The following is a 56821-nucleotide window of genomic DNA, read 5'->3' as shown; positions in this document are numbered from 1 at the left end:
CCAGCGATCGGCGCTTTCTCGATCCGTTGCACGCCGCGCCGGTGCGCATCCTGGGCGAACTGGCGCTGGATGCAATCAACGATGTACCCGGCCTGCGCGAACGTTTCGATCGCTTGCACAACGGCGCATTGATCGATTGGCAGGCCTCGGCGCACGCCAAGTGGGAATTGCTGCGTCAGTTGTACACGCGTGTCTCGCCCGATCACGCCGACCTGATCGCCTTCCGCACTGCAGGCGGCGCGGCGCTGGAGGGCTTTGCACGCTTCGCCGCGCAGGATCTCGGCGACAACGATCCGCAGCTGCATGTGTTCACCCAATGGCTGGCGGCGCGCAGTTGGTCCGATGCGCAACGCGAGGCGCACGAGCGCGGCATGAAGATCGGTTTGATCGCCGATCTGGCGGTCGGCTTCGACCCGAACGGCGCCGAAGCCGCTGCAGCAGCCGACACGGTGTTGCGCGGCCTGGTGCTGGGCGCGCCACCGGATGCCTTCAATGCCGATGGTCAGCATTGGGGCATCGGTGCGTATTCGCCCACCGCATTGCGGCGCAGCGGCTACGCGCCGTACATCGCGCTGCTGCGTGCGGTGCTGCGCGATCGCGGCGGTATCCGCATCGATCACATTCTTGGCCTGCTGCGGCTGTGGGTGGTGCCCGACGGCGCCAGTTCCAATGCAGGTGCGTATCTGGCGTACCCGTTGCACGACCTGCTCAACCTGCTGGCGCTGGAATCGTGGCGGCATCGGGCGATTGTCATCGGCGAGGACCTGGGCGTGGTGCCGCCGGGCATCCGCGAAGAACTCTCGCGCCGCGGCGTGATGGGCATCGATGTGCTGATGTTCACCCGCGACGACGACGGCGCCTTCGTGTCGCCGGCGTTGTGGCGGCCGGATGCGATCGCCACCACCACCACGCACGATCTGCCCACGCTCACCGGCTGGCGCGCCGGCCGCGATATCGAATGGCGGCGCAAGCTGGAATTGATCCAGCCCGTACAGGCCAGCGACGCTTCCAAAGCGCGCCTCAAGGACGTGGCACGGCTGGAGGCTGCTGTCGAACACGCAGGCCTGGGCAGTGCGCATGACCCATTGCTGGGCGCGCTGCGTTTCACCGCCACCAGCGTCTCGCCACTGGCCTTGTTGCCGGTGGAGGACGCGCTCGCGCTGGACGAACAACCCAATCTGCCGGGCACCGTCGAAGTCCATCCCAACTGGCGTCGACGCCTGCCCGATCCCTTGCCGCATGCGCGTCTGAGTTCGGCGCTGCAGGGCTTTGCCGAGGCGCGTCGCGTCGCGGCCGTTTCGGAAACGCATCCATGATCGATCTACGCGCCACCGCCCGCCTGCAGCTGCATGCCGGTTTCACCTTGCACGATGCGCGCGCGCAGGTGCCGTACTACGCCGGGCTTGGCATCAGCCACCTGTATCTTTCGCCGATCGGCACGGCCGTGCCGGGCTCCACGCACGGCTACGACAACATCGACCCCACCGTGGTCAATCCCGAACTCGGCGGCGAAGACGCATTGATCGCGCTGTCGCAGGCTGCGCGCGAAGACGGCATGGGCCTGATCGCCGACATCGTGCCCAACCACATGGCCACGCATGCGCAGAATGCGTGGTGGTGGGATGTATTGCGTAACGGCCGCAGCGCCAAGCATGCCGACTGGTTCGATATCGATTGGCGCGCGCCGGGGCGCGACGGCAAGGTGTGGTTGGCGGTGCTGGACCGCCCGTATGCGACAGCGCTGGCCGAAGGCCTGATCACGCTGGTGATCGAAGACGACGGCAGTGCTGCGTTGGCGCATTACGACCAGCGTTATCCCATTCGTCCGCAGACGCTGGAAATCCCAGAAAGCGCTACACGCGCGCAGTGGCTGCGCGACTACAACGACGGCGCCAAACGCGGCGATGGCCGCCTGCACAAGTTGATCGAACGTCAGCCGTATCGCTTGAACTGGTGGCGCGTGGGCAATGACATGCTCAACTACCGTCGCTTCTTCGATATCACCTCGCTGGTGGCCTTGCGGGTGGAGTTGCCGGCGGTGTTCGATGCAGTGCACGCGTTGCCGCTGCGGCTGGTGGCCGAAGGCCATCTGGATGGTCTGCGCATCGATCACGTGGACGGGCTCACCGACCCCACCGGGTATGTGCGCAAGCTGCGCAGCCGGCTGGATGCGGCCGGCCGTACGCGCGGCCTCAAGCCCGGCACGCTGGGCCTGTATCTGGAAAAAATCCTGGCCCCCGGCGAGCACCTGCCGGCCGACTGGCCGTGCGATGGCACCACCGGCTACGACTTCATGGACCAGGTGGGCGGCGTGCTGCACGACGCGGCCGGCTTCAAGCCATTGGCGCGTGCCTGGCAGAAGGTGAGCGGACGCAGCGGCGATTTCGCGCAGGAAGAACGCACCGCCCGCGATGAAATCCTGCGTGGCCCGCTGCAGACCGAATTCAATCGCGCCGTTGGTGCGTTGTCGGCGTTGGCGCGGCTGGATCCGCCGACGCGCGAGTTCAGTCCGCAGATGCTGGCGCGCGGCTTGTGCGTGTTGCTGCGCTGGTTCCCGGTGTACCGCACCTATGCCGGTGCCAAGGGCATCACCGGCAGTGAGGCGGAGCGTTTGCGCGCCACCGCTGCAACGGCGCGCGAGGGGATGCCGGAGTCGATCGTGGCGGCCGTGGATGCGATTGAGCGCTGGCTGCTCGACGATGCCGGTGCTGATCGCGCGCAGATCGCGTTGCGACGCATCCTGCGCCGTCGCGTGGAACAGCTTTCCGCACCGCTCAACGCCAAGTCGGTGGAAGACACCGCGTTCTACCGGCATGGCGTGCTGCTATCGCGCAACGAGGTCGGCAGCCACCCGACCCACTTCGCCAACGAAGCCGCGCAGTTCCACGCGCAGAATCTCGAGCGTGCCAAGCATTACCCGCGTGCATTGCTGGCCACCGCCACGCATGACCACAAGCGCGGCGAAGACCTGCGCATGCGGTTGGCGGTGTTGTCCGAGCAGCCGCGTTGGTGGGTGGAGCAGAGCGCCCACTTCGATACGCTGGCCGACGCGCTGGAATCGCCGGCCCTGGCCGGAGGCGACCAGCAGATGCTGTGGCAGACGTTGGTGGCGGCGTGGCCGCTCGGCCTGGGCGCCGATCAGACCGAGCCGCTTGCCGACTACGCCGAGCGCATCGCGCAATGGCTGCTCAAGGCGGTGCGCGAAGCCAAGCTGCACACCAGCTGGACCGATGGCTCGCCGGCCTATGAGCAAGCCGTGCAGGCCACGGTGGAGCAGGTGCTGTGCAGCCGTGCCGGGCTACCGCTGCGGCGCGCACTGCTGCGCGCCAGCAACCACATCGCCGCCGCCGGCGCGCGTAACGGACTGGCACAAACCACGTTGCGCCTGACCGTGCCCGGCGTGCCCGATCTGTACCAAGGCACCGAAGGCTGGGATCTGTCGCTGGTGGATCCGGACAATCGCCGCCCGGTCGATTACGCCCAGCGCCAGCAATGGCTGCAGCAGGCACGCGACGTCACCGCGCTGCTGCGCAGCTGGCGCGATGGCGCGGTCAAGGCGCGCCTCACGGCACTGCTGCTGCAGCTCCGTCGCGAACATCCGTCGCTGTTTGCGAAGGGCGACTATCAGCCCTTGAACGTGGCGGTCACTGGCGATGCGCACGTGCTGGCATTCCGCCGCCAGTACCGCGGGCAGTCGCTGGTGGTGGCCGTCACGCGGCTGGGCGCTGGCGCTGGCGCTGAGGGCGAGGGCGATCTGCCCTTGCTGGTGGCGCCGGCAACCTGGGGTCAGGCGTCGTTGGCATTGGGCGAGGGCACATACCGTAATGTGCTCGACGGCAGCACGCTGCAGCCTCAGCGCGGCCGTGTGGCGCTATCCACGCTGTTTGCACGTGCGCCGGTGGCAGTGTTGCTGTCCCAAGAAAATTGACTCCCCGAGAGAAACGCACGCAATGAATGACATGGAACGGCAGGCGCGGCTTGCCCAGTTGGCACGAGAGATTTGGGAGGCGGAGGGCCGCCCGGACGGGCACGCAGACCGCCATTGGGCCATGGCCGAGCGGCTGGTGGAGGCCGAAGAGCGCGCCGCCGAACAGGCGGCCGAGTACGCAGCGACACCCATCGCTGCACGTCAGTAACGATGCGTCTGGCACCGTGCATGGGTCGGCCTGTGGGCCGGCCCATGTGCTGCGGATCGCTCCGCCAGTGCAAAATCGCGCGCCGTTTGCGTTCACCGTTCTAAGGAGTCACCGATGGCCACTCGCAAGTTCACCCAGCGCTCGCGCATCCGCGAAGGCCGTCCCAACCCGCTCGGTGCCACCTGGGACGGGCTAGGCGTCAACTTTGCGCTGTATTCGCGCAATGCCACCCGGGTGGAGTTGTGCCTGTTCGACGACCGTGGCCGCGAGCAGGAGCGTATCGCGCTCCCCGAATACACCGACGAGGTCTGGCACGGCTATCTGCCCGACGCACGTCCCGGCCAGTTGTATGGCTACCGCGTGCATGGGCCGTACGCGCCCGACGCCGGCCACCGTTTCAACCACAACAAATTGCTGCTGGACCCGTACGCCAAGCAGATCGTCGGCGAACTCAAATGGGCGCCGCATCTGTTCGGCTACACCATCGGCCATCGCGACAAGGACCTGAGCTTCGACCGCCGCGACAGCGCCGCGTTCATGCCCAAATCCGCGGTGATCGACCCCGCCTTCACCTGGGGCCAGGATCGCCCGCCGCAGACGCCCTGGAACCGCACGGTGATCTACGAAGCGCACGTGCGCGGCCTGAGCATGCTGCACCCGGCGGTTCCGCCGGAAGAGCGCGGCACGTTCTCGGCATTGAAGACCGACGAATTGATCGACCACATCAGCTCGCTCGGCGTCACCGCAGTGGAATTGCTGCCGGTGCATGCGTTCGTCGACGATCAATATCTGCTGGAAAAAGGCCTGCGCAATTACTGGGGCTACAACACGCTGGGCTTCTTTGCGCCGCAGGCGCGTTACATGTCCACGCGCACCGTGGCCGAGTTCAAGCAGATGGTGGCGCGGCTGCATCATGCCGGCCTGGAAGTGCTGCTGGACGTGGTCTACAACCACACCGCCGAAGGCAATGAGCTCGGCCCCACGCTGTCGTTCAAGGGCATCGACAACGCCAGCTATTACCGCCTGGCCGACGATCGCCGCTTCTACATCAACGACACCGGCACCGGTAACACCTTCGACCTCACCAATGTCGGCGCGCTGCGCATGGTGATGGATTCGCTGCGTTACTGGGTGCAGGAAATGCACGTGGACGGCTTCCGGTTCGATCTGGCCAGTATCCTTGGCCGCGAGCGTTACGGCTTCGATCCCTCCGGCAGTTTTCTGGATGCGGTGCGCCAGGATCCGGTACTGAGCCAGACCAAGTTGATCGCCGAGCCGTGGGATATCGGCCCCGGTGGCTATCAGGTGGGCAACTTCCCGCCCGGCTGGGTGGAATGGAACGACAAGTTCCGCGACAACGTGCGTGCGTTCTGGCGCGGCGACGGCGGCCAGCTGGCCGAGTTGGCCACGCGCCTCACCGGCTCTGCGGATCTGTTCAATCACAGCGGCCGCCGGCCGACCGCGTCGGTCAATTTCGTCACCGCACACGACGGTTTCACCCTGCGCGATCTGGTCAGCTACGAAGGCAAGCACAACCTCGCCAATGGCGAAGATGGCAGGGATGGCAGCGACCACAACATCTCGTGCAATTACGGCGTGGAAGGCGAGAGCAACGACCCGGCCATCAAGCAGCTGCGTCGCCAGCAGATGCGCAACCTGCTCGCTACCTTGCTGTTATCGCAGGGCACGCCGATGCTGCTGGCCGGCGACGAATTCGGCCACAGCCAGAACGGCAACAACAACGCGTACTGCCAGGACAACGAGCTGACCTGGATCGACTGGACCGCGGCGACCAAGGCCGCTGCCGCCGACCAGGCCGCCTTCGTGCGCCGATTGATCCGCATCCGGCAACGCTACCCGTTGCTGCACCGCGCGCGTTTCTTCGATGGCAAGTTCGACGAAGCGCTGGGCCTGAAGGATCTCACCTGGTTGGCGCCGGACGGCCACGAGATGGACGAAGCCAGCTGGCACGATCCGGAAGCGCGCGCGTTGATGCTGCGCCTGGATGGCCGCTCGCCGACCACCGGCCTGCGCGAGATCGCTGCCAACGTGACGCTGCTGATGTTGATCAATGCCGCCTCCACCAGCGTGTTGTTCACGCTACCGGCGATGCATGATGAACATTGGCGCGTGCTGGTGGACACCGCCCGCCACGGCGGCCGCGTGGTGGCCGGCGGTAGCGAATGGAAGGCGCCGGCGCACTCGTTGACCTTGCTCGCGGTGGAGCGCGACCGCATCGCCAGCAGTGCGCGGATCGTTTCCGAGGGAGCGCGTTGATGGCGAGGATGGCCTGATGGATGTCTTGTTGGCAGGGGCGACCGGTCTGGTCGGCAGGCAGGTTTTGCAGCAATTGCTGGCAGATACGCGTTGCACTGGCGTAGTGGCGATCACGCGGCGGCCGCTGACGCAGATCCACCCCAAGTTGCGCAACCAGGTGATCGACTTCGAACGACTCGATCACTGGACGGCGCCACGCATGGAGGCAGCCATCTGCGCCCTGGGCAGCACGATGAAACAGGCTGGTTCGCGCGAGGCGTTCTATCGCATCGACCATGATTACCCGATGGCCATCGCGCGCACAGCCTGCGCGCAGGGCACGTCGGTGTTCGTGCTGAACTCGGCGGCCGGCGCCAACGCGCAATCGCGCATCTTCTACAGTCGCGTCAAAGGCGAACTGGAACGCGATCTGCGCGAGATCGGCTTCCCCTCGCTCACCTTCGTACGCCCCTGCCTGATCGGCGGCGAACGCGAAGAGCGCCGCACCGGCGAGCATATCGGCAGCCTGGTGCTCGGCGCGCTCGGCCCGCTGCTGCCACGGCGTTTCCGCATCAACCCGGCAGAACGGATTGCCGCAGCGATGGTGTCTGCCGCGCTGGAACCGGCGCGTGGGGAGCACGTTGTCGAGGCGGCGGAGCTGGTTGGGTAGCGCCCTCGGCCAGGATAACGCTGAGACAGGCAGCGTCCTGCCAGCGCAGTTGTCATGGCAGGATTTAAAGGCGGCGGCGTTACCTCCGGATCGCAACGCCAAGGGGTATGACGTGACCCCGGCGACCTGACCCGAGCAACTTCGCCGCCGAGTGGCGCTGCCGATGATCTCCAGCCGCCCGGACCTGGCAACACACGACCGTTTGCATCGCGTGGATGTGGCCGGAATCTCGATGCGTGCCATCGCCAGTGCGTGGGAGTGCGCGCACACAGCACGGCGATTCCGGACTGCGAAGCCGCTGCGATGCATCATAAGCGCCACGCTTGCATCACCCGGACCGGTAACGACAGATTCGATCCGACGGATTGCTGTGTCGTGTCGGTAAGATCAAACCTCTGCAACTCCGCGTCAATCACCACGACGCCTATGAGAATTTTGTGGATTGATCTTAATTAATCCACGTAAAGGCACGTGCATTGTGCATTCCATGCATGCCGGTTCAGTAATGATAAAAAAATCCTGAATTGAGATACTTTGCGCTACTTAAAAAAGATTCAGGCGGCATACACCGACCAGCCCTAGGCTACTCGCGGTGTGGCCGCATACAACCCTTCGGTCACTCTGATGTTGCCATCGACGTCTTGCTATCAGTGCACCGTATGGAGAACGACATGTCAGAAAAGGAATCGGATAAAAGGAAACACAGAAATCCGGCTTCGGCGAAAGAATCGACCTCGCGGCAAACTAAGCGACCTGGCCAGACCGGTATCGATAAGCTGGATCAGAGCGACATGGAGCTCATGGCCGGAGGTCAGGAAACAGGAACCAGCCCGCCAATCACCGTGACTGCCACTCCACCGACGACGGTCACCGGCAACCCGCCCAGCCCGCCGATCACGGTCACCAGCAATCCGCCCAGCAGCGGAAATCCCGGCTCGCCGCCGCCACCGCCGCCAGGGTGTCCGCCAGCCACTCCCTCCAGCGACTGGGCTGCGCAGGATCAGGCGGTAAAAGATGCATTACAGACCGCACAGGGCGATCAATCCGGTGTCGACCGTGCCATCGACGACTGGGAGACGGTCGCCAGTGCAGCAAACGCCCATAACATCGATCCCGCAATGCTAGCTGCGATCGGCATTCGTGAGACGAACTTTCGGGATATCAATCAAAATGGCGGCGGATTGGGACGTGGCGTCTTCCAGATCGACCTGGGCGCGCACCCCGACGTAACCGAAGCGCAGGCGAACGACCTTTCATTTGCGGCGAACTACGCCGCCAATATCTTGCAGCAGAATCAGGCCACGCTTGCTGCGCAATATCCCAACTTCACGGCCGAGCAACTGCAGCAAGCCACCGCTGCGTCCTATAACTTCGGCACCGGAAATATCTCCGGCAATCCTGAGACCATCGATCAGGGCACGTCCGGCAATAACTATGGATCGAATATTCAAGCGCTGATGCCGGCATTCAAGGACCCTGTCACCGGCTTGACGCCCAAGGCAGGGACATCGAACGGTGGCAAGGATGGGTGCTGATATGCAGACCGACGCGCAGAAAGCGCACTACAGGATCGCCATCGTGACGGTGCAGATGCTCCTTTGTAACGTCTTTTTCCTGTCAAGCCCCGTCCAGGCGGACGCCGCCCCGCGTGCAGCCATCGACTGTAGCAGCAGGCTTGCTCCAAGCGAAGAAGCCGCATTGAAGAGGGAAATCGATGCACGCCTGTCTTTCGGCTCACGCAACGCCAAGAAGACGGCAAGTCCGGAAACTCCAGCCGAAATCCAGGTCAGCATCGGCGGACTACGAAAAAACCATAAGGATGCGGTTGTTTATCTCAACGGCAATCGCTATTGCGGTTCGGGTGGATGCACGATATTGGTTCTGGCGGACGATCGCAGCGCTTCATCATCAAGCCCCGCGTATCGACACGTCTCAGGCTTCATCACTGCCAAGACTCCGATCGTTGCCCTCAAGACATCCCATCATGGCTGGCGCGATCTTGGCGTTTTCGTTTCGGGTGGGGGCATCACCGAGGGATACACCGCGACCCTGATGTTCGATGGAAAGCGTTATCAAGGCAATCCAACGCTACCCAGCCGCCACAAGGCGCCAACAGCGGGGATCGACACGGTACTGATTGGCCAGCCAGATCGCACCGCCGATCAATGCACGCTGTCCTTATAGGCAGGCCCCATGCATCGGATATCACCCATCTATACGGCGGACTTCGATTTTGATGGCTCGGTCGAGCCCAGGCTCAAGGTGATGGTGGCAGCGATCCCGCGCTCGGGGAGTACGTACTTCTGTCTGGAGCTGTGGCGCAGCGGCGCCTTCGGGGCACCTGCGGAATATCTCAACTTGATGAATCGGCGAGAAGACATGATCCCCCGCCTCGCATCCGGCGACATCGTGAAGTACTGGAGCGAGGTGCAGCGTCTGAGAACCGGGCCAAATGGCGTATTTTCCTACAAAGCCTTTATCCAGGACTTCAGGCAGATCAATTCCACTGAGCCGCGCCTGTTGAAGGAAATAGGTGCCGATAAAGTGATCTACCTGCGCCGACGCAATCGGGAAGAGCAAGCCATCTCCTATAGCCGAGCATTCCAAAGCAATGCGTGGTTCGCCGATGTCAGGGAACAAGCCACGCCGGTCTACAGCCTCGACAACATCACGACGGCGCTCGACTGGATCAGCAGCCTGGAGTCTAGCTGGGAGAGGATTTTTGAACGCAAGAACTGTGCACCACTGAGACTCTGGTACGAAGACATCGTTGAACAGCCGATCGACACCTTGAAACAGGTATCCGCTTACACCGGCGTTGCGTTGGAGGATGCCAGAGCGATCTGGGTGCCGCGCATCAAGCGTCAACGCGACCTGATGACCGATCAATGGCTCGGGCATTACCAGAGGGAGAAAACAGAGCGATCGACGCAGCAAAGAAAGTGATAAGGGCTTGCCAGTCGTTCCGCTGCCACGCCATTCTGGTGGCGAAAATCCAGCCCCCAGCCGATGCCTCGGCCAGTTCGAACAGGGGCAGATAAAAGCTGGAGCTGTTATGTCTTGACGCCAATGCATTGAAGGACAGTCTGGCCAGTCGCCCATTTCCATCGGTCAGCGGGTGGAGATTCAACACCAGAGAACTCGTTACGATCGCCTGCAGCACAGGCCATTGGGTGGCGCTGGAGGCATAAATCGAAATGGCTTCAAGCCGTTCGGCGATCATCTGCGCGTTTGGGTAGACCACATGGTGGCCATCCCGATCGGACGAGCCGATCGCATCCGTTGTGCGAATGCGTTGCCCGATCCTGCCTGCGACAGACTCGACCCACTGCGAAGTGAACTGGAACGCTGACGCGTTCGAACCCACCATTTCGGCACAGAGATCCCGTTCCAGTTCCGTTGACGAGTCGCGGGTCCGCATCCCCGTGGTTGCCTCGAGGAAATACGCTGAAAGGCGACATCGCAGCGCCCGAATGGCGTGATTGTCTGGCGCGAGGTCCCTGCGAGCCTGATACAGGATCGCTCGCAGGCGTTCGTCCTTGCTGCAACAGCCCCAACGCGATTCGAGCGCGTTGCAGGGTTCACTGTACTGGGCCACGAGCGCATTCAGCGCTGGAAATTCAGCCAGTCGTATCGTTATTCCTGTCACGATGACCTCGTGGATATCCACCAACGATGGTGAGACACGCGCATGTCGATCGACACTCTAGCGCCACCGCAGCTGCAGCTCTATCGGCTACACCCGGCCGCGATGCAAATACGGCCTGCAGGACTGAGCCGGCAATGGATGGATGCAACGTCCAGGCGCTTCGCTTACAGATGCACGCCGCTCAATATCGCCAATACCTCCGGATGGGAAGTGCTGACGCCGGTGGGATTCGATGTCGAATGGGATGGTGGTCGGTCCACGGACGCGATCAGGATCACCCCTCACGATCCATCCGCACGCATCCAGCGATCAGCGTCATCGCATTTCGGGCATGGCGTACTGACCTTCCATCTTGGATGGCTGTTGCGCACGAATCCCGGCTGGGCCGTGTGGGCACGCGGGCTTCCCAACCGCACGAAACGCTCGATCACTCCACTGGAAGGCATTGTCGAAACCGACTGGCTGACCTTTCCATTCACGATGAATTGGCGTTTCGTCGAAAAGGGAAGAGTCCGTTTCGCAGCAGGGGAACCCATCGCCTACCTCACGATTTTCCCGCATATGGCTATCGACCAGGTACTGCCAACATTTCACGAGATACAGGATGCGCCTGCGCTGCATACAGCGTTCATGGATTGGCGTGATAGCCGCAACGACTGGAACACGAGGCTGGCAGAGGGGGATCCGGCAGTGACAAAACAAGGTTGGCAGCGGAAGTACCTCCGAGGCGCCCATGCTGCGCAGACAGGGGCCTATCATGTCGTCAAGCGTCGCCTCAACGCACCGGTTGCCGGCCTGGCCAGTGGATGTCCTGTCAGCCATCGATGCGATGATTCCACCTCCACGACCAACTGCGCCCCCGAAGACGGCCTTTGGTCTGAAGAGGTAGATGGTTGACCGCGCAATCATCAGCGCGCTGCATCTCACACTCCCAACGACTGCCCTCCATCTACTGCCACTACCTGCCCGGTGATCCAGCACGCCTGTGGCGATGCCAGAAACAACGCGGCATCGGCAATGTGCTGCACCTGTCCGAATCCGCCGAACGGAATGCTGTCGCGGATGCGTGCATATAACTCCGGCTCTTCGCGACTGCGCGTATCCCACAGGCCATCGGGAAACTCGATCGATCCAGGCGAGATTGCATTGACGCGGATGCGCTCGCGCGCCAACTCTGCGGCGAGGGTAGTGGTGTAGTAATTCAGCGCGGCTTTTGCGGTGGAATAGGCGATCGCGCGCGGGGTGGGGCGCTGTGCGTTGATCGAGCTGATGTTGAGGATCACCGCCGCATCGCTGTTGCGCAGATACGGCAGCGCGGCGCGATTGCAGCGCACTGCGGCCATCAGATCGATATCCAGTCCGGCCTGCCAACTTGCATCGTCGTTGCCATGTCCGAAGCCGGAGGCGTTGTTGATGACCACGTCCAGGCTGCCTAGCGCCTGCGCTGCGGCGTGCACGTAGGCATCGATCTGTGTGGCGTCCGCCAGGTCGCAGGGCTGTGTGTGCACCGGGGCGCCATGTGCTGCCAGTGCGTCTGCCGCCTGTGCAAGGCCGGCGGCATTGCGTGCGCAGATCGAAACCTGTGCGCCGCGCCGCACGAAGCCTTCTGCGATCGCCAGGCCAATGCCACGGCTGCCGCCGGCGATCAGCACACGTTGCGGGCGAACTGTGGAGTTGGACATGGCGGGCACTCGAGTTGGAAACCTGCATTATCAGACAGCCGGGCGATGCACGTTCGCTGCGTGTGTTGCTAACTCCGGCATGTCTACGAAATCTGTCCGTGTTTGACTTGCACGCGTAAGTCGAGCAGGGCGCAGACCGGGTGCCGCATTGCGCAGCGTCCAACAAAACAAGCACGCGCAGACCCACGCACCACCACCAAATACAGTCGCGACCGCTGTCATCTCGCTGCCATCTGCAACAGCCGTTGCCTGCGCCATAAGCCTCATCACTGCGGGCGATCAGCTCATGCGTTTTTGATTGCTTGCTGCTAACCAAACGTTTACACACCGGCGGCGCGCTGCGGGCACAACGTGCGAGTCATTCAGCGAGATGTGCACATGGAAACCCATATCACCGTCATCGGCGCCGGCTTCTGCGGCACCGCGCTGGTCCGTGCGCTGGCGCAGACGGCCGATGCGCAGGTACGCATCACCCTGGTCGGCGTGGCCGACACCTTCGGCAGCGGTATTGCCTATGGCGCGGCGCGGCCAGAGCATCTGCTCAACGTGCGTGCCAAGGATCTGGGCATCGACGCGCAGGCGCCCGGCGCCTTCGCCGACACCCTGCATCTGGGCGAGAGCGGCAGGCTGGAGTTCCTGCCGCGGTTGGCCTATGGCGACTATCTGCGCAGTGAGCTGGATGCGGCGGTGAGTGGCGCGCACGCCTCGATCATGCGGCTGTCGCAAGAAGCGGTGGCGGTGGAGCGTGTGCGCAAGGGCTTTCGTGTGTTTCTGGCCAATGGCGATGCCTTCCAGAGCGACCGTGTGGTGCTGGCGGTCGGTGCGCTGCAGCCGCAGGCGCTTGCGGGGATCGGCCCGCGCTTGAGCGTGCATCCGCGCTACATCGGCTGGCCGTGGCAGGGCGATGCGTTGGCGCGGCTGTCGCCGGACGACGATGTGTTGATCGTCGGTACCGGGCTGACCATGGTGGACGTGGCCCTGACGCTGCACACGCGCGGTCATCGCGGCCGCTTGCTGGCCATTTCACGGCGCGGGCTGGCACCGCAGGCGCATCTGCGCCAGCCCGGCGCACCCCTGGAATTGCCGCCGCACCTGCAGCGTGCGCTCAAGGACGCCGATCTGCGCGGGCTGCTGCGCGGGGTACGTCAGCTCAGCGCGGTGGTCGACGATTGGCGTCGCGTGGTGGATGCGCTGCGCCCGCATCTGCAGCCGCTGTGGCAGCGCCTTGCACTGAGTCAGCGTGCGCGCTTCCTGCGGCACCTGCGCCCGTACTGGGAAGTGGCGCGCCATCGCGTCGCGCCCGGTGCTGCCGAACAGCTGGCGCAATTGCAGGCATCGGGCCAGTTGCAGATCGCCGCCGCGCGCTTGCTGCGTGCGCGCTGGGTGCCTGATGGCGTGGAAGCGGTGATCCGCCCACGCGGCTCTGCCGACGCGCAGACCGGTCATTACGATGCGGTGATCCGCGCGACGGGCTTGGATACCGACATCGACCGCACCAGCGACCCATTGATCGCCGGCATGCGCGAAGCCGGTCTATTGCGCGCCGATCCATTGGGCCTGGGTGTGGACACCGATGCGCAGCTGCGCGTGCGCGATGGCGCCGGACAGATCGTGCCGGGGCTGTATTGCGTAGGGCCGTTATTGCGTGGGCGCTATTGGGAAATCACCGCGGTGCCCGAGTTGCGCGTGGCCGCGCGCGCATTGGCGGAACGGCTGTTGCTTGGCGCAACGCCAGCGTTACAACCGACGCCGGAGCAGGTGCCGCGTGAGGTCAATACGCGGGTGTAGGTGTAGCGGTGCGATGAATCTTGCAGTGGCGCAAGTGCTTGCCCGTTCTATCGGCAGCGAGGGCGTGTGCGGTGCGTAGATGAGGATCCGGGTTGCCGCGCCTGGTCGGCGACGATCTCGATCGCGTCTCGAGCCGCGTATGCGCGCTCGCGCAGAGCCAATCTGTCGCAGTGCGCTGAGTGACAGCCAGACCCTGGATCTGTGCGCGGCGTCCGCCAGGCAGCGCAATCATGCCGCGTGATGCGTAGCGCCGCGCGCCGATGCCGCACGAACTGGGTCATGTTGGCGGGCCTGAGTGCTTGAGAGCTCAGGTCGTGCATCCCTTCATCTGCCTGGAGTCCGCCATGCCACGTCTTGTTCCTGCCGCGATGTTTGCCACGCTATGCGTATGTGCGCTGCCCGCTCTGGCCACCGAATCGCTGAATAACCGCGCCGAAGTTCTCGCTGCCCTGGACGCCGGTTACGACGTCAGTGTGAGCACCGACCTTGCACGTTGCACGCCCGAAGAAGGCACCCCGGTCACCCAGACCCGCGGCGGTCGCCATGTCGATGCCTATCGCATCACCGCGGACGGCACCGTGGCTTTTTCCGATGCGCATTTCACCGTGGCCAACGACGGCAAGCCGATCCAGCAATTCATGCGCTACCAACTGCGCCCGGATGGCAGCTTGCGCTTCACCACCTATATGTATGACCTCCCCGGCCTGCAGCAACGTGGGCCGCTGCTGGCGTATCAATGCAAGCTCAATGAAGGCGTTCGTTTCCACGCCGATTGAGTCGCCCCGGGCATGCTGCGATGCCATCGCATGCGTGGCATCGCAGCGATCGAAACGCTGCTCGGCCCTGCACACGCCGCGTGGCCTGGGCTACCGCAGGGCGGTTGGTGCAGGGAAAGCGACTGCTGGGCCGGAGGCTGTCATGCAGTGGCAGCCATGGCGCGTGCACTGCGGAGCGCGAGGGCTGGCAGCACCGGAGGACGCCGGATTCGCCCGTGATGCCGCCTTGGCCTCACAATAGGCGGCCAGTTCCCACAACCGATGTCGCCATGCGCAAGACCTACCAGCTCAACCTCGAAGGCAAGAACCGCGATCGTCTGCTGGAATCCAGCAAGAACGATATCCGCAAGTACATCCGCCGCGAGCGCCGCAAGGACCTGCCGGAAGGCGCGGACTACTGGGACTTCGACATGCGCTTCGGTGTGGATGAAGCCAGCGCCGTGGCACTGCCGCCGGCCGAGCTGATCCGCTCGATCAACGCGCTCACTGCCGAAGGGGGCGACCAGTTCTTCGTCGAAATCCTGCGCAAGCCGGGCAAGCGCATGCCGCGCGCTGAGAGCGACCATGCATTCGGTGATGGCGAGCTGGATTTCGAGCAGGACTGAGTTCGCTGCTCCCTGCCTGCGGCGGACCGCTGCGGGGTGGCAGACCCTCAGGGCGCTGTTACCTGCGTCGCTGCGGAAGAATCGCGCACATTGGCTTCCGGTTGCCAACGTGCACGGACCGCATGAAGTTTGCAGTGCCCCATCGTGCGCAGGTGCTTGCAGGCCACCAACGGACGTTGCGCAGCCACCCGCCAGCCCGCTGGCGCTGGATGGCGGCATCTGCCTGACGACTACTCCCTACGGTGCGTTGGCCGCGCTTGGTCCGGCTTGCCGGTCTGCGCCTGCGCCGCCGCACGCAATTTGTCCTTCTTGCTTGGCCGCTTGCCCTTGATGCCGCCGTTGTCATCCGCTGCCCGCACCGCTGCGTCGTGTGCATCGCCGGTGGGCGCCTCGGCCGGGGTTGGCGCGAAGCCTTCGATCACGCTGGTCGGCACGCGCAGGCCCTGGCGTTTTTCGATCAGCCGCCACTGCTGCGCACTGTCGGCAGTGACGAAGCTGATCGCCACGCCGCTGGCGCCGGCCCGTGCGGTGCGGCCGATGCGGTGGGTGTAGTCGACGGTGGAGCGGGGCAGGTCGTAATTGAGCACCGCCGGCAGTGCCTCGATGTCGATGCCGCGCCCGGCCAGATCGGTGGCCACCAGCACCTGCACGTCCGCCTGTTTGAAGGCGCGTAGCGTGCGTTCGCGGCGGCCCTGACTCAATTCGCCGTGCAGCGGCAATGCGGCGATACCGGCCTTGCTCAATTTTTCGGCGACCTTGTCTGCAGTGTGGCGGCTGGCGACGAACACCAGTAGCTGCGGCCACGCGTGTTCCTGCAGCAGATGACGCAGCAGCTGTGTGCGCTGGCCGGCATCGACCGCGATGGCGCGTTGTGCGATCTCCGGTGCCTGTTCGGGTGTTGCTTCGATAGTGATGCGCAATGGGTCGCGCAGACGCCGCTTGGCCAGCGATGCGATGGCGGGCGGAAACGTGGCCGAAAACAGCACGGTTTGCCGCTGCGCCGGCAGCAAGGCCAGGATGCGATCGAGTTCGGCACCAAAGCCCAGCGCGAGCAAGCGGTCGGCTTCGTCCAGGACCAGCGTGGCGATCTCGCTCAGATGCAGCGCGTTGTGCGCGATCAGATCCAGCAGCCGGCCGGGCGTGGCCACAACGATGTCGGCGCCGCCGCGCAACGCCATCAGCTGTGGATTGATCGAACTCCCGCCGGTGGCCACGACGCTTTTCAGGCGACGCGGCAGATGCGCGGCCAGTTGGCGCAACGTTTCCTCCACCTGCGCGGCGAGTTCGCGCGTGGGCACCAGCACCAGCGCACCGAGCACGCGTGGGGCGGTATCGGGCGCCAGGCAGCGTTGCTGCAGCAGCGGCAGCGCATAGGCCAGCGTTTTGCCGGAGCCGGTCTGCGCCATCGCAATCAGATCGCGCCCGGCCAGCATCGGCGGGATCGCCTGCTGCTGGATCGGCGTGGGTGTGCGCACGCCGGCCTTGGCCAGGGCGGTATCGAAGAACGGCTGCAGCTGCGACGACAGCGAGAGATCGAGAAATGACATGCGCCGATTATCCAGGCATTGGCGCCATTGCGCTCGATGTATGTCGCACCGGCAGATGCGGTGTGGCGCTTATCTGCGTGTCGGTGCCGGCGACAGGTGACCTGTGACTGGATGCCATGAGCGGACTTGTGCGGTCTGCACCACAGGTGCTGTTTCGCCGCACGTGATCGCGATTGATCGTGAGCAACATCCAGAAACGTACGCACCTGCATGCGTGCAGGTGATGCGATCCAATCGTCCGGGTCACACCCTGCAACGCACGTCGGCGCCTCACGGCGCCGACGTAGCCAGACTCAGTTGGCCAACGCCAGATCGTCCAGCAATGCACGCAGGAAGCGTGCAGCTTCGCCGCCGGTGGCGGCGCGGTGATCGAAGGTCAGCGACAACGGCATCACCTTGTGGGTTTCCACCCCGCCCATTACCGGGGTGAGCTGGTAACGCGCACGGCCGGCGGCCACGATGGCCACGCAGGGTGGCACCACCACCGGGGTGGCGTAGCGGCCGGCGAACATCCCGAAGTTGGACAGCGAGATGGTGTAGCCGCTCAATTCGGACGCAGCGATGCTGCGATTTTCCACCTGCTGGCGCAGCCGGTTGACGCTTTCACGGATACCGTGCGCGTCCAGCATGTCGGCGTTGCGCAACGCCGGCACGAACAGGCCTTCTTCGGTATCCACGGCAATGCCGATATCGATCTGGTTGTGCAGGGTGCGGCTAAGTGCGTCGCCGTCGAACCAGGCGTTGAGCGCGGGCACGGCCTGGCAGGCACGCACGATGCCGCGCACCAGACGCACGGTGACATCGTTGCCCGGTTGCCAGGCGTGCAGATCGGCATCGTCGTTGAGCGTGGTCGGCACCACCTTGGTATGCGCGTCGGCCATCACGCGTGCCATGTTGCGGCGCACGCCCTTGAGTTGCTCCGGTTGGCCCTTGACGACCACGCCTGGCGGCTGGGTGCGCATGGGTTTGCCGCTGGTGGAGAGGGCGGAGCGATGCTGGCCCTCATCCGCCCTGCGGGCACCTTCTCCCGCAGGCGGGAGAAGGGTCGCCGTTGCCGGTCGAGCCCTGCCGTGGTCAGCGATCCCGGTGGCTCTGCCACCTTCAGCGAACGGACCACTGGCGAACGAACCATCTCTCCCGCTGGCGGGAGAGGTCGGCGCGCCATGCGCGCCGGATGAGGGCTGCGCGGTCCCTGCAGCCGCCGCCTGCTTCACGTCCGCCAGCGTCACCGTGCCGTCCGGTCCGGTGGCGCGGACCTGCGCCAGATCCACGCGCAGCTTGCGGGCGAGCGCGCGCACGACCGGCATGGCGCGGACGCCGCCGACTGCGATGGCCTGTTCGCTCTGCACGGTGTTGGAGCTCTGCATCGCACCGACCACGGTGCCTGCGTCATCGCGCTCGCCTGCGGCACTGGAAGCTGTCTCCGCATCGGCGATCTCGCCACCGTTGTCGGAGGCGACCACACGTTCGGTCGGGCCAGCCGCGCTCTGTCCGGTGCTCGGCGTTGCCGCCTGTGCGCTGCCGCCGTGACCATGTCCATGACCGGTGTCCTGACCGTCGGCGCGCTGCGGCTGCGAGGCATCCAGTGCGAACTGCGCCAGCATGGAACCGGTCACGATCACATCGCCGGCCGCACCGGCCAGCTTGACCACGGTGCCGGAAAACGGCGAGGGCACTTCGACCACCGCCTTGGCGGTTTCCATCGACACCAGCGGGTCGTCCAGGCGGACGCTGTCGCCCTCCTTGACGAACCATTCGACGATGGTGGCGTCGGGCAGGCCTTCGCCCAGGTCGGGCAGGTGGAAAGTCTTGTTGTCGCTCATGGCAGATTCTCTTGCGCGGCAGGCAGCTGCGGCGTGGTGTCGTCGAGGAGTTCAAGGTCGGCAGCCGGCAGCCAGCCCTGCGTGCCATCGGCACGCTCGGACCACCACCAACCACCGTGTTCGTGATGCAGCAACACGTCCTCGCCTGCCTGGGCATCGAGTTCGCGTGCGTCGTAATCGCGCAGGGCTTCAGCCCTGCCGTCGCCCAGCGGGCGCAGCCAGGCCAGTGGCGCCCAGCCGGCACGGCCACCGTCGGTCGTGACCCAGGCAAACGCCGGCCATTCTTCGTCGCGCACGCCCACGCTCACCTGCTGGCCTGCCTGGAAGCGGACCGGGTTGGCGTAGGCGGCGCGGTGTTCGCAAAGCAGACGGGCGCGCATATCAGCCGGCTGCCACCGCGCGACGTGCCGCGGTCACGATGCGCTCCACGCTCGGCAGGTACTTCATTTCCAGCCGGAACAGCGGGATATGCGTGTCGTAACCGGTGACGCGTTCGACCGGTGCCACCAGGTCGTACATCGATTTTTCCGCCAGGCGTGCGGCGATTTCTGCGCCGAAACCGGCAGTGCGCGGGGCTTCCTGCACGATCACGCAGCGGCCGGTCTTGGCGACCGATTCGGCGATGGTGTCGAAGTCCAGCGGGCGCAGCGTCGCCACGTCGATGACTTCGGCGCTGATGCCTTCGCCGGCGAGTTGGTCGGCCGCTTCCAGCGCTTCTTTGACCTGCGCGCCCCAGGTCACCAGGGTGACATCGGTGCCGTCGCGCAGCACGAAGCAGACATCCAGCGGAAGCGCTTCGCCATCGTTGGCGACCACTTCCTTGTACTGGCGATAGATGCGCTTGGGTTCCATGTAGATCACCGGATCCGGGTCGCGGATCGCCGCCAGCAACAGGCCGTATGCGCGCTGCGGCGACGATGGCAGCACCACGCGCAGGCCGGGCACGTTGGTGAAGATGGCTTCGTTGGCTTCGCTGTGATGTTCCGGCGCGCGGATGCCGCCGCCCCACGGCACGCGCAGCACCATCGGGCAATGCAGGCGGCCACGGGTGCGGTTACGCAGGCGTGCGGCGTGGCAGATCAGGTGATCGACCATGGGATACACGAAGCCGTCGAACTGCGCCTCGGCCACCGGCTTCATGCCTTGCGCGGCCAGCCCGACGCTCAACCCGGCGATGGTGGTTTCGTCCAGTGGCGTGTCCAGCACGCGCGCGCTGCCGAAGCGTTGCTGCAGGCCGGCGGTGGCGCGGAACACGCCGCCGTTGACGCCGACATCCTCGCCCAGCACCAGCACCGCGGGGTCGTGTTCCAGCTCCCAGGCCAGTGCCTGGGTGATGGCTTCGATCAAGGTGATGGGCGAACTCATGGCGATCTCTCCGCGCGTTGCCGCAGCGTTGTAAGGGGCACTGGCGTGCTGCGACGTCTCTGCGGGCACATGCTTGAGCTCATCCATGACGCGACTCCAGCGCCATCACTTCGGCGCGCTGTGCCAGCAACTCGGCCGGCGGGTCGCCGTAGAGGTAATCGAACATCGCTTCGACTGGCTGCACCGGCGTGTTGAGATAGGCGTTGACCTCTTCGTCCACGCGCGCGCTGCATTCTGCTTTCCAGGCTTCTTCCTGCGCCTCGTCCCACAGACCCTGCGCAGTGAGATAGCGGCGCAGGCGCAGCAGCGGTTCGAGAGCCCAGCCCTGCTTGACCTCTTCTTCGCCGCGATAGCGCCGCGCGTCGTCGGCGGTGGTGTGGTCGGACAGGCGATAGGTCAGGAACTCGATCACCGTGCCGCCATCGCCGGCCAGCGCACGCACGCGGGCCTGACGCATGGCTTCGAGCACGGCAACCAAGTCGTTGCCGTCCACCTGCAGGCAATGCAGGCCGCCGGCCAGGCCCTTCTGTGCGAGCGTCTGCGCGCCGGTCTGCGCCGAGCGCGGCACCGAGATCGCCCAACCGTTGTTGATCACGCACAGGATCAGCGGCAGCTTATAGGCGCCGGCGGAATTGAGCGCGGCATAGAAGTCGGTCTTGGAGCTGCCGCCATCGCCGCAGCAGGCCACTGCCACCTGCGGCTTGTTCTGCAGCTTGAACGACAACGCCGAACCGGCCGCATGCAGGCACTGGGTGGAAATCGGCACGCAGATCGGGAAGTCGATCGCCGCATCGGCATCGCGCGGATAGTCGCTGCCGCGTTCGTCGCCGCCCCAATACAGCAGCACATCGCGCGGGCGCACGCCGCGTTCGAACATGGTGCCGTACTCGCGGTAGCTGGGCGCGAACACATCGCCGCTGCGCATCGAAGCGCCAATGCCTACATGCGTGGCTTCGTGGCCGATGCAGGCCGCGTAGGTGCCCAGCTTGCCGGTGCGCTGCAGGGCCACCGATTTGGTGTCGAAGGTGCGCACGAACAACATGCGCTTGAACAGGGCGAGCAGCTGCTGCGGGTTGGCAGCGTCGGCGGGAAGGTCGTCGCGGACCCATTGGCCGTCCGCGTCCATGTACTGCAGATAGTCGATCTCGAACTGCGCGGCTACGCTCATTGCGACGACACCTTCTTCAAGAAGTTTCAAATGATATGAGTTGTCATGTTAAGGACGGCGAAGCAAAACGCTGTCCTGCACCGCAGCAGACAATCATGCTGGCTTGCACAAAAAAAAGGGCGCGGACCAGGCCGCGCCCTTTGTCGCAGTAAAGAACTGCGACGTGCTGCACTGCGATTAGCGGCGCCCATCACCTCCGCCGATCGGGGTGATGATCAGCGCCGAATCGTTGGCCGGGTTCGCATCCGGTGATGCCGACGTGGCCTTGGCCTGCACGCGGATCGCACCGTCGGCCGGGATCGGCTTGGCCGCGACGATCAGCTGAAACGCGGCCTGCACTCCCGGTTGCAATGCTGCGGCGGTGCTGCACACGAAGATCGCGCTGCGCAGCGACTGCACCTGCTTGTCGCAACGCCAGCCGCTGGGTGGCACCAGCTGCGACAACACCGACACTGTGTTGCCTTCGATCCGCACACTGGCACCGGTAGCGGCTGCGTTGCCGCGGTTGTCCAGTAACACCCGATAGGTGGCATTGAAGGCAGTGGTCGGCAGTGTGGCAGGGCCTTCCAGGCGCACTGCCAGATCGCTGCGCAGCGCGGGCTGCACGGTCACTGCGGTGGTGTCTGTGTTGTTGTCCGGTTGCGGGTCGGGCGTTTGCGAGGCGGCCGAGGCGGCCAGGGTCAGGCTGCGTCCTGCCAGTTCCGTGCCAGCGTCGACCTGCACGGCGAAGCGCTGGGCGTTGCCGGATGCCAGTGAGGCGATGGTGCAGGTGACCACTGTCTGGGGACCGGTTTCCGGCGGTTGGCAGCTCCAGCCCGGTGCGGCGGTGACCCGTGGACTGACCGCGGCATCGAAGGCCAGTGCCACCGCTGCAAACGCCGCGCTGTCGGGCCCACGGTTCTCCACCTCCACGCTGAAATCGATGCGTTCGCCTTCGGTCACTTGTGCGCGTGCCGCAGCGACCATCACGCCCAGGTCGGCACGCAACGCGGGCGCCATGCGCAACAGCACCACGGTGGGATCGTGATCGGACAAGCGCGTGGGCGTGTTGGCATCGTTACGCGCGGTGCCGGGGAAGTCGGCATTGATGCGTGCGTGGCCCACCGACAGCGACGCGATGTTGGGTGCGCGCATCAGCGCAGCGCTGGCCAGGATGTGATCGAGCGACTGCACGTTGCCGTCGAAGGCGTAAGAGTAGCTCTGATCGGGCGTGTTGAACCAGGTCAGATCGGTGTAGTCCGGGTCGACCAGATCCACGCCATCGCCGCCCACCACGGTCTGCGCATCCGGCGCCGGCCTGCCGGTGACGGTGCCCATCGCATCCACGTAGCCGTCGTTGAACTCGAAGGCGTTGAAGTCGCCCATCACCAGCACCTGCTCGGCCGGGTCGAGCTGCTGGCGCGTCTGCAGCAGGCGCGCCAGATACTCGGCCTGGGCCTGGCGCTTGGCGCGGATGCGGGTGCCGGCCGCATCATCGGTCTCGGCGCCATTGAGCGAGCGCTGGTGCACCACGATGGCGGTCAGCGGCAGCACGCGGCCATCGGCCTGATGCACGTTGGCGGTGAGCACCAGCGGTGGGCGGTCGTTGAGCAGGCTGACACTGCCGGCCGGCTCGGTCCAGGTGGCGGTCTTGCCTTCCTGGGCGATGGAGAGCACTTCCACACGCGGCAGGCCGGCGGCAACGTCGGCGGTCTTGACCAGGAAACCGACGTCGATGCCGCCGACGTCGTTGCCTTCCTGCAGGTACGCCACGTATCTGGGGTCCTGCTGGCCGGCGGCCACTGCATCGGCATTGACGCGTGCGGCCAGGGTCTGCAGCACGCTGAGGTTTTCCACTTCCACCGTGCCCAGGATGTCGGGTGTGTGCAGGGAGTTGCGGATCGCCAGCGAGGCCTTGTTGAGGCGGGCCTGGAACGCGGCCGGGGTGAGCACCGGCTCGCCGATCGCCGGGTCGTTCTGGTCGTCGAAGAAGCGTTCCATGTTGTAGGTGGCCACGGCCACGTCGTCGGCCTGCGGCCGCGGCGCCGGGCGTGGTTGGTCGGCACCGTTGCAGTTCACCTGCGGGGTGCGCTCGGGGTACAGCGTGTAGCGGCGGAAGCTGTAGTCCAGCGGGCCGACCACATTGAGCACCTGGCAGCCGGAGGCCAGATCCAGGCGCTCGGCGCCCACGCCAGCACTGCCGACGGCGATCACTTCCGGATTGGTGTTCCAGCGCGGCACGCCCGCCGGCGAGCCGGCCGGCAGCGGGTCGGGCAACTGCACGCCGGGCTCGCGAAAGGCGCGCGGCACCCCGGTGACCACGGCATGGAACACGCCATTGCTGGTGGCGGTGGCGTTGGTCTCGTTGACGCTGCCGCCGGTGGGCGCATTGACGGTGAGGCTGGCGGCGGCCACGCGCATGCCTTCCAGCGCTTCGAGCTGATCAAAGGCGCCGTTGGGGTTGGGGAAGTTCGCGCTCAATGCCACCGGCATCGGCAATGGGTTGCCGGTGGAATCCAGCAGCACGGTCAGGCTGCCGCCGATTTCGGTGAGCGGCGGCTGGGTCGGGTCGGCAGTGGGCACGTACTCGAGCACCGTGCCCTGCACGCGCACCCGGTTGCCGATGGCAGCGGCATCCGGCGGTGCGCTGCCGGTGTAGACGTAGACGCCTTCGGAGGTGGCCGGATCGCCATCGGTTTCGGCATCCGGTGCCTGCAGGAAGAAGCCGGCGCTGCGACGGGCAGTGACGATGCCCGAGGTGGCGACCACCTGGCCTTCGAGCGGCGAGCGTGCGCCCTTGCCCTGGATGGCGTGGATCGGCAGCAGGCTGAAGTCGTCGTTGAGGAGGGTGCCGGTGGCGCTCAGCGTGGCCGGCAACGCGCCGGTGAGGCCGCTGATCTGCAGCGCGAAGGTCTCGTCGGGCTCGGGCGTGGTGTCGCCCAGCACCTCCACGGTGATGCTGGCGCTGCGCTCGCCAGCGGCGATCCGGACGCTGGTGGCGGGCAGGGCGATGTAGTCGCTGCCGGCGGTGGCCGTGCCATCGGCCGTGGCGGCGGTGAAGCTCACCCCACCCGCACTGGCCGGCTGGCTCAGGCTCAGGGTGAACACGACGCTGCGGCTGCCGCCGTTGCCTTCGGCCTGGCTGACATCGGCCAGCGTGGCGATCGGCTGGCCGCCGCCGCTGCACAGGCGCGCAGCGCTGGCGCTGTTGCGCGGTGCCGGCGCGCCGGTAGCGAAATCGGCTGCGTTGTTGTCGGTATCGGTGCAACCCTCGCCTGCGCGCAGCACCGCCAGGGTATTGCTGGGGGCCGGCGTGGGCGCATTGCCCTCGGCGCAGCTGGCATTGCTGCCGTAGCCGACCAGGTCGGCGTTGCCAGTGGGGCAGGTGCCGCTCAGTGCGGAAGCGGTGGCGCTCAGCGCCACCTTGCCGGCCGTGCCGCTCAGGGCCAGGGTGCCGGTGGCATCGGGTGTGGGCAGTGCAACGCTGCCGCCGCTGCCATCGGCCTGCTTGACCAGGTAGTAGCCGCCGGCCGGAATGCTGCCTGCCAACGGCGTGACCTGCCAGCTGCTGCCAGCGGCCGAGGCGTACTGCACCGACCAGCCGTCCAGGCTGACCGTGGTGCTGCCGCTGTTGTGCAGCTCGATGAAATCGCTGCGGAGGGTGGCGCCGCTATTGCCGCCACCGCCGTAAACCTGGCTGATGACGACCTGGGCATTGGCGTGGCCGGCAATGGCCAGCGCACACAAAAATACGGCTGCACGACGCTGCAACACATGCATGAGATGAGAGTCCCCTGATCCTTGAGACGTGAAACGCTCCCCTGGTCCGGCCACGTCCCTGGCCGGCAGCGCCGTTCGATTCTGCATGAATTTGCAGACCTAGGTTGACGATACGGTGACAGCGGCGCAGTCGCTGAGACCGTACCTGGCGCGTGCAAGTTGATTCAGAGATGAAAGAAGCGGGCTCGAGGCTGACGCCCATGCGCGCGATCCCTCGCATCTCGTGCGTGCGGTTTGCAAGCTACCTCCGGATCCCTGGTTTGCGCAGCCAGGCGACGCGAGCCGCCGCCGCCACGCTCGTCCGCCGTCCGCCGTCCGCCGTCCGCCGTCCGCCATCTCCCATTCCCGATTCCCGATTCCCGATTCCCGATTCGGCGGCGGCTGCCAAGCCGCCGCCAGCGCGCTACCCTGCGTGGCCCGATCTTCAGCGCTCCGCCATGCCCGTCGACAAGAACCTGCGTGACCTGGAACCCGGCATCCACACCGACCTGGAGGGGCGGCTGACCTACGGCGGGTATCTGCGGCTGGACCAGCTGCTGTCGGCGCAGCAGCCGCTGTCCGAGCCGGCACATCACGACGAAATGCTGTTCATCATCCAGCACCAGACCTCGGAGCTATGGCTGAAGCTGCTGGCGCACGAGCTGCGCGCGGCGATGGTGCACCTGCAGAACGACCAGGTCTGGCAGTGTCGCAAGGTGCTGGCGCGCAGCAAGCAGGTGCTGCGCCAGCTCACCGAACAGTGGTCGGTGCTGGAAACGCTGACGCCGAGCGAGTACATGGGATTCCGCGATGTGCTGGGCCCCTCGTCCGGCTTCCAGTCGCTGCAATACCGCTATATCGAGTTTCTGCTCGGCAACAAGAACCCGCAGATGCTGCAGGTGTTCGCCTACGACCGGCAGGGCCAGGCGCGCCTGCGCGAAGTGCTGGAAGCGCCGAGCCTGTACGAAGAATTCCTGCGCTATCTGGCGCGCTTCGGGCACGCGATTCCGCAGCAATATCAGGCCCGCGACTGGACCGCCGCCCATGTGGCCGACGACACCTTGCGGCCGGTGTTCGAGCGCATCTACGAAAACACCGACCGCTACTGGCGCGAATATGCGCTGTGCGAGGACCTGGTGGATGTGGAAACCCAGTTCCAGCTCTGGCGCTTCCGCCACATGCGCACGGTGATGCGGGTGATCGGCTTCAAGCGCGGCACCGGTGGCTCCAGCGGCGTCGGCTTTCTGCAGCAGGCGTTGGCACTGACTTTTTTCCCGGAGCTGTTCGACGTGCGCACCTCGGTGGGCGTGGAAGGTCGTGAGCCGGTGGGTGGTGGTCGCGGTGAGCCTGAAAAGGGCTGAGCGGGTCGCTACGGGCGTCATCCCTGCAGACCGGCCGCCATCAGGCCGGCGAGTCCTGCGAATTTGACGCGTACATGACGTCTAAGTGATCCTCGCGCGTCTCCCGGGGTACGCTCCGGGCACCCAGCCATTACTGAATACGCAAGGGACATTCCATGAGCGTTGACGCGACCGCGCCGACTTCCGCCGCCACTCCGCCGCCGCCGGCACCGCCCGAGTTCCCCACGTTGCTCGGTCATCCCCGGCCGCTGTGGATGCTGTTCATGACCGAATTCTGGGAACGCTTCGCGTTCTACGGCATTCGTTGGGCGCTGACGCTCTATATCGTGGCCCAGTTTTACGAGGGCTCAGGCGCCGGCGAAGCCCCGGCGAATCGACTCTACGGCGCTTATCTGGCACTGGTATATGCCTCGGCGCTGTTTGGTGGATTCGTCGCAGACCGACTCATTGGCTATCAGCGCTCGCTGTTGATCGGTGCAATTGTCATGTCGGTCGGCCTATTCCTGATCGCAGTGCCAAACGAACAAATATTCAAAATTGGCCTGGCGACGATCATCGCCGGCAACGGCCTGTTCAAGCCGAACGTCTCGACCATGGTCGGCAAACTGTATCCGCTGAACGATCCGCGTCGGGATTCAGGATTCACGATCTTCTACATGGGTATCAATGCAGGCGGGTTTCTGGCGCCGATTCTGACCGGTTTGCTTGCAGACAAAATTTTTGGCACCGAGGCGATGCCTGCCTACAAGTACGTCTTCATCGCCTCAGGCGTGGGCATGCTGATCAGTCTTGTCTGGTTCTGGTTGGGACGTCGTCAACTCGGGCCGGTCGGCTTGCCGCCTGTCGGTGGAGAAGGCATGGGCCGAACTCTGGCGGTACTGGTGGGCACACTTGTTGCAATTCCGGTCGCCTATGGCCTGCTGCTGATCGATGCCAGCATCCTTGGTTGGATCCTGACCGTCTTGTTCCTTGCCCTGTGCGGATTGATCCTGTTCGAAGGCATTCGCGAAGGCAAAGTGCACCGCGACCGCGCCATCGCCATGCTGATCGTGTTTGTGTTTAACGTAATGTTCTTCATGTTCTTCGAGCAGGCGGGCAGTTCGTTCAACTTCCTCGCCCAGAACATCGTGGAGCGCGACCTGGGCGGCTGGATGTTCCCGGTGGGTTGGTTCCAATCGGTCAACACGCTGGCCATCCTGGTGCTTGGCCCGGTCTTTGTCTGGCTTTGGGTAGCACTGAAATCGGCCAATCCGTCGATCCCGCGCAAGTTCGGCCTGGGCTTGATTTTCAACGGATTGGCTTTTGCACTGCTGATGTACGCGTTGTCTGCACTTGTGGACGATGCCGGGAAAATTCCCTTCTGGACCTTGTTCATGGTCTACGTCATCCAGACTGTCGGTGAGCTTTGCTTGTCTCCGATCGGTTTGTCGATGACCACAAAACTGGCGCCCGCCAAAGTCGTTGGCTTGGCCATGGGTGGCTGGTTCCTGTCGACCGCGATCGGCAACAACCTGTCGGGCATCTTCGCTTCTGCGGTCAGCGGCGAGACCGGTATGACCGTGGCCTCTGCACTGAAGGGCTACACTTTTGGGTTCTGGTCGTTGATCGCTGCGGGCGTATTGCTGTTGCTGATTGCCCCATTGGTCAACAAACTGATGCATGGTGTGAAGTGAGGAGAACAGCAATGCCGATCAAACCCACTGTCTGTGGCCTGCTGCTGGCAGGTCTGTTGAGCGCCTGCGGGCAGCCCACCGAGCAACAGGAGGCGCCACGGCCGCTGGATACCTCGATGCAGAAGCCGCCCAGCGCCGATCCCAGCCAGCCGGTGTCCTCGGGCAATACGCCCACCGCGGCGGACATCGCCGCGGCGGCGGCGCTCAATGCGCAGTACGACCCTTCGCGTGATCCGGCCGCTGATCTGGAGACCGCCAAGGTCGAGGCCAAGCGCGGCGGCAAGCGCATTGTGCTCAATGTCGGCAATGCGGCCTGCGAGCCGTGCAAGGCGCTGGACGAGCTGATGGGCGGCGATGCGGAGCTGCGCAGCTTCCGCGATGCGCACTTTGTGGTGGTCAAGGTCAATCGCGATGCGGCCAACGAGAATGCCGCGTTCCTGTCGCAGTTCGCCCAGCTCAACGACTATCCGTCGCTGCTGGTGCTGGACAACGACGGTAAGCTGCTGACCACCCAGACCGGCCCGGATCTGCGCAAGGGCGAAGGCTTCGACCGCCGCAAGCTGTTCGACTTCCTCAAGCAGTGGGCGCCGCCGCAGGCCTGATCCGTCGTTGCCGTGGCATGCAAAAACCCCCGCACTGCGGGGGTTTTTTTTATCAGTCCTTGCCGGCCATGCGCGGCAGCCCGTCCTTGGCCAGCCGGTCGATCAGCTTTTCCAGGATCTGCTGCTCCTCGGCACTGAACACCGACATCAGCCGCTGTTCCATCTCGTTGACCAGTGGGGCAACGGTCTCGTAGACCTGGCGGCCGGCCGGCGACAGTGCCAGCATCGAGCGGCGGCGGTCGTCGCCATGGGTTTCGCGGCGGATGAAGCCGCGCTCCAGCAGGCGCGCCACGGCGCGGCTGACTGCAACTTTATCCATCGCGGTGCGGTCGGAGACCTCGCTGGCCGAGGAACCCGGATACAGCGCCAGGATGGTGATCACCCGCCACTCGGGAATGGCCATGCCGTAACGATCGCCGTAGACCTTGGCGATGTTGCTGCTGATGCGGTTGGACAGCACGCTCAGGCGATACGGCAGGAACTGCTCGAGGTTGAGCAGCACAGGATGGGGCGGCGGGGTGGGGGCGTCGAGATCGCTCATGTTGCACTGTGTCTTGATTTTGGTTTCATTTGCAACTACAAACCTTGGGTGGCCTGCGCATTCTCGCGGGTCTTCTGCCACCCCGCATAGCCCTGCGGACGGCCTAGCGTGGAGAAACGACGATGAGCGCACAACCGAGCAGTACCGCAACCCGCCCGAACCTGGGCATGCAGGTCACCACCTTCGACAATCCGATGGGGATCGACGGGTTCGAATTCGTCGAATTCGCTGCGCCCGCCGAGCAGGCAGCGCAGCTGCACGACTACTTCCGCAAGATGGGCTTCAGCGCGGTGCTGCGTCACCGTAGCCGCCCCATTACCGTCTATCGCCAGGGCGGGGTCAACTTCCTGCTCAACGAAGACCCCGATTCGTTCGCCGCCGACTTCGCCGCCGCGCACGGCCCGTGCGCCTGCGGGTTTGCGATCCGCTTCCGCACCCCGGCGCAGACCGTGCTGCAGACCGTGCTGGGCAACGGCGGCGAAGCGGTGCAGGACAAGGCCGACACCCGCGCCGTGCCGGCGCCGGTGGTCAAGGGCATCGGCGACTGCATGCTGTATCTGGTGGACCGTTACGGTGACGCCGGCAGCATCTACGACGCTGATTTCGAGCCGATCGACGGTGCCGACCAGCACCCAACCGGCTTCGGGCTGACCTTCATCGACCACCTCACCCACAATCTGTACTTCGGCAACATGCAGCGTTGGTCGGACTATTACGAGCGGCTGTTCAACTTCCGCGAGATCCGCTATTTCGACATCAAGGGTGCCAAGACTGGCCTGGTGTCCAAGGCGATGACCGCCCCGGACGGCATCGTGCGGATTCCGCTCAACGAATCCTCCGACCCCAAGAGCCAGATCAACGAGTATCTGGACGCATACCAGGGCGAAGGCATCCAGCACATCGCCTGCTTCACGGACGATATCTATACCAGTGTGGAAAAAATGCGCGCCGCCGGCGTGAGCTTCCTGGATACGCCGGACACGTATTTCGATGTGGTGGACCTGCGCATCCCCGACCATGGCGAAGATGTCGACCGCCTGCGTCGCAACAAGATCCTGATCGATGCCGACCCGGATACCAAACAGCGCAAACTGCTACAAATCTTCACCACCAACTGCATCGGCCCGATCTTCTTCGAGATCATCCAGCGCAAGGGAAATGAAGGCTTCGGCGAAGGAAATTTCCAGGCGCTGTTCGAAAGCATCGAGCGCGATCAAATGAAGCGTGGGGTGCTTTGAGGGCGGGGATTGGTGATTGGCTGTTCGGGATTTGCTGAAGGCAATACGTTCAAGCGCCACATCAACGGGACACGGTTGTCTGACAAGAAGAAGCACTAAGAACTCACGCAGTTAAAGCCCCTCACCCGCGGGGAAGAGGGGCTTAATCCGGCCCTTTGGGGCCTATCCGGACGCATGCCATGGCTAACAAATCTCCCTACATGACCGGCTTCGGCAACGAATTTGCAACCGAAGCCGTGGCCGGTGCTCTACCGGTCGGACAGAACTCACCGCAGCGCGTGGCGCATGGGCTCTACGCCGAGCAGCTGTCCGGCACCGCGTTCACCGCGCCGCGTGGCGAGAACCGGCGCAGCTGGTTGTATCGGATCCGTCCTGCCGCGGTGCACGGCAGTTTTTCGCTGATCGAGCAGTCGCAGTTCCACAATGATTTTGGCATCGGTCCGGTGCCGCCGGATCAGCTGCGCTGGAGTCCGTTGCCGCTGCCATCCGTGGCCACCGATTTTGTCGATGGCCTTTACACCATGGCCGGTAATGGTGGGCCGGAGGCGATGTCCGGCGTCGGCGTGCATCTGTATGCGGCCAATGCATCCATGCAGGATCGCTTCTTCTACGATGCCGATGGCGAGCTGTTGCTGGTGCCGCAGCAAGGCCGCTTGCGCGTGCATACCGAACTGGGCGTGCTGGCGTTGGAGCCGCAGCAGATCGGTGTGATTCCGCGCGGGGTGCGCTTTCGCGTCGAGTTGCTGGATGGCACCGCGCGCGGCTACGTGTGCGAAAACTTCGGTGGCCTGCTGCGCCTGCCCGATCTGGGGCCGATCGGCTCGAATGGCCTGGCCAATCCACGCGATTTCGAAATACCGCACGCGGCCTTCGAACAACGCGAAGGCGCGTTCGAACTGGTGGCGAAATTCCAAGGGCATCTGTGGCGTGCGGACATCGCTCACTCGCCGCTGGATGTCGTGGCCTGGCATGGCAATTACGCACCCTATCGCTACGATCTACGTCGTTTCAATACCGTCGGCTCGATCAGTTTCGATCACCCCGATCCCAGTATCTTCACCGTGCTGACCTCGCCCAGCGACACGCACGGCACTGCGAACATGGATTTTGCGATCTTTCCGCCGCGTTGGCTGGTGGCGCAGCACACCTTCCGCCCGCCATGGTTCCATCGCAACGTCGCCAGCGAATTTATGGGGCTGGTGCACGGCGTCTATGACGCCAAGGCCGAAGGTTTCGCGCCCGGTGGCGCTTCGCTGCATAACTGCATGAGTGGACACGGCCCCGATGCGGCCACCTTCGACAAGGCCTCGCAGGCAGATCTCACACGCCCGGACGTGATCACTGAAACCATGGCCTTCATGTTCGAAACCCGCGCGGTGTTACGCCCCACGCAGCAGGCATTGAACGCCACGCATCGGCAAGCCGATTACCAGCAGTGTTGGTCCGGATTGCGCGCCGCATTTCAGCTGCCAACAACGGGAGACGCGATGTAGGTCACACCGTAGAGGCGGTCTGGTGCTGTGTCTGCGGCGTATGCCCTGCAGTGCTGTGATTGCGAGAAGTGCTGTTACTGCCCTGGCTGCTGGTGTTGCGTCAACGCTGCGCGCAGATCCTATCGTTGATGCGTGTCGAGTGACTGAGCAGAGCCAGTCGACGCGCGCGGCCCAATACGGTGGAATCACGCCACTTGCAATGTCTCCGGCAGCAGCTCGCCGATCCGGGTACGCACGCGTTCGGCATAGCTGGCCGACGTGATTTGCGGAAGGGCATGCAAGGCCTGCGCGATGGCCATGCGAATCTGATCTTCGTCGCGCGCGGCCTGCAGTTGCCGATGCAGCGCGACGGCGACGGCATTGCGTTGCAACTGCAGGATGTCGAGCAGATACAGGCGTGCGTTGGTGGCTGCGCGGCGGCGCAGGCGCTGCAGCTCTTCTTCGTTCGGCTCGGCATCCGGTGGGGGCGCACGTGTCTCGGAGACCGCCGGCGGTAGGGAAGTGGCTGCTGTGTTGTGCGTTGGGGCTGCGGCCACACCGAGATCCAGATACCCCATCGCGCACAGGCTTTGCACCAATGCAGCGCCATCGCCGCCCAGCAGCAGGGCGAGCGTCGCAAGATCACGCTGCCCGTCGGCGAGGATCAGGGCGCGTCGTTGCAATAGCGTCAGCGGGCTGCGGTGCGATTGCAGCGTGGTCAGGGCAAGCTCGGTCTTGCGTGGGGTCATGGCGGCGGTCCTGCGAAGCCAACAGCGTGACGGCCGCCAATGAAGCGCCGATGACATTCCCGCGACGGTGCGTGCCGTGCTCTCCACATCATCGCGATGCCGGCTGTGTACGCTGTGGCGCACGCATAGAGAACGCACACATGACATCCAGACTGTTTTGCCTGATGGGCGCATTGCTCGTGCTGATCGGCTGCAACCGCGCCGACCAATCACCGGCTGCGGCCGCGCCCGCCACTGCCGAGCACGCGCCGGCTGTCGCGCCTGACGACCAACCGGCGGCGACTGTTCCCCCAGCCACTGCGCCAGCAGGCACGTTTCCTTCGCACACCCAGCCGGACCCCGCTGCGCTCGCGCGCATGGACGGCTACGGCGATCTGCGCTTCGGAATGGATGCCACGCAGGCACGCGCTGCCTGGGGCGGCGATTTGCAGGGCGACGCCGCCACTGACGGCGGCTGTTATTTGCTGCGTCCCACATGGGCCAACGATGCACGTCGCTTCGGTTTCATGTTCGAAGGCGGGCATTTGGTGCGCTTCCAGACCAGCGAACCGAAAGAGACCGCACCCGGTGGTGGCAAGGTCGGCATGACCTTGACTCAGCTGCGCGCGCTGTACCCAGACGGTCTAACCGAGCAGCCGCACAAGTACGTATCCGATGCGCTTACCCTGCGCCTAGCCGACACAGCAGCAAAGACCGCACTGGTGTTCGACACCGATGCAGACGGCAAGGTCACCAGCTGGCGCGTCGGCCAGCCGCCGCAGGTCGATTACGTCGAAGGCTGCGGCTGAAATGCTGCGCGCAACCGCGATGCAGTCTTGCGCAGGGTTTTGCGCGCAGCGCCACGAGGCGGCTTAGAGCGGCTGCCAAAATGTAGCGAGCAGTCGTCAGGTGGGCGTGGACGGCGCGCTCAGAACCGCAGTGTACGCGTGGTACATGCCGATTCCGAGCATCGGCCGCGCCCGCCTGGCGGTGAGCGCAGTCGTTTTTTAGCTGCTCTTAGTGGGTGCATGCGATCCGAGGCGGCCATGTGCGCTTCCAGCCAGCCGCGCATTGGCTCGATCGTTGGATGACCGGCATGGACTTGATTCAGATCGGCCTGTGCGTCGCGACCGGTCAGTGTGCTGGTCGGTCGCAGAATCGCTGCGCGCAACCGTCACACAGCGCTCGCGTGATCTTCCAGTCGCGCCACCAGGCGGCTGTATGTCTCTGTCGTTGGCGACGAATGGAGTGCGCACACGTAAACCGATGCGCCGTGCATCGACTCCGCGTCAGTCTGCCAAGCCGCAAGGCAACATGGTCCCGAGAAAGACCTGCACCTGCGCGCAATCGATTGAGGACCAAAAACACTCCTCAACCACCGTCCGACGCCGGCCCCGGAGGCTGCTTCTCGGTGACTTCGTCCTCGCCCACGTCGCCTTTGACCTGCGGCAACCCTTCCTGTTGCACATCGCCATGATTTGGCACTTCCGGGCGGTTTTCCATCATCAGCGACAGCGCTGCCTTTGCCATCAGGTGCGCGCTGATCGGGGCAGTGATGAACAGGAATACGGTGATCAGCAATTCGCGCGGCTGCGGGTCCACGCCCAGAAACAAGTGATAGCCCACCGATGCCAGCAACACGCAGCCCACGCCAAGCGTGCTGGCCTTGGTCGGTGCATGCAGGCGCTTGAAAAAATCCGACAGTTTCACCAAGCCAAAAGCGCCGATCAGGATGAAGAACGTGCCCACCAGCAACAAGGCACTGAGCAGATATTCGGTGAGGGCGATCATTCGACAATGCTCCGCCGCAACACATATTTGCTAAGCACCACGGTGCTGCCGAAGCCGAGCATCGCAATCACCAGCGCAGCTTCGAAATAGATCGGTGAATCCAGGTACATGCCCAGCAGCATCAGTTCGGCGATGGCGGTGGTGGAGAGCGTGTCCAGCGCCAGGATGCGGTCTGGCACGGTCGGCCCGCGCAGCAGGCGCCATAACGCCATCAAGATGGCCAGGCCGACCGCATGCATGCAGATCACGATGGTCGATTCGATAAACATGTGGCCGGTCATGGAAAGATCTCCATCAGGGGCTTCTCGTAGCGGCTCTTGATCTCGGCAATCAACGCGTCCGGATCGTCCAGATGCAGCACGTGCACCAGCAGATATTTACGGTCATCCGACAGCGCGGCCGAGACGGTGCCGGGCGTCAGCGTGATCATGCTGGTCAACGCGGCGATCCCGTGGATGTTGGCAATATCCAGCGGCACCCAGATAAAACCGGGATGGATGCGCGACTCCGGCCCGAGCACCTGCGCGGCCACCTTGAGGTTGGAACGCACGATGTCGCCCGCGGCCACCAGCAGCATGCGCGGCACCGAGCGTAGCGAACCGATCTGGGCGAACTCGCGGTCCAGCCGCGCCGCGAAGATCGGCACGACCACGCCGAGCAGCATGCCCAACCCCCATTGCTGCGGGCCGAAACTATCGCTGAGCAACAGCCAGAACACGAAGACCGTCACGCTCAACGACGGCGACGGGAACAGGCGACGACGCAATGGTACGCGCGTGGTCATGGCTGCCTCCGTTGCGGTGTCGTGGCACGCACCTGGTCCACATACGCGCCCGGTTCGCGCAGCTGCGCAGCGGCAGCATCGGTGTAACGCATCAAGGGGCCGGCGGCCACGGTCATCGCCACCAGCCCGCTGAGCAACACCACCGTGGCGGCGGTCTCCACCGGGCGCATGCGGCCACGCCGCTGCGGCTGCAGTTCCGGCGCGTCTTCCGCAGCGGCCGGCACGCGCCAGAACAAGCGCACGCCGGCGCGCGTGAGGCCGATCACCACCAGCAGGCTGCTACCGAGCACCGCGCCCCACACCGGCCCGACCAGGCCCTCGGGCACGTGCTGCAGCAACGCGGCCTTGGCCAGGAACCCGGACAGCGGCGGCAACCCGGCCACCGCGACCGCCGCGATCATGAACATCGTGCCTGGAATGGCCCGCCCCGGCAGCGGTGCCACGACTTCCTTGCGGTCGCTGGCACTGCCGCGGCGACGCCGGATCAGATCCGACACCATGAACAAGGCGGCCGCCACAAAGCTGCTGTGTGGCAGGTAGTACAACCCGGCACCCAATGCGCCGGCATCGTCGAGCGAGAACGCGATAAACAACGTCGCCGCCGAAAACACCACCAGGTACGACACCATGACCCGTAGACGCGATGCAGCCATCACCCCGAATGCGGCCATCAAGAGTGTCGCGATGCCCAGCCACAACAGCGCATGGCGCCCGAAACCGTGCATCGCACCGGCACCGGCGCCGAACCACAACGACGACACACGCAACACTGCGTATAGCCCCACCTTGGTCATGATGGCGAACAACGCAGCCACCGCCGCCGGCGCGCGCGAATAGGTTTCCGGCAGCCAAAGATACAGCGGCAGCAGCGCACCCTTGCTGCAGAACACCAACAGCAACAAGCCCAGCGTAGCTTTGGCCAGCGGCACATCCTGCGCCGGCAGATCGGCGATGCGCTGCGAGAGCTCGGCCATGTTGAGCGTGCCGAACACACCGAACAGCAAGCCCAATGCAATCAGGAATAATGTCGACGCGCACACGTTGAACACCACGTAATGCAGGCCCACACGCATCTGCAATCCACGCCCGCCGCTGAGCAGCAGCCCAAAGGAGGCGATCAGCATCACCTCGAAGAATACGAACAGATTGAAGATATCGCCGGTTAAAAATGCGCCGTTCAAGCCCATCAACTGGAACTGAAACAGCGCATGGAAATGCGGTGCGCGCCGGTCCCAGCCTGCGCACGCATGCAACAGGCACGCCGAACCCAGAATCAAGGTCGTCAACAACATCCACGCCGACAGGCGGTCGCCCATCAGCACGATGCCGATGCGCGCCGGCCAGTCGCCGAGCAGATAGACCAGGATCTGGCCGTCGGCAGCGCGCGCGAACAAGGCGATGACCGCTGCGGCCAGCAAGGTCATGCTGACCCAGGCCACGCTGCGCTGCACGCGCGGCCCATAGCGACGATGTTCGACGAACAACGACGCCGATGCACCCAGCATCGGGATGAGGATCGGCAGGATCAGCAGATGATTCATCGCCGTGACTGCCGCGTATCCACGCCGGTGGCGGCATCTTCGTGCGCATCCACATGGTCGCTGCCGTTGTCGCTACGGCTACGGATCGCCAGTACCAGGCTTACGGCCGTCATCGCGAACGCAATCACGATGGCGGTCAGCACCAAGGCCTGCGGGAGCGGGTCGGTGTGATGCATCAGTTCGGCTGGCACGCCTTCCCGCAACACCGGTGCCTGGCCGCTGCGCAAGCGTCCGCCGGCAAAGATCAGCAGGTTGGTTGCGTACGACAGGAAGGTCATACCCAAAATCACATCGAAGCTGCGCGCGCGCAGCAGCAGATAGATCGCCAATGCGGTGAGAACGCCGATCGCGCTTGCCACTGCCAATTCCATCAATGTTGCTCCGCGGTGCGTGTCGAACGTTGGGTGGGATCGATCTCGCCGCGCTGCGAACTGCGCGTGCGTGAGGGTTTGATCGTCCCCATCATCGACAGCATCAACATCGCCGCACCGAACACCACCAGATACACACCGATATCGAAGCCCAGCGCACTGGCAAGTTCCAGCTCGCCCAGCAGCGGCAGCGGAATTTCCAGGTGTCCGCTGCTCAGGAACGGCAGCCCGAAGACCAACGAGCCCGCACCGCTGACAAGTGCGCACAACAAGCCGATACCGATCAGGCGGATGTAGTCGAAACCAAAGCGCGACTCCACCGAGGCCGTGCCCTGAATCACGTACTGCATCAGCAACGGCACTGCCAGCACCAGGCCGGCGATGAAGCCACCTCCCGGCGCGTTGTGCCCGCGCAGGAACAGGAACAGCGACACTGTCAGCGTCAGCGGGAACATGATCTGCGCCAGATCGGCCGGCACCGGCAACTTGATCGGCGGCCCCGGCATGGTGCGCTCCGGTGCCATGCGCGAGCGGCGTAGCAAGGCATGCACGACCAGCCCGGCAATCGCGAATACGGTGATCTCGCCAAAGGTATCGAAGCCGCGGAAATCCACCAGGATCACGTTGACCACATTGCGCCCGTAAGCCTCCGGTAACGCGCGTTGCAGCAGTTCGCCGGCGACGGAGTGGCTGGGCTGCGTCAATAAGCTATACGCCAACGCTGCCAGTCCCGCACCGCCCACAACCGCAATTGCGGCATCGCGAATCTTGCGTCGCCGCGCATGTTCGGGCAACGAGCGTTCGGGCAGATAATTCATCGCCAGCAGCATCAGCACCAGCGTGACCATTTCCACCAGCAACTGCGTCAGTGCCAGATCCGGCGCCGACAAAAAGACGAACGTCAGGCTGACCGCCAGCCCCGTACCGCCCAGCACAAGCACCGCCAGCAGGCGCTGCTTGTACAGGAACAGGCTGCCCAGGGCGCACGCCATCATCAACAGCCACACCATCCAACCCAGCGCAGGCATCGGCGTGGGTGCAGGCCAGTCTGGCAATGTGCCGCCTTGCAGGAACGGCATCAGCGCCACCACGACAGCGCTCAGCACCAGCAGCATCAACATGCGCTGCAGATTGCCGTTGGTGACCGCATCGGTCATGCGTGCGGTGGCAGCGAACAAGGCACGCAAATTCCATTGGAACAGTGCCTTGCCCGGCGAACGGTTCTGGATGGCGTATAAATCCAGCGTGCGTCGCAGCGCCATGTACAGCAGCGCACCGCCGACGATGCCGGCAACGCTCATCGCCAGCGGCAAGTTGAAGCCATGCCACAACGCAAGGCTGTAGTGGGGCAGGCGATCGCCAAGGATCGCAGTGGCGCCCGCGTGCAAGACCGGCGCCACCGTCCACGCCGGCACGATGCCCACCGCCACGCAGGTGAGCACCAGCACATCCACCGGAATCCGCATCCAGCGCGGCGGCTCGTGCGGTGTGGTATCCAGATCGCGCGGGCCGTCGCCGAAGAAGGTGTCGTGCACAAAGCGCAGGCTGTACGCCACCCCCAGCAGGCCGGCCAGCAGCGCAGCCGTGCTGGCCAGGATGCGCATCAGCTGCGGTGCCTCGGTGTCCAGGGCAACAGCGAAGAACATTTCCTTCGATAAGAAGCCGTTGAGCAGCGGAATGCCCGCCATGGCCAGCGACGCAGTGATCGCCAGCGCGCTGGTCACCGGCATCAAACGCCGCAGATTGCCCAGCTTGCGCATGTCGCGCGTGCCGGTTTCGTGGTCGATGATGCCGGCGGCCATGAACAGCGAGGCCTTGAATACTGCATGGTTGATGAGATGAAACACGCCGGCCACCACCGCCATCGGCGTGGACAGGCCGAACAGCATGGTGATCAAACCAAGATGCGAAATGGTCGAATACGCCAGCACACCTTTGATGTCGTGCTGAAAGATCGCGTGCCACGCGCCCAGCAATACCGTGATCGCACCGATGCTGGTGACCGTATAGAAAAACAGATCGGTGCCGGCCAGTGCCGGATGCAAACGCGCCAGCAAAAACACGCCGGCTTTCACCATCGTGGCCGAATGCAGATACGCCGACACCGGCGTGGGCGCCGCCATTGCATGCGGCAACCAGAAGTGGAACGGAAACTGCGCGCTCTTGGTGAAAATGCCCAACAGCACCAGCATCAACGCATACGGATACAGCGGGCTGGCGCGGATCGCATCACCGGCGGCCAAGACGGCATCCAGTTGAAAACTGCCGACGATGCGGCCGATCATCAACACGCCGCCCAACAACGCCAGGCCACCGCCGGCCGTCAGCACGAAGGCCATGCGTGCGCCTTCGCGCGCGTCCTTGCGGTGCGACCAGAACCCGATCAGCAGGAACGAGCTGATACTGGTGAGTTCCCAGAACACCATCAGCAACAACAGATTGCCCGACAGCACCATGCCGAGCATCGCACCCATGAACAGCAATAGATAGGCAAAAAAGCGCGAGGCGCTATCGCGTGCGCTCAGGTAGTAATGCGCATACAGCACCACGAGTGCGCCGATACCCAGCACCAGCAGTGCAAACATCCACGCCAGGCCGTCGAGCCGCAGCGAAAACATCAAGCCAATCTGCGGCAGCCACGCATGTTCACTGCGAATCACCTCGCCGCGCAGCACCGCTGGCGTCAACAGCGCCAACACCAGTAGCCCGCCCAACGGCGCGGCCACAGCCAACCACGCAGTGATCGAACGGGGGACGCGCCAGAGCAGCGCCGCGGCAGCGGCCATGACAAATGGCAGCGCCAGCAGAATTTCTAACGAGAAAGGCATGCAGGGAACACGAGATTCGCGAGCAGGCCACAGAGCTTAACAAACCGTTGACTGACGTCCGCGTCAACGCCGCCGCTGCCCACAGTCCGAAGCGACGCCGGATTGGCTGCACACCGCCGCGCTACACTCGGTATGCAGACAAGTATCCATGCATCGATAGTTGCCCTGTGACTGTCGTCAATGCCGCTCCGTCCACCGCTGCATCTGCGCCACGCGGCCTGGTCTTCGGCGGCAGCGGGCAGATCGGCGAGCGTCTGCTGACTCTGCTGCTGAGCCGGGGCTGGCAGGTGACGGCGTGGTCGCGGCCGCCGCGCGCAGCGTGCTCCGGGCGGGTCTGGCGGCAGGGTGATCTGGCCGTACCGGCTACACCGGTGACGCGTTCGACGTCATCTTCAGCAGTGGTTCGCTTGACCATTTCGCCCGCAGGTATGGCCAGAATCCGGTGGTCTCGCCGCGTATCGTGGCGTTCGGTTCCACTGGCGTAGTGGTCAAGGAACACTCCATCGATGCAGCCGAGCGCTATCTGGCCCGGCGTCTGGCCAATGCCGAACAGGCGTTGTTTTCCGCTGCCCTCGCGCGTTGCGCCAGTGCCACCGTGCTGCGGCTACGGGACCGGGCGCGACAAGACACTGACCCGGATTGCCGGGTTGGCGTAGCGCACCGGCGCGTTCGTGCTGCCGGCCAACGCCACCGGTCTGCGTCAGCCGGTACACGTGGACGATCTGGCCAGCGCCGCCTTGGCAGTGGTCGGGCAGGCGCTGACCCGGCAACGCAGGCATGCGGTGGGCGGCGGCGAAGTGCTGGTGTATATGCAGATGGTGGAGCGCGTGCTGGAAGCGCCGCCACGGCCCGCGCGCTTGTATCAGGTGCCGCCGAGCCTGTGTGGTCTTGCACTCAACGCAGCGCAGCGCCAGGTCCGGCTGCGTGGTACGAATGCCGCCGCGTTACAGCGCATGCGCGAGAACCCGGTATTCGATCTGGGACCGGCACGCCGCGATTTCGGCTACGTTTCGCCCATTGCCGAAGAGCTCGGGATCGGCGAGTGATGCCTGGCTGGTCTGTCGCTGGCTCTTAGTAACGCCAGCCCAGCTGGCGATACGCCTTCGCCAACACCCAGATCGGCCCGATCAGCAGATAGGTCAGATCGGTCAAAAAGCTCGGCCTTCGGCCTTCGATCTTGTGGCCGACGAACTGCGCAATCCACGCCAACACGAACACCGTCAGTGCGGTGGTGAACAGGCCACCGAGCCCGATTCGGCCTTCGATCAACCGGCACAGGCAACCGAAGAAAAAGAAAATTCCCAGCATGCCCAGCCCCAACGGGCGCGACAGCCGGTTGTAGTACGACCATGCCGCAAACATCGACAGCGCTGCCCACACACCGCTACTGAACCAGGTGCCGCCGACCGGGATGCACCACAGCAGTGCGACTACCGACCACAGAATTGCAGGCACCGCCAGCACGTGGATCTGCTGGTTGGTCGCATGTTGATGATCGTCGGAATAGCTGGCGAAATAGCGCTCGATCGGTCGCGCGGTCGTGGTGCGTTCGGTCATGTTCCCTCCCAGGAATGACCCAAGCATACGCGCGCGGATGGCGCTGTGGCAGGTGTGCCCCTCGCCACGCACGACTTGCGTGACGAGGGACGCGCTGCGCTACATCAGTTGACCGAGACCGCGCTCCACGCCGCCGCGACCGCGCGGTACTGCGTGGACGTGCTGCCGTACAGATCGGTGGCCGCGCTCAACGTGGCGCGGCGGGCAGCCGCGTAGTTGGTGGACGAGGTCATGTACACCGTCAGTGCGCGATACCAGATGCGGCTGGCGGCAGCACGGCCGATCGCTGTCAGCGCCGTCGAGCCGCTGCAGACCAGCCCGGCCGGGGTCAGGTTGTAGCTGGTGCCCGTGCCGAAACCGCTCGGTACCACTGCGCCTTCGGCCAGCAGATAGTAGAAGTGATTGGCTACGCCCGAGCTGTAGTGCACATTGAGCGAGCCCAGATTGCTGCTGTAGCAATCCGGCGAGTCGCCATCCAGGCTTGGCTTGAACATGTAACGCAACGCCAGCGTGCCGGTGCTGTTGTTGGGGATGATCTTCTCGCCAATCAGATAATTGCCCGGCTCCGCACTGTTGGCAGCGGAGTACTCCACCATGGTGCCCATGATGTCGGAGGTGGCTTCATTCAAACCGCCCGATTCTCCCGAGTACACCAGACGTGCGGTCCGGCTGGTCACACCATGCGTCATCTCGTGGCCGGCCACATCCACCGACACCAGCGGCGTGAATGAGCTGCCGTCGCCATCGCCGAAAGTCATGCAGAAACAGCTGTCCTGCCAGAAGGCATTGTTGTAGCGGCTACCGTAATGCACGCGGCTACGCGCACCGGCACCATCGTTGGCGATGCCGGTGCGCGCATGCGTGGTGCGATAGTAGTCCCAGGTCAACGCCACGCCGTAATGCGCATCCACCGCGGCGGTGACCGTGTCGCTGGTGGCGCCGTTACCCCAGGTGTTGTCGGCGTCGGTGACCAGGGTGCCATTGCCGGAGGTGCTGTTGCGCATGTTGTAGGTGGCGCCACTGCCGCGACTGAGATCGGTCAACTCATAACCGCTGCTGCAACGCGTGGTCGACAGTCCAACGCTACCCGCATACAACGCGCGCCCGGTGCCGGCCGCACTGGTGCCGCCGCTGCACACGGTATGCACCGTATCCCAGGATTCGAGGATGCGCTGGCTGACTGCATCGACGATGTAATGCATCTCGGTCGGTGTCTGATCGGGTTTGACGCCGCTATAGATCACCTCGTACACCAGGCGTGGCGCGCCCTGGCGCGCATACAGCGCCAGGCTCGCCCGCGGCGCGGCATCTTGCGCCACATCGAAGTGCGACCCCGCGACACGCAATGCGGTTGCAGCATCGATCCCCGGCACCAGGCTCGGACGCACCGTGGTCTCCATGGTCTGGCTCAACTCACGCATCACCCCACGCCGCGAATGCACCACCACATCGCCGCCGATCACCGGCAGGCCCTGATAGGTGCGATCGAAGCGCACATGTTCAGTGCCGTCGGCATCGACGATGCTGTCGCGTGCGATGAAGGCATCGGCCGATGCACGATTGGCCAATGCCGACGCGGTGTTCCCCAACAACGATTGCGCGCGTGAAACAGCGGCATTTGCGGACAAATCCGCAGTAGTAGCGGCAGCGGAAAACGATAGCGCGCAGCAGATCGCCGCGCCCAAGACGTGGAATTGCATGACGACTCTCTCCAGAAAACGTGCGATGCAAAGACCGGCGGCCCCCCGACAGCCGGTCGCCGATGGCACCTTAGGTGCCGGCAACTACGCTTGCACAGTCCCGAACTGGACAGTAGTAAAAATTACGGATGTATTGTGTTCTGTGCGCCGCGCCACTTTGCGCTGTGGAGCGCATCGCAGAGACGCAGCGGATGCATGGTGTTGCTGGCTGCTGCGGCCAAGCGCGCGCGCACTGCATTGGTTTTGGATGGGGGTGCGCCGCAGAGCTGCGCAAGCCCGTTGGGGCGCTGCGGTCTCCGATCACGACGCGTGCTGGCCGTTGGACAACGATGAGGTGACGCAGGAGTGCCGTCACCGCCACGGTGCAGGCGGAAAAAAACGCCGGCCAACGTCCTGACCGGCGTTTCTTTGATCCATCGCTGAAAGGTCAGCGACCGCCCATCGCAACCTTCTGTTGTTCTTGCTGGGCCTGTTGCTGCTGCGACTGCCCCGCCAGCAACTGCGCACTGGTCTGCTCAAGTGTCGGGGCAGGTTGATTCAGGTCCACCGCCGCACGGAAGCCCGGCGTGGTGCCCATGACGAACGCCTTACCATCGTGCACTGTCACGGTCTGCAATTTATCTGCGCTGTCGATGCCATTCTGCTTGGCCTGCAAAGTGACGTTGGCGGCGGTCTCGTTGGAGATCATGCTCGGCAGCTTGCTGCGGATTGCGTTATGCAGCGCGTGGTCCGGATGCGATGCATCGTTGAGCGACGGACCTTTCGTCGCGGTAACCGGGGCATCGGCCGCTTTGGCCGCCGTCTGCACCGTGGGCGCCGACAATGCTGTCCGTGTATCGCGGCCCACGACACCGTCCTGCTGCAACCCATGTTGCTTCTGGAACGCCATCACCGCCTCGCGCGTGTTGTCGCCGAAACGGCCATCCTCAGCCAGCCGGTTGCCCTGCGCATCGCGTATGCCGAAACGGTTGAGGTCCTGCTGCAGCTTGCCGACATCCTGACTGTTGTCGCCATGCCGCAGGGCACCTGTACTGCCTGCCGGCGTTGCCTGGGTGTGCCGCGCATCCGCTTGCTGTTTGTGGCCCTGATTCCAGAAGGTCTCTGGGCTGGTGAGTCTGCCGTTGGCATCGCGCAGCTGGTAATGCACATGCTGCGCGTACTGGTTGTTACCGTTCGGGCCGCGTCCACCCATCGTGCCGATGGCATCGCCGGCGGACAGCGTCTGACCCTCTTTCACCTTGAGTGCGTCCAGGTGCAGGATCTCGTGCGAGTTGCCCTGTGCATCGCGAATCTTGACGGTGCCGTAGTTGCCGCCCGCGAAGGTGACGGTTCCGGCGACCGGCGAATGCACTGTCGGGTGCTGCATGTTGCGGCCTGTCTGGCCACCCTGGTAGTTGAAGTCGGTACCGCCGTGCGGCCCGTGGCTGCCGCGGTGCTCACCATAATGACCGGTGATATGCGGGTCGGTACTGCCTTGACCGGGCAGCATGCGTTCCATCGTTTGCTGGAAATTGCTGCGAGCGCCATGGCTGGGCTCGGCCGGGTGCATCGCTGGTGCGGGACGGTCCTCGGTATTGCCCTGCGTCTGGGCAAGACGCTGTTCGACAAACTGGGTGTAGTTGTCCAGATGAGGGGCAATCTCGCGCCGCGACAGAGCAAGGCCGCCATAATCCTTGCTGGGACCATCGTGGTGATATTTGTAGATGTAGTCCTCACCCTCACCGCGGCTGCGCGCAAGATCGCGGTTATCGATGAAATGTTGCACCAAGGCCTGCGACTGCGTCTGCACGTCGAAGCGGTTGGACGCGTTGACGCCGTAATGCGCGCCGGTGCGGTCGATGAACTGACCCAGACCCGAGGCAGACGTTGTGCCCGCAGCAGCATCAGGATTGAAGCCTGATTCAACTCTGGCGACGGCGAGGACGTAAGCGGTCTCGCGCGATGAAAGCCCGGCATCCCGCGAGGCATCGATCAGACTATCGATTACCCGTGACTGGGTTTGCGGACTGGCATCGCCCCAGCGACGCGATTCGCCATGCAATCGCCCATCTCCGCTGTCGATGGGCTCGCGGTAATGGCTCCAGGGTTTGATCCGGTCACTGCTGTATGCAGCGCCGCGTGGTTGAAGCATTTCGGTATAAATCGTGGTGTCGGTCATATCGTGCGCTCCTTTCTATGAGACAGATTCTTCCTTGTAACGGGTACTGCTCCATGTACTGCGTACTGCGTTGGCCAAGCACCGCAATCGGTGCACGGGCATCCTTTGCTCAGGGCTGGAAAGGCACCAGTTCCGGGTGCTTCAGTCCCAACTCTTCGAGTTTGTGTTCGTACTCATCGTTATTCGGGCTCTGCTGGCCGTCCTGCGTATGCAGCGGTGGTGTCGCATGATTCAGCAACTGACCCTTGATGTCATACAGGAAGAACCATTCGCAAAATTCGCAGCCGTAAGGAAGCTCGCCGTACTGGACGACAACGTACGTGCTTCCTTTTGCGTCTGCCGCGCAACCCAGGCCCACTGCGGTGTATTCCGCCATCTCTGGAGGCGCTGCCACTTCCTGGCGCTGGCCATCGTGCTCCATTTCCAGCTGGGTCTTGGTGGAGCCGCTGCTCTCGGATGGCAACGCGCTCAGGTGCAGGCGCACGCCGGAGCATTCCTTGATCATGTCGTTCCGTCCTTGTGTATCTGCCTCTGTCGAAGCCGGGGATGGGGTAGTGGCAGGTGGCGTACTGGGTGCGTTGGTGGTGGCAGCTGCAGGCCCCGGCTTGTCACCGCATGCGGCAAGCACCAGGCTCAGGCCCAGAGCAGGTAGGACGGAGATGAAGCGTCGCATCAGGTCGCCTCTTTGACGGTTTGAGTTGTAGGGGAGGATGGCCAAGCCGGCAGAACCTGCTTCCAGCGCCTACCGACGTTTACAAGGACTGGTCGTCCACCTTGACCAGCATCCAGCAGGGGCGCTGGGCGAAGTGGTAGACCTGCTGATCGCCGGTGTCCGGTGTGCGGACCAGTACCTGGCGGCCATCGGCTTCTTCGGAAATCGTGACCTCGCGGCCGCCGTTGCGGGCTGCCTCCAGGTTCGGGATGACAGGCCACTCGACCTTGGCCAGCGGAACCGTGCGGGTGACCGGGGTGGGCTCGGGCTGTGCGTCCGGGTCGAGCTGGATCATCGTCAGCGGATCGGCGGTGGCCTTTTCCTGTACCGCAATGTCTGCACTGAAGCTTTTCAGAAACGCAGAGAAGTCGGCGCTGGGGCAGGTTGTCGCCTGCGCAGGCGTTGCCGAAGTGGCAGCGGGCGTTGAGGCGCCAGGCGCGGCCTCTGCAGCTTGTGCGGTGGTTGCCGGGGTTGCAGCGACAACTGGCTCTGCTTGCGGTTTGCAAGCAACTAGCACCAGGCTCAGTGCGAGGGCGTGCAGGGAAGTTCGGAAAAGGGCCAACGGATCCTCCTGATCGTAGCGGGCAACTGAGTCAGCCGGCGGGATGTTATATGCGCACTGCCCGCAAATGTGTGAAGGCTTGCCAAGCGCCGGGGACGCGAACTGGCTGGCATGCAGCATGCCAACATCTTCGGAGGGTAAGCAGCCTGACGGTGCCTGATGCTCGGTGATGCCAATACCGGTGATACCGTCAGCACAATCCCGATTAGCTCAAACCGAGCCTGCGCTAAAACCATAATGAATGTGATTATGGGTTTCCTGGAAATACATCCGGTTTGGCGCGAGTGGCTATAGCCCGTTCGAAAAGACATCGAGTGCATCCGCACTCACCCATCCTTGCGCACAATTGCCAACGTAGTGTCCTGGTACTACTGCGTGGCAGCTCTCGCTACTTGCAGGCTTCATCTGCTTGATCGGCCTGTCGCCATAGGTGTTGCACAATGCGTTGTTCTTGCACCTTGCAATGGTGTCCGCCGGAATTGCGGCAACGTAGTAATAAAGCGGGTTCTGTCCGGCGCGGCCGATCGCCTGGACGCAGACGAGCTGGCCTTGCGCTAGATGTGCTGTGGTCGTTGCGCTACTGCCGGTGGCGGGCACGACATCCAACAGATCAATTCCCTTTCCCTGGGTTACGCCGGCGAAGAATCCCTCATCGCCACAATCCGGCGAAAGCTCCACATCATAAAAATCACCGCTGGCGACATTGCCTGCTGTGCATCCTTTTGCGGCCTTTGCATCCGTGCAGGTGACGCCGGTGGCCTGTATCAACGCGCCAAGTCGGTCGTTGACCGCCAGCGGTGCAGGTGCCGTGGTTTTCGCAGGTGCTACTGGCGCTGCGGCAGGGGCAGCAGATTCGCCGGCCGTGCAGGCGCTCAGTGCGAGCAATAAACAGGGGGCCACCGCATTGCGGAAGGCAGGCAGCAGGCGGAAGAGGTGAGTTGACCGAGCCATTGCGACCTCGTTGGGCAAAAGAGCAGGCCACTGCGGCGAGCGTAGTGGAATGCATTGGATGCAATGATGTGCAGTGGTTGTCATGAAGCTTCACATGCAACCACCAGCCGGGCCTCGGCGCACAGTCGCTGGACCCGGAGCGCGCCGAGTGTGTCAGCGCTTCAGTCATAACGGCGTCAGCATAATGCGACGCCCGACACCCCCGTTAAATCGGGGGGAAGCCATCAATCAACCGAAATACCCGCCAACCGCTGCAGGGCTTCGGCATATTTCGCACGGGTACGATCAATCACTTCGGCCGGCAGGCTAGGACCGGGTGCGGTCTTGCCCCAGTCCAGGGTTTCCAGATAATCGCGCACGAACTGTTTGTCATAGCTCGGCGGGCTGGTGCCCAGTTCGTATTGGTCGGCCGGCCAGTAGCGCGACGAGTCCGGGGTCAGCATCTCGTCCATGATGTACAGGCGGCCATCGGCGTCGGTGCCGAATTCGAACTTGGTGTCGGCCAGCAGAATGCCGCGTTCGGCGGCAAAATCCGCAGCGAAGCGGTAAATGCGCAAGGTGGCATCGCGCACGCGCTCGGCCAGCTCGGCGCCCACGGTCTTGACCATCGCATCGAAGTCGATGTTCTCGTCATGGTCGCCGACAGCGGCCTTGGTCGAGGGAGTAAAGATCGGCTCGGGCAGTTTCTCGGCCTGGCGCAGGCCGTCGGGCAAGTCGATGCCGCTGACCTTGCCGGTGCGCTGATAGTCCTTCCAGCCGCTGCCGATCAGATAGCCACGTGCGATGGCTTCCACCGGCACCGGCTTGAGCTTGCGCGTGACCACGGCGCGCTTGGCGTACAGCGCCGGGTCCACGCCGTCGGGCAATACCTGCTCCACGCGGATGTCGACCAAGTGGTTGGGCATCAGGTGGTCGGTCTTGTGGAACCAGAAGTTGGACACCTGGCACAGCATCTCGCCCTTGCCCGGGATCGGGTCGGGCAGCACCACGTCGAATGCGGACAGGCGGTCGGTCGCCACCATCAACAGATAGTCGCCCGGGGGCGCATCGGCGGGCAGGCGGTCGCGGGGAATATCGAAGACATCGCGGACCTTGCCACGGTGACGCAACGGCAGGCCGGGCAGATCGGATTGCAACAGCGTGGTCGACACAGGCACTCCTAAGGACGTCGCAATGACGCTGTCCCCGGGACCCGGTGGGCCCGCGGGTGGCCAGCGGGCCGCGTAGTGTACGGCGCTTCGCCGCCGCCCGCAGAATTTATTGGAGCCCGTGTCGCGGCGCCTGTGCAGGGCTCGTCAGCCAAGCCAGGCGGGCGTTCGGGTAAGATCGCCAGCCCGCCTCCCGACCCCGATTGCCTCCATGTCCTGGTACGGAAAACTGCTCGGCGCATTGGCCGGCGCCTTGCTGTTCCGCGGCGCGCCCTTCGTAGGGCTGATGATCGGGCTGGCGATCGGCCACGCGGTCGACGCCGGCTGGTTCAAGCGGCGCGCGGAAAATCCGTATGAAGCGCTGGGCCTGGAGCCGGACGCCACCACCGCCGAGATCGATCTGGCCTATCGCCGGCTGATGTCGCGTTACCACCCGGACAAGGTGGCCAACGCCGACCCTGAAGCGCGCCGCCAGGCTGAAAAGAAGGCCAGCCAGATCAACGCCGCCTACGACCGGATTCAACGGCTGCGCAAGCGCTGAGTGAAGGCCGTGCGTCGAGCGCCGGTGCCTGGCCTATGTCGCGCGTCTGCGCCGCACGCCGCCCCTCGATCGGAAACGCCACGGGACCAGTAAAAACGCCTGATCAAGACGACCAAGCGCCATGGCACGCATGCGCCCGGCCGTCAGAACGTGTCGCCGGCGCTCAGGCGTACCGTGTGGGTCGAAACAGCGGTGTCGATACGCCGCAGATCGGTGTCGGCCGGATTCACGCGCAGGAATGGGCGGGTCACCGGCCTGGTGCGGCTGGTTTTACCGCGCCCGGCGATGCCGGCCGCCCAACGGTAGAGCGGTTTCCAGCAGTGTCCGGTGGCATTCGGCTTTCCTCGCCGGGCCACGGTTGCGACAATGGCGCCCCTGCATTTTTCCGAGCTGCCCATGCAACCGACGGCGATCGCCCCGTCCATCCTGTCTGCCGATTTCGCCCGCCTGGGCGAGGAAGTGAACAACGTCCTCAAGGCTGGTGCCGACTGGGTGCACTTCGACGTGATGGACAACCACTACGTGCCCAACCTCACTATCGGCCCGATGGTGTGCCAGGCGCTGCGCAAGCACGGCATCACTGCGCCGATCGACGTGCATCTGATGGTCGAGCCAGTGGACCGCATCGTGCCGGACTTCGCCGAGGCCGGCGCCACCACCATCAGTTTCCATCCCGAAGCCAGCCGCCATGTGCACCGCACGATTCAGTTGATCAAGTCGCACGGCTGTCAGGCCGGGCTGGTGCTCAACCCGGCCACGCCGGTGGATATTCTGGATTGGGTGCTGCCCGAGCTGGATCTGGTGCTGGTGATGTCGGTCAATCCGGGCTTTGGTGGACAGGCCTTTATTCCTTCCGCGCTGGATAAATTGCGCGCGATCCGCAAGAAGATCGATGCGCTGGGCAAGCCGATCCGGCTGGAGATCGATGGCGGCGTCAAGGCCGACAACATCGGTGCGATTGCCGCAGCCGGCGCCGACACCTTCGTCGCCGGGTCGGCCATTTTCAACGCCCCCGACTATGCGCGGGTGATTGAACAGATGCGTGCGGCGGTGGACGCGGTGCGATGATCCAGCCCGGGCCGCAGATCCGCAGCGCCACGCCCGACGATGTGCCGTTGCTGCATGAACTCATCACTGCGCTGGCGGCGTACGAGCGCGAGCCGGATGCGGTCAAGGCGAGCCTGGAAGATCTGCGTACCAGTCTGTTCGGCGAGGGCGCCACCGCGCATGCGCTGATCTGCGAGCAGGACGGTCAAGCGTTGGGATTTGCGGTGTATTTCTTCAACTATTCGACCTGGCTGGGCCGCAACGGCCTGTATCTGGAAGACCTGTTCGTGCGGCCGGAAGCGCGCGGCAAGGGCGCTGGCCTTGCGCTGTTGCGGCACTTGGCGCAGCTGGCCGTGCAGCGTGGCTGCGGACGGTTCGAGTGGTCGGTGCTGGACTGGAACCAGCCGGCCATCGACTTCTATCAAGCGGTGGGCGCGCGCCCGATGGACGGCTGGACCGTGTACCGGCTAGACGGCGAACGGCTGGCTGCGTTTGCCGCAGGCACCTGAGCCGGGCGCGCCGGGGAATCCAGCGTCAAGCAAAAGGAAGGCCGCTCCCGAGGAAGCGGCCTTCAAGAAAATTGGAGGCTGATCCTGCCTCCGCCCGTCGTCCCTGCTATGGCCTTCTACTCTCCGGGTCATCGATGACACGGCAATGACAGCGCGCCGGCACTGCCTATTCACAATCCACCCAGTGGCTCGCTGCTAGCCTGCGGTCATTACCCTCACAGCATCGGCAGCGCGCATGGCCCCGTCCCACTGGCGTCTGATCCTCAACGGCAAGTCCACCGATAATCTGGACCTGCGTGAGGCGGTGGGCACGCTGCGCAAGCGCGGCCTCCAGCTCGATGTACGGGTCACCTGGGAAGACGGCGATGCCGAGCGCTATGTGAGCGAAGCAGTGGCCGATGGCGTGCACACGGTCGTGGCCGCCGGTGGCGATGGCACGCTGAGCGAAGTGGCCGCCGCCCTGGCGCATCACCAGGGCGACGCGGCGACGTTGCCATCGCTGGGCCTCGTGCCGCTGGGCACCGCCAACGACTTCGCGACCGCCGCCAACGTCCCGATTGCCCCGCTGGAGGCACTGACCCTGATCGCCGAGCGCGTTGCGCAGCCGGTCGACCTGCTGCGCATCGAGGCCGACCACGGCCCGCACTGGTGCGCCAATATGGCCAGCGGCGGCTTCGGCACCCAGGTCACGGTGGAAACCGACGAAGGCCTGAAAAAGATGCTCGGCGGCCTGGCCTATCTCATTACGGGTATGTCGCGGCTGGGCCGTATCGACCCCATCAGCGCCCGCTTCAGCGGCCCGGATTTCAGCTGGGAAGGCGAATTCATCGCACTTGGGCTGGGGAACGGGCGCCAGGCCGGTGGCGGCCAGGCGCTGTGCCCGGAGGCGTTGATCGACGACGGTCTGCTGGATGTCACCATCGTCCCTGACCTCAACGGCGAAGTGGCTGCCACGCTCGGCACCCTGGTCACCGGCGGCAAACAGGCCGCGCTCGAACGCGTGGCCGTGCGCGCCCGGGTGCCGTGGCTGGAGATCGTCTCCAAACAAGCGCTCACCTTGAACCTGGACGGCGAACCGGAGACCTCGCGGCACTTCCGCATTGAATGCGTCCCGGCGCGGCTGCGGATGCATTTGCCGGGCGATTGTCCGCTGCTTGGTGGGTAAGGGCCGGGAATCGGAAAAGCGTGGCATGCATTTCGGGTGGGCCAGGCAATCGCGCCGCTTTGCGCCCCTTTCTCTCGGGGCGATAAGGCACTGCTTGCGCCACTGGCGCGCGTGTCTTGGAGCGCACGCCTCTGTTAGGGCAGGCCGGGGTGCGGAGCGGGGGGCGGAGTGAGGGGCACTGCGCCGACTCGCATGCTGCCACCAGCCACCTCGCGCCGAGGAAGAGTTGCTGCAAGCGTCCGCAAGGAAGCGCAACGCGCGGACTTTAAGCGCGCACTGAGGTCCGGTGCCCACCAGTCTGACGACATCCACCAACCCGCCTGCGTAGCCTCCAGCTTTTCGCCAACCCGCACAACCACGTCAGCAACACCCCCATCCTTCGCCATTGTTGAACGGCGTTCGCCTGCGCCTGCTGCCCTGCGGCCAGCAGTTGCGCTACAGTAGCTGCGTGTCCCGCCTGACGACTCCACGCTCCTTCTCTTCCGCTCGCCGCTGGTGGCGATGGTGGCCCGTTGCCGTCGTCCGCCCCGCCACAGAGTCCCGGAAGGAAAGTCGTCTTGATCACTGCAGAGCAGTTCCAGCGCCAGGCCGCTGAAGGTCACACCCGTATCCCCGTTGTCCGCGAAGTGCTGTCCGATCTGGACACGCCGCTTTCGGTCTATCTGAAGCTCGCCGACGGCGCCTACACCTATCTGTTCGAATCGGTCGAAGGCGGGGAGCGCTTCGGACGGTATTCCATCATCGGCCTGCCGGCGCGCCGCGTGTACAGCTTTCGTGGCCACACGCTGGACGTTAGCGAGCACGGCGAAGTCGTCGAAACGCGCGAAGTCGCTGACCCGCTGGCCGAAGTGGACGCGCTGCGCGCCGAGCATTCGGTGCCGCAGCTCGACGGGCTGCCGGGCTTCACCGGCGGGCTGGTCGGCTGGTTCGGTTTCGAGTGCATCCAGTACATCGAACCGCGCCTGGGCAGCGGCGACAAACCCGACGAACTCGGCACGCCCGACATCCTGCTGATGCTCTCCGAAGAGCTGGCAGTGTTCGACAACCTCAAGGGCCGCCTGTACCTGATCGTGCATGCCGACCCGCGCCAGCCGCAGGCCTATGTGCGTGCCAATCGGCGTCTGGACGAACTGGCGCATCGCCTGCGCCAGGGCGGCGCGGGGTATCCGCGCGCACAGATTTCCGATGCGATCGACGAATCGGATTTCCACTCATCGTTCACCCGCGAGCAATACCACGCGGTGGTGCGCAAGGCGCAGGAATACGTGCGCGCCGGCGATATCTTCCAGGTCGTGCCATCGCAGCGGTTGCGCGTGCCGTTCCGCGCCCGTCCGGTGGATGTGTATCGCGCGTTGCGTGCGCTCAATCCCTCGCCGTACATGTATTTTCTCGATGTCGGCGGTACCCAGGTGGTCGGCTCGTCCCCGGAAATCCTGGCGCGTCTGCGCGACGGCGTGGTCACCGTGCGCCCGATTGCCGGCACTCGCCCACGCGGTGCCACGCCGGAACTCGACAAGGCGCTGGAAGCCGAATTGCTGGCCGACCCGAAAGAGCGCGCCGAGCATGTGATGTTGATCGATCTAGGCCGCAACGATGTGGGCCGCGTTGCCGAACCGGGCACGGTCAAGGTCGGCGAGCAGTTCGTGATCGAACGCTATAGCCATGTCATGCATATCGTCAGTGAAGTGACCGGCAGGTTGAGGGCTGGCCTGAACTACAGCGACGTGCTGCGCGCCACCTTCCCGGCCGGCACCGTGAGCGGCGCGCCTAAAATCCGTGCGCTGGAGATCATTCGTGAGCTGGAGCCGGTCAAGCGCAACGTGTATTCCGGCGCGGTCGGCTACATCGGATGGCACGGCGATGCCGATACCGCTATCGCCATCCGCACCGCCGTGATCCAGGACGGCTATCTGTATGTGCAGGCAGGCGGTGGCGTGGTCTACGACTCTGACCCGGACCTGGAATGGCAGGAAACGATGAACAAGGGGCGTGCGCTGTTTCGCGCAGTCGCCCAGGCGGCAAAGGGCCTGTGATGGACGGGCAGGGCAGCAGTGTGCGCATCAGCTTTCGTAACGACTACAGCGAAGGCGCGCACCCACGTCTGCTGCAGGCGTTGGCGCAGGCCAGCGCCGAGCAGCACGCCGGCTATGGCACCGATCGGCACACAGCGCGTGCGGTTGCATTGATCCGCAGTGCAGTCGCGCAGCCGCAGGCCGACGTGCATCTGCTGGTGGGCGGCACGCAGACCAATCTGATTGCGATCAGCGCGTTTTTACGCCCGCATCAGGCAGTCATCGCGGTGGAAGCGGCGCATATCGCCACGCACGAGACCGGCGCCATCGAAGCGACTGGCCATAAAGTGCTCACTGTGCCGGCGCTGCACGACAAGCTGACGCCTGCGCTGATCCAGTCGGTGCTGTCTGTGCACAGCACCGAACACATGGTGCAGCCGCGTCTGGTCTACATTTCCAACAGCACCGAAAGCGGCACCATCTATACGCGTGCCGAACTCGATGCGTTGTCGCAGTTCTGCCGCGCAAACGATCTGCTGCTGTATCTGGATGGCGCGCGCCTGGGTGCCGCACTGACCGCCGACGGCAACGATCTGGATCTGCCCACCATTGCCACGCTCACCGATGCGTTCTACATCGGCGGCACCAAGAATGGTGCGCTGCTCGGCGAAGCGCTGGTCATCGTCAACCCCGCGTTGCAGGCCGATTTGCGTTACCTGATCAAGCAGCGCGGCGCGCTGCTTGCCAAGGGCATGGTGCTCGGTGCGCAATTGGCAGCGTTGTTCGAAGACGGACTGTTTTTCGAGCTTGCAGCGCATGCAAATGCCATGGCGCAACGCTTGCGCACCGGCCTGCTTGCCGCAGGCGCGCACTTCACCAGCGACTCGCCGACCAATCAGCAATTTATCGCCGTCAGTGCGCAATACGCTGCGCAGCTGGCGCAACGCTACGACTTCGAGCGCTGGGAACTCCGCACAGACGGCAGCCATGTGATCCGCTTCGTCACGTCGTGGGCGACGACGCCTGAGGCGGTCGATCGCCTGTGTGCGGATATGGCAACACTGCAGCGCGGTGTGCTGTAAGCATGCGCGTCAGTCACCAGCGAGAAGGCAAGTGAAGCAAACCACGCCCTGTCGGGTATCAAGACGTCCCCTAGCAAGGCGGCCGAGGTGCGTGCGCAGCTCGAGCGCGAGGCCGCTGACCAATCACGCAGGTCTGCCGCTGAACTTGCCAAGCCTGATGGCGTCAGGATTCAGGGGCTGCATACGATCTGCGATGTCGCACCGAATTTCGCCTATGGCATTCAGGCGGGTAGTTGGCCGACACCGGTTGCTCTGGTCTGCGCATCGCCGGCATCGCCCGCACCTGTTGCTGATCGAGGTGCAACCGTCGAGTTACTCGAAGCCGGCAGCATCACCCTCACCGAAAACATCTATGCGGTCTTCCTGATCGCGCAATGAGTCCTTTGCCATGCTGCTGATGCTCGACAACTACGACAGCTTCACCTACAACCTCGTGCAGTATTTGCAGGCGTTGGGCGCCGAGGTCATGGTGGTGCGTAACGATGCGATGCGCGTCGACCAGATCGCCGCGCTCAAGCCCGAGCGCATCGTGATCTCGCCCGGTCCGTGTACGCCCAACGAGGCGGGTATCTCGCTGCAGTTGATCGAGCAGCTGGGTCAGACCACACCCATCCTGGGCGTATGCTTGGGCCATCAAAGCATCGGTCAGGTCTATGGCGGCGATGTGATCCGCGCCGGCAACATCATGCATGGCAAGACCTCGCCGATCCGCCACCAGGGCAAGGGCGTGTTCGCCGGCCTGCCTGACAGTTACGAGGCCACGCGTTACCACTCGCTGGTGGTGGACAAGACCACCCTGCCGGATGCACTGGAAGTCACTGCCTGGACCGAAAATCCGGATGGTTCGATGGAAGAGATCATGGGCCTGCGCCACCGCCAGTTTCCGGTCGAAGGCGTGCAGTTCCATCCCGAGTCGATCCTGACCCAGCACGGACATGCCTTGCTGAAGAACTTTCTGCAGCGTTGAGCACGATGTGCCATCTGCGCCTCGGCGTGGCGGCATCGCACTGCGGCCTTGGTGCAGCGACGCCGCAGAATTGCGATGCCACCCAACACGTGCACCCCTACAGCGCAACGTGATGTCACCGCAGCGCCGCCTTCCACCGCATCCGGATCACGATGAGCACACACGACGACAGCATCCACTTCTACGAGCCGACCCGGGGCCACGGGCTGCCGCACGATCCGTTCAATGCCATTGTCGGGCCGCGCCCGATCGGCTGGATCGGCTCGCGCAGCGCCGAGGGCGTTGCCAATCTGGCGCCGTACAGCTTTTTCAATGCCTTCAATTACATTCCGCCGATCGTCGGCTTTGCCAGCATCGGTCGCAAAGACAGCCTGCGCAACATCGAAGCCACTGGCGAGTTCACCTGGAATCTGGCTACCCGCCCGCTGGCCGAGGCAATGAATGCCAGTGCGGCGATGGTGCCGGCGGAGGTCGATGAATTCGATCTTGCTGGCCTGCAGATGGCGCCATCGCGCCTGATCGCAGCGCCACGGGTCGCTGCCAGTCCGGTGAGTTTCGAATGCCGGCTCAGCCAGCT

The 56821-nt window shown here is 64.3% G+C and carries 50 protein-coding genes, 1 other RNA gene and 2 pseudogenes (2 of these 53 cut by a window edge); 28 read left to right on the top strand and 25 right to left on the bottom strand.

Annotated elements, in window-relative coordinates; translation table 11 throughout:
• From malQ to XpruCFBP8353_RS09445, 8 genes are all read left to right on the top strand, one after another.
• Positions 1-1316, top strand: the 3' portion of a protein-coding gene (gene malQ / locus XpruCFBP8353_RS09480) for a 4-alpha-glucanotransferase (protein WP_101362972.1). The gene continues 634 nt to the left of window position 1, outside the view; 1316 of the gene's 1950 nt are visible here — the last part of the coding sequence; its start codon lies off the left edge, out of view; it ends in the stop codon at positions 1314-1316.
• The gene (gene treY / locus XpruCFBP8353_RS09475) at positions 1313-3928 is read left to right on the top strand and encodes a malto-oligosyltrehalose synthase (protein WP_101362971.1); all 2616 of its coding nucleotides are present in this window, start codon (positions 1313-1315) and stop codon (positions 3926-3928) included. Before malQ ends, treY begins: the two co-directional genes overlap by 4 nt.
• Positions 3929-3950: 22 nt before the next feature.
• The gene (locus XpruCFBP8353_RS09470) at positions 3951-4136 is read left to right on the top strand and encodes a DUF2934 domain-containing protein (RefSeq protein ID WP_008575499.1); all 186 of its coding nucleotides are present in this window, start codon (positions 3951-3953) and stop codon (positions 4134-4136) included.
• Between the two features lie 114 nt (positions 4137-4250).
• A complete protein-coding gene (glgX, locus tag XpruCFBP8353_RS09465; protein ID WP_101362970.1) occupies positions 4251-6413 on the top strand; it encodes a glycogen debranching protein GlgX in 2163 nt (720 codons plus the stop codon).
• Positions 6414-6429: 16 nt separating this feature from the next.
• Positions 6430-7062 carry a Rossmann-fold NAD(P)-binding domain-containing protein gene (locus tag XpruCFBP8353_RS09460; RefSeq protein ID WP_101362969.1) on the top strand — a complete coding sequence of 211 codons (633 nt, stop codon included), beginning with the start codon at positions 6430-6432 and terminating at the stop codon, positions 7060-7062.
• A gap of 671 nt (positions 7063-7733) precedes the next feature.
• Positions 7734-8597: a lysozyme family protein gene (locus XpruCFBP8353_RS09455; protein ID WP_133125641.1), complete on the top strand. Its 864-nt coding sequence runs from the start codon at positions 7734-7736 to the stop codon at positions 8595-8597.
• 1 nt (position 8598) lies between these two features.
• Positions 8599-9246, top strand: coding sequence for a hypothetical protein (locus tag XpruCFBP8353_RS09450; protein ID WP_101362967.1), 648 nt, complete (start codon positions 8599-8601; stop codon positions 9244-9246).
• A 9-nt stretch (positions 9247-9255) separates the two neighbouring features.
• Entirely contained in the window at positions 9256-10008 is a 753-nt protein-coding gene (locus tag XpruCFBP8353_RS09445) for a Stf0 family sulfotransferase (RefSeq protein WP_101362966.1), read from the top strand.
• Here the strand turns inward: XpruCFBP8353_RS09445 and XpruCFBP8353_RS09440 are convergent.
• Positions 9920-10732: a Fic family protein gene (locus tag XpruCFBP8353_RS09440; protein WP_133125640.1), complete on the bottom strand. Its 813-nt coding sequence runs from the start codon at positions 10730-10732 to the stop codon at positions 9920-9922. The genes XpruCFBP8353_RS09445 and XpruCFBP8353_RS09440 overlap by 89 nt on opposite strands.
• Before the next feature lie 21 nt (positions 10733-10753).
• Here XpruCFBP8353_RS09440 and XpruCFBP8353_RS23400 point away from each other — a divergent pair, with 21 nt between their 5' ends.
• On the top strand, positions 10754-11608 hold the full coding sequence (locus XpruCFBP8353_RS23400; protein WP_133125639.1) for a DUF6065 family protein: 855 nt from the start codon (positions 10754-10756) through the stop codon (positions 11606-11608).
• Positions 11609-11634: 26 nt separating this feature from the next.
• On the opposite strand, the gene XpruCFBP8353_RS09435 is transcribed toward XpruCFBP8353_RS23400, so the two are convergent.
• A complete protein-coding gene (locus tag XpruCFBP8353_RS09435) occupies positions 11635-12393 on the bottom strand; it encodes an SDR family NAD(P)-dependent oxidoreductase (RefSeq protein ID WP_101362964.1) in 759 nt (252 codons plus the stop codon).
• A gap of 378 nt (positions 12394-12771) precedes the next feature.
• Here XpruCFBP8353_RS09435 and XpruCFBP8353_RS09425 point away from each other — a divergent pair, with 378 nt between their 5' ends.
• The 3 genes from XpruCFBP8353_RS09425 (at position 12772) to XpruCFBP8353_RS23395 (ending at position 15562) form a co-directional block, all read left to right on the top strand.
• Positions 12772-14181: an FAD/NAD(P)-binding protein gene (locus XpruCFBP8353_RS09425; protein ID WP_101362963.1), complete on the top strand. Its 1410-nt coding sequence runs from the start codon at positions 12772-12774 to the stop codon at positions 14179-14181.
• A 344-nt stretch (positions 14182-14525) separates the two neighbouring features.
• A complete protein-coding gene (locus XpruCFBP8353_RS09415; RefSeq protein WP_101362962.1) occupies positions 14526-14957 on the top strand; it encodes a VirK family protein in 432 nt (143 codons plus the stop codon).
• Positions 14958-15226: 269 nt separating this feature from the next.
• Entirely contained in the window at positions 15227-15562 is a 336-nt protein-coding gene (locus tag XpruCFBP8353_RS23395) for a DUF6172 family protein (RefSeq protein WP_101362961.1), read from the top strand.
• A 230-nt stretch (positions 15563-15792) separates the two neighbouring features.
• Here the strand turns inward: XpruCFBP8353_RS23395 and XpruCFBP8353_RS09405 are convergent, their stop codons facing one another.
• The 6 genes from XpruCFBP8353_RS09405 to XpruCFBP8353_RS09380 all read right to left on the bottom strand — a co-directional run bounded on the left by XpruCFBP8353_RS09405 (position 15793) and on the right by XpruCFBP8353_RS09380 (position 25224).
• A complete protein-coding gene (locus XpruCFBP8353_RS09405; RefSeq protein ID WP_101362960.1) occupies positions 15793-17109 on the bottom strand; it encodes a DEAD/DEAH box helicase in 1317 nt (438 codons plus the stop codon).
• Between the two features lie 293 nt (positions 17110-17402).
• Positions 17403-18932, bottom strand: a complete 1530-nt coding sequence (locus tag XpruCFBP8353_RS09400) for a dihydrolipoamide acetyltransferase family protein (protein ID WP_101362959.1) — start codon at positions 18930-18932, stop codon at positions 17403-17405.
• The gene (locus tag XpruCFBP8353_RS09395; RefSeq protein ID WP_101362958.1) at positions 18929-19312 is read right to left on the bottom strand and encodes an SH3 domain-containing protein; all 384 of its coding nucleotides are present in this window, start codon (positions 19310-19312) and stop codon (positions 18929-18931) included. The genes XpruCFBP8353_RS09400 and XpruCFBP8353_RS09395 overlap by 4 nt, the downstream gene beginning before the upstream one ends.
• A gap of 1 nt (position 19313) precedes the next feature.
• Entirely contained in the window at positions 19314-20384 is a 1071-nt protein-coding gene (locus tag XpruCFBP8353_RS09390) for an alpha-ketoacid dehydrogenase subunit beta (RefSeq protein ID WP_162300998.1), read from the bottom strand.
• Complete coding sequence (gene pdhA, locus XpruCFBP8353_RS09385; protein WP_101362957.1) at positions 20377-21465, bottom strand: pyruvate dehydrogenase (acetyl-transferring) E1 component subunit alpha; 1089 nt, start codon at positions 21463-21465, stop codon at positions 20377-20379. The genes XpruCFBP8353_RS09390 and pdhA overlap by 8 nt, the downstream gene beginning before the upstream one ends.
• A 177-nt stretch (positions 21466-21642) precedes the next feature.
• Entirely contained in the window at positions 21643-25224 is a 3582-nt protein-coding gene (locus tag XpruCFBP8353_RS09380; protein WP_101362956.1) for a lamin tail domain-containing protein, read from the bottom strand.
• A gap of 437 nt (positions 25225-25661) precedes the next feature.
• Here XpruCFBP8353_RS09380 and XpruCFBP8353_RS09375 point away from each other — a divergent pair, with 437 nt between their 5' ends.
• From XpruCFBP8353_RS09375 to XpruCFBP8353_RS09365, 3 genes are all read left to right on the top strand, one after another.
• Positions 25662-26564: a tryptophan 2,3-dioxygenase gene (locus XpruCFBP8353_RS09375; protein ID WP_101362955.1), complete on the top strand. Its 903-nt coding sequence runs from the start codon at positions 25662-25664 to the stop codon at positions 26562-26564.
• A 155-nt stretch (positions 26565-26719) separates the two neighbouring features.
• Positions 26720-28237: a peptide MFS transporter gene (locus XpruCFBP8353_RS09370; protein WP_101362954.1), complete on the top strand. Its 1518-nt coding sequence runs from the start codon at positions 26720-26722 to the stop codon at positions 28235-28237.
• Between the two features lie 11 nt (positions 28238-28248).
• Positions 28249-28839, top strand: coding sequence for a thioredoxin family protein (locus XpruCFBP8353_RS09365; RefSeq protein WP_016901644.1), 591 nt, complete (start codon positions 28249-28251; stop codon positions 28837-28839).
• Positions 28840-28891: 52 nt separating this feature from the next.
• On the opposite strand, the gene XpruCFBP8353_RS09360 is transcribed toward XpruCFBP8353_RS09365, so the two are convergent.
• Positions 28892-29380: a MarR family winged helix-turn-helix transcriptional regulator gene (locus XpruCFBP8353_RS09360; RefSeq protein ID WP_024938218.1), complete on the bottom strand. Its 489-nt coding sequence runs from the start codon at positions 29378-29380 to the stop codon at positions 28892-28894.
• Positions 29381-29502: 122 nt separating this feature from the next.
• Here XpruCFBP8353_RS09360 and hppD point away from each other — a divergent pair, with 122 nt between their 5' ends.
• On the top strand, positions 29503-30618 hold the full coding sequence (gene hppD, locus XpruCFBP8353_RS09355; RefSeq protein WP_162300997.1) for a 4-hydroxyphenylpyruvate dioxygenase: 1116 nt from the start codon (positions 29503-29505) through the stop codon (positions 30616-30618).
• Between the two features lie 179 nt (positions 30619-30797).
• A complete protein-coding gene (gene hmgA / locus XpruCFBP8353_RS09350) occupies positions 30798-32111 on the top strand; it encodes a homogentisate 1,2-dioxygenase (RefSeq protein WP_207759609.1) in 1314 nt (437 codons plus the stop codon).
• A 185-nt stretch (positions 32112-32296) separates the two neighbouring features.
• Here hmgA and XpruCFBP8353_RS09345 read toward each other — a convergent pair whose 3' ends face one another.
• Positions 32297-32839, bottom strand: coding sequence for a hypothetical protein (locus tag XpruCFBP8353_RS09345; RefSeq protein WP_101362952.1), 543 nt, complete (start codon positions 32837-32839; stop codon positions 32297-32299).
• Positions 32840-33003: 164 nt separating this feature from the next.
• Here XpruCFBP8353_RS09345 and XpruCFBP8353_RS09340 point away from each other — a divergent pair, with 164 nt between their 5' ends.
• Entirely contained in the window at positions 33004-33627 is a 624-nt protein-coding gene (locus XpruCFBP8353_RS09340; protein WP_101362951.1) for a lectin, read from the top strand.
• A 70-nt stretch (positions 33628-33697) separates the two neighbouring features.
• Here XpruCFBP8353_RS09340 and XpruCFBP8353_RS09335 read toward each other — a convergent pair.
• From XpruCFBP8353_RS09335 to XpruCFBP8353_RS09305, 7 genes are all read right to left on the bottom strand, one after another.
• Positions 33698-33774, bottom strand: a non-coding RNA gene (locus XpruCFBP8353_RS09335) — sX9 sRNA.
• A 415-nt stretch (positions 33775-34189) separates the two neighbouring features.
• Positions 34190-34609 carry a Na+/H+ antiporter subunit G gene (locus tag XpruCFBP8353_RS09330; RefSeq protein WP_101362950.1) on the bottom strand — a complete coding sequence of 140 codons (420 nt, stop codon included), beginning with the start codon at positions 34607-34609 and terminating at the stop codon, positions 34190-34192.
• Positions 34606-34890, bottom strand: a complete 285-nt coding sequence (locus XpruCFBP8353_RS09325) for a K+/H+ antiporter subunit F (RefSeq protein ID WP_101362949.1) — start codon at positions 34888-34890, stop codon at positions 34606-34608. The genes XpruCFBP8353_RS09330 and XpruCFBP8353_RS09325 overlap by 4 nt, the downstream gene beginning before the upstream one ends.
• Positions 34887-35393, bottom strand: coding sequence for a Na+/H+ antiporter subunit E (locus XpruCFBP8353_RS09320; RefSeq protein ID WP_101362948.1), 507 nt, complete (start codon positions 35391-35393; stop codon positions 34887-34889). Before XpruCFBP8353_RS09320 ends, XpruCFBP8353_RS09325 begins: the two co-directional genes overlap by 4 nt.
• Entirely contained in the window at positions 35390-36934 is a 1545-nt protein-coding gene (locus XpruCFBP8353_RS09315; RefSeq protein WP_101362947.1) for a monovalent cation/H+ antiporter subunit D, read from the bottom strand. Before XpruCFBP8353_RS09315 ends, XpruCFBP8353_RS09320 begins: the two co-directional genes overlap by 4 nt.
• Positions 36931-37305 carry a Na+/H+ antiporter subunit C gene (locus XpruCFBP8353_RS09310; RefSeq protein ID WP_101362946.1) on the bottom strand — a complete coding sequence of 125 codons (375 nt, stop codon included), beginning with the start codon at positions 37303-37305 and terminating at the stop codon, positions 36931-36933. Before XpruCFBP8353_RS09310 ends, XpruCFBP8353_RS09315 begins: the two co-directional genes overlap by 4 nt.
• A complete protein-coding gene (locus tag XpruCFBP8353_RS09305; RefSeq protein WP_101362945.1) occupies positions 37305-40133 on the bottom strand; it encodes a monovalent cation/H+ antiporter subunit A in 2829 nt (942 codons plus the stop codon). Before XpruCFBP8353_RS09305 ends, XpruCFBP8353_RS09310 begins: the two co-directional genes overlap by 1 nt.
• A gap of 167 nt (positions 40134-40300) precedes the next feature.
• On the opposite strand from XpruCFBP8353_RS09305, the pseudogene XpruCFBP8353_RS24525 reads away from it, so the two are divergent.
• Positions 40301-41179: pseudogene (locus XpruCFBP8353_RS24525) on the top strand (NAD-dependent epimerase/dehydratase family protein).
• Positions 41180-41204: 25 nt separating this feature from the next.
• Here XpruCFBP8353_RS24525 and XpruCFBP8353_RS09290 read toward each other — a convergent pair.
• The 7 genes from XpruCFBP8353_RS09290 to XpruCFBP8353_RS09260 form a co-directional block, all read right to left on the bottom strand.
• Positions 41205-41690, bottom strand: coding sequence for an Mpo1 family 2-hydroxy fatty acid dioxygenase (locus tag XpruCFBP8353_RS09290; protein WP_101362944.1), 486 nt, complete (start codon positions 41688-41690; stop codon positions 41205-41207).
• Positions 41691-41794: 104 nt separating this feature from the next.
• Entirely contained in the window at positions 41795-43390 is a 1596-nt protein-coding gene (locus XpruCFBP8353_RS09285; protein WP_101362943.1) for a M4 family metallopeptidase, read from the bottom strand.
• Between the two features lie 427 nt (positions 43391-43817).
• A complete protein-coding gene (locus XpruCFBP8353_RS09280) occupies positions 43818-45548 on the bottom strand; it encodes a peptidoglycan-binding protein (RefSeq protein WP_101362942.1) in 1731 nt (576 codons plus the stop codon).
• 109 nt (positions 45549-45657) lie between these two features.
• Complete coding sequence (locus XpruCFBP8353_RS09275; RefSeq protein ID WP_243391083.1) at positions 45658-46266, bottom strand: LptM family lipoprotein; 609 nt, start codon at positions 46264-46266, stop codon at positions 45658-45660.
• A 34-nt stretch (positions 46267-46300) separates the two neighbouring features.
• Positions 46301-46822 (bottom strand): hypothetical protein, encoded by a 522-nt coding sequence (locus tag XpruCFBP8353_RS09270; RefSeq protein ID WP_101363104.1) that lies wholly within the window; start codon positions 46820-46822, stop codon positions 46301-46303.
• A gap of 288 nt (positions 46823-47110) precedes the next feature.
• Positions 47111-47773, bottom strand: a complete 663-nt coding sequence (locus tag XpruCFBP8353_RS09265) for a hypothetical protein (protein WP_101363103.1) — start codon at positions 47771-47773, stop codon at positions 47111-47113.
• A 224-nt stretch (positions 47774-47997) separates the two neighbouring features.
• Entirely contained in the window at positions 47998-48924 is a 927-nt protein-coding gene (locus XpruCFBP8353_RS09260) for a phosphoribosylaminoimidazolesuccinocarboxamide synthase (RefSeq protein WP_162300995.1), read from the bottom strand.
• A gap of 208 nt (positions 48925-49132) precedes the next feature.
• Between XpruCFBP8353_RS09260 and XpruCFBP8353_RS09255 the strand changes: the two genes are divergently transcribed.
• Positions 49133-49462 (top strand): J domain-containing protein, encoded by a 330-nt coding sequence (locus tag XpruCFBP8353_RS09255; protein ID WP_046963407.1) that lies wholly within the window; start codon positions 49133-49135, stop codon positions 49460-49462.
• Between the two features lie 143 nt (positions 49463-49605).
• On the opposite strand, the pseudogene XpruCFBP8353_RS24260 reads toward XpruCFBP8353_RS09255, so the two are convergent.
• Positions 49606-49722, bottom strand: a pseudogene (locus tag XpruCFBP8353_RS24260) (porin family protein); the annotation flags it as partial.
• A gap of 106 nt (positions 49723-49828) precedes the next feature.
• Between XpruCFBP8353_RS24260 and rpe the strand changes: the two are divergent.
• The 8 genes from rpe to XpruCFBP8353_RS09210 form a co-directional block, all read left to right on the top strand.
• Complete coding sequence (rpe, locus tag XpruCFBP8353_RS09250; RefSeq protein WP_207759608.1) at positions 49829-50530, top strand: ribulose-phosphate 3-epimerase; 702 nt, start codon at positions 49829-49831, stop codon at positions 50528-50530.
• Positions 50527-51018 (top strand): GNAT family N-acetyltransferase, encoded by a 492-nt coding sequence (locus XpruCFBP8353_RS09245; RefSeq protein WP_101362939.1) that lies wholly within the window; start codon positions 50527-50529, stop codon positions 51016-51018. Before rpe ends, XpruCFBP8353_RS09245 begins: the two co-directional genes overlap by 4 nt.
• A gap of 235 nt (positions 51019-51253) precedes the next feature.
• A complete protein-coding gene (gene yegS, locus XpruCFBP8353_RS09240; RefSeq protein ID WP_101362938.1) occupies positions 51254-52183 on the top strand; it encodes a lipid kinase YegS in 930 nt (309 codons plus the stop codon).
• A 557-nt stretch (positions 52184-52740) separates the two neighbouring features.
• Positions 52741-54216 carry an anthranilate synthase component I gene (gene trpE / locus XpruCFBP8353_RS09235; RefSeq protein WP_101362937.1) on the top strand — a complete coding sequence of 492 codons (1476 nt, stop codon included), beginning with the start codon at positions 52741-52743 and terminating at the stop codon, positions 54214-54216.
• Positions 54216-55277, top strand: coding sequence for a threonine aldolase family protein (locus tag XpruCFBP8353_RS09230; protein WP_101362936.1), 1062 nt, complete (start codon positions 54216-54218; stop codon positions 55275-55277). Before trpE ends, XpruCFBP8353_RS09230 begins: the two co-directional genes overlap by 1 nt.
• A gap of 87 nt (positions 55278-55364) precedes the next feature.
• On the top strand, positions 55365-55655 hold the full coding sequence (locus tag XpruCFBP8353_RS09225; protein ID WP_243391082.1) for a hypothetical protein: 291 nt from the start codon (positions 55365-55367) through the stop codon (positions 55653-55655).
• Between the two features lie 10 nt (positions 55656-55665).
• Entirely contained in the window at positions 55666-56244 is a 579-nt protein-coding gene (locus XpruCFBP8353_RS09220; RefSeq protein WP_101362935.1) for an anthranilate synthase component II, read from the top strand.
• A 152-nt stretch (positions 56245-56396) separates the two neighbouring features.
• Positions 56397-56821 carry the 5' portion of a flavin reductase family protein gene (locus tag XpruCFBP8353_RS09210; RefSeq protein WP_101362934.1) on the top strand. It continues 208 nt past the right edge of the window, so the window shows 425 of its 633 coding nt (coding positions 1-425); it begins with the start codon at positions 56397-56399; its stop codon lies beyond the right edge, outside the window.

Origin of the sequence: Xanthomonas prunicola (assembly GCF_002846205.1) — a bacterium.
Taxonomy (GTDB): domain Bacteria; phylum Pseudomonadota; class Gammaproteobacteria; order Xanthomonadales; family Xanthomonadaceae; genus Xanthomonas; species Xanthomonas prunicola.
This window is presented reverse-complemented; position numbering and strand designations above follow the sequence as displayed.

Bases quoted from the DNA above. Each gene is read 5' to 3' on its own strand.
- XpruCFBP8353_RS09255 (WP_046963407.1), top strand. From the start codon at position 49,133: ATGTCCTGGTACGGAAAACTGCTCGGCGCATTGGCCGGCGCCTTGCTG.
- XpruCFBP8353_RS09360 (WP_024938218.1), bottom strand. From the start codon at position 29,380: ATGAGCGATCTCGACGCCCCCACCCCGCCGCCCCATCCTGTGCTGCTC.
- yegS (WP_101362938.1), top strand. From the start codon at position 51,254: ATGGCCCCGTCCCACTGGCGTCTGATCCTCAACGGCAAGTCCACCGAT.
- XpruCFBP8353_RS09265 (WP_101363103.1), bottom strand. From the start codon at position 47,773: ATGGCTCGGTCAACTCACCTCTTCCGCCTGCTGCCTGCCTTCCGCAAT.
- XpruCFBP8353_RS09400 (WP_101362959.1), bottom strand. From the start codon at position 18,932: ATGAGCGACAACAAGACTTTCCACCTGCCCGACCTGGGCGAAGGCCTG.
- treY (WP_101362971.1), top strand. From the start codon at position 1,313: ATGATCGATCTACGCGCCACCGCCCGCCTGCAGCTGCATGCCGGTTTC.
- XpruCFBP8353_RS09405 (WP_101362960.1), bottom strand. From the start codon at position 17,109: ATGTCATTTCTCGATCTCTCGCTGTCGTCGCAGCTGCAGCCGTTCTTC.
- XpruCFBP8353_RS09460 (WP_101362969.1), top strand. From the start codon at position 6,430: ATGGATGTCTTGTTGGCAGGGGCGACCGGTCTGGTCGGCAGGCAGGTT.
- XpruCFBP8353_RS09380 (WP_101362956.1), bottom strand. From the start codon at position 25,224: ATGCATGTGTTGCAGCGTCGTGCAGCCGTATTTTTGTGTGCGCTGGCC.
- XpruCFBP8353_RS09320 (WP_101362948.1), bottom strand. From the start codon at position 35,393: ATGACCACGCGCGTACCATTGCGTCGTCGCCTGTTCCCGTCGCCGTCG.
- XpruCFBP8353_RS09395 (WP_101362958.1), bottom strand. From the start codon at position 19,312: ATGCGCGCCCGTCTGCTTTGCGAACACCGCGCCGCCTACGCCAACCCG.
- XpruCFBP8353_RS09330 (WP_101362950.1), bottom strand. From the start codon at position 34,609: ATGATCGCCCTCACCGAATATCTGCTCAGTGCCTTGTTGCTGGTGGGC.
- XpruCFBP8353_RS09470 (WP_008575499.1), top strand. From the start codon at position 3,951: ATGAATGACATGGAACGGCAGGCGCGGCTTGCCCAGTTGGCACGAGAG.
- XpruCFBP8353_RS09315 (WP_101362947.1), bottom strand. From the start codon at position 36,934: ATGAATCATCTGCTGATCCTGCCGATCCTCATCCCGATGCTGGGTGCA.
- XpruCFBP8353_RS23395 (WP_101362961.1), top strand. From the start codon at position 15,227: ATGCGCAAGACCTACCAGCTCAACCTCGAAGGCAAGAACCGCGATCGT.
- XpruCFBP8353_RS09230 (WP_101362936.1), top strand. From the start codon at position 54,216: ATGGACGGGCAGGGCAGCAGTGTGCGCATCAGCTTTCGTAACGACTAC.
- XpruCFBP8353_RS09310 (WP_101362946.1), bottom strand. From the start codon at position 37,305: ATGGAATTGGCAGTGGCAAGCGCGATCGGCGTTCTCACCGCATTGGCG.
- XpruCFBP8353_RS09450 (WP_101362967.1), top strand. From the start codon at position 8,599: ATGCAGACCGACGCGCAGAAAGCGCACTACAGGATCGCCATCGTGACG.
- XpruCFBP8353_RS09365 (WP_016901644.1), top strand. From the start codon at position 28,249: ATGCCGATCAAACCCACTGTCTGTGGCCTGCTGCTGGCAGGTCTGTTG.
- XpruCFBP8353_RS09305 (WP_101362945.1), bottom strand. From the start codon at position 40,133: ATGCCTTTCTCGTTAGAAATTCTGCTGGCGCTGCCATTTGTCATGGCC.
- XpruCFBP8353_RS09370 (WP_101362954.1), top strand. From the start codon at position 26,720: ATGAGCGTTGACGCGACCGCGCCGACTTCCGCCGCCACTCCGCCGCCG.
- XpruCFBP8353_RS09345 (WP_101362952.1), bottom strand. From the start codon at position 32,839: ATGACCCCACGCAAGACCGAGCTTGCCCTGACCACGCTGCAATCGCAC.
- XpruCFBP8353_RS09220 (WP_101362935.1), top strand. From the start codon at position 55,666: ATGCTGCTGATGCTCGACAACTACGACAGCTTCACCTACAACCTCGTG.
- pdhA (WP_101362957.1), bottom strand. From the start codon at position 21,465: ATGAGCGTAGCCGCGCAGTTCGAGATCGACTATCTGCAGTACATGGAC.
- XpruCFBP8353_RS09280 (WP_101362942.1), bottom strand. From the start codon at position 45,548: ATGACCGACACCACGATTTATACCGAAATGCTTCAACCACGCGGCGCT.
- XpruCFBP8353_RS23400 (WP_133125639.1), top strand. From the start codon at position 10,754: ATGTCGATCGACACTCTAGCGCCACCGCAGCTGCAGCTCTATCGGCTA.
- XpruCFBP8353_RS09455 (WP_133125641.1), top strand. From the start codon at position 7,734: ATGTCAGAAAAGGAATCGGATAAAAGGAAACACAGAAATCCGGCTTCG.
- XpruCFBP8353_RS09245 (WP_101362939.1), top strand. From the start codon at position 50,527: ATGATCCAGCCCGGGCCGCAGATCCGCAGCGCCACGCCCGACGATGTG.
- XpruCFBP8353_RS09325 (WP_101362949.1), bottom strand. From the start codon at position 34,890: ATGACCGGCCACATGTTTATCGAATCGACCATCGTGATCTGCATGCAT.
- XpruCFBP8353_RS09285 (WP_101362943.1), bottom strand. From the start codon at position 43,390: ATGCAATTCCACGTCTTGGGCGCGGCGATCTGCTGCGCGCTATCGTTT.
- hppD (WP_162300997.1), top strand. From the start codon at position 29,503: ATGAGCGCACAACCGAGCAGTACCGCAACCCGCCCGAACCTGGGCATG.
- XpruCFBP8353_RS09375 (WP_101362955.1), top strand. From the start codon at position 25,662: ATGCCCGTCGACAAGAACCTGCGTGACCTGGAACCCGGCATCCACACC.
- XpruCFBP8353_RS09390 (WP_162300998.1), bottom strand. From the start codon at position 20,384: ATGGATGAGCTCAAGCATGTGCCCGCAGAGACGTCGCAGCACGCCAGT.
- glgX (WP_101362970.1), top strand. From the start codon at position 4,251: ATGGCCACTCGCAAGTTCACCCAGCGCTCGCGCATCCGCGAAGGCCGT.
- XpruCFBP8353_RS09415 (WP_101362962.1), top strand. From the start codon at position 14,526: ATGCCACGTCTTGTTCCTGCCGCGATGTTTGCCACGCTATGCGTATGT.
- XpruCFBP8353_RS09445 (WP_101362966.1), top strand. From the start codon at position 9,256: ATGCATCGGATATCACCCATCTATACGGCGGACTTCGATTTTGATGGC.
- XpruCFBP8353_RS09340 (WP_101362951.1), top strand. From the start codon at position 33,004: ATGGGCGCATTGCTCGTGCTGATCGGCTGCAACCGCGCCGACCAATCA.
- hmgA (WP_207759609.1), top strand. From the start codon at position 30,798: ATGGCTAACAAATCTCCCTACATGACCGGCTTCGGCAACGAATTTGCA.
- XpruCFBP8353_RS09435 (WP_101362964.1), bottom strand. From the start codon at position 12,393: ATGTCCAACTCCACAGTTCGCCCGCAACGTGTGCTGATCGCCGGCGGC.
- rpe (WP_207759608.1), top strand. From the start codon at position 49,829: ATGGCGCCCCTGCATTTTTCCGAGCTGCCCATGCAACCGACGGCGATC.
- XpruCFBP8353_RS09290 (WP_101362944.1), bottom strand. From the start codon at position 41,690: ATGACCGAACGCACCACGACCGCGCGACCGATCGAGCGCTATTTCGCC.
- XpruCFBP8353_RS09425 (WP_101362963.1), top strand. From the start codon at position 12,772: ATGGAAACCCATATCACCGTCATCGGCGCCGGCTTCTGCGGCACCGCG.